The 56,182-nt window shown below is 72.4% G+C and carries 53 protein-coding genes, 1 pseudogene and 1 riboswitch (2 of these 55 running past the window's edge); of the genes and pseudogenes, 20 read left to right on the top strand and 34 right to left on the bottom strand.

Annotated features, from left to right (window positions below; translation table 11 throughout):
• Together macS and ABD954_RS25185 are read right to left on the bottom strand one after the other, a co-directional pair.
• Positions 1-957: the 5' portion of a MacS family sensor histidine kinase gene (macS, locus tag ABD954_RS25190; RefSeq protein ID WP_345489147.1), read on the bottom strand. The gene continues 270 nt to the left of window position 1, outside the view; 957 of the gene's 1,227 nt are visible here — the first part of the coding sequence; it begins with the start codon at positions 955-957; the stop codon falls past the left edge of the window.
• Between the two features lie 29 nt (positions 958-986).
• The gene (locus tag ABD954_RS25185; RefSeq protein ID WP_425584059.1) at positions 987-1,718 is read right to left on the bottom strand and encodes a lysophospholipid acyltransferase family protein; all 732 of its coding nucleotides are present in this window, start codon (positions 1,716-1,718) and stop codon (positions 987-989) included.
• A gap of 225 nt (positions 1,719-1,943) precedes the next feature.
• Between ABD954_RS25185 and ABD954_RS25180 the strand changes: the two genes are divergently transcribed.
• A complete protein-coding gene (locus tag ABD954_RS25180) occupies positions 1,944-2,726 on the top strand; it encodes an alpha/beta hydrolase (RefSeq protein ID WP_345489143.1) in 783 nt (260 codons plus the stop codon).
• Entirely contained in the window at positions 2,719-3,540 is an 822-nt protein-coding gene (locus tag ABD954_RS25175) for a hypothetical protein (protein WP_345489141.1), read from the top strand. Before ABD954_RS25180 ends, ABD954_RS25175 begins: the two co-directional genes overlap by 8 nt.
• Positions 3,541-3,553: 13 nt before the next feature.
• Here ABD954_RS25175 and ABD954_RS25170 read toward each other — a convergent pair whose 3' ends face one another.
• From ABD954_RS25170 to ABD954_RS25145, 6 genes are all read right to left on the bottom strand, one after another.
• Entirely contained in the window at positions 3,554-4,297 is a 744-nt protein-coding gene (locus tag ABD954_RS25170; protein WP_345489140.1) for an endonuclease/exonuclease/phosphatase family protein, read from the bottom strand.
• Between the two features lie 85 nt (positions 4,298-4,382).
• Positions 4,383-5,324, bottom strand: a complete 942-nt coding sequence (locus ABD954_RS25165; protein ID WP_345489138.1) for an ROK family glucokinase — start codon at positions 5,322-5,324, stop codon at positions 4,383-4,385.
• Positions 5,325-5,402: 78 nt separating this feature from the next.
• Positions 5,403-5,879, bottom strand: coding sequence for a DUF5304 domain-containing protein (locus tag ABD954_RS25160; RefSeq protein WP_345489136.1), 477 nt, complete (start codon positions 5,877-5,879; stop codon positions 5,403-5,405).
• A gap of 51 nt (positions 5,880-5,930) precedes the next feature.
• Positions 5,931-7,133 (bottom strand): ArsA family ATPase, encoded by a 1,203-nt coding sequence (locus ABD954_RS25155; protein ID WP_345489134.1) that lies wholly within the window; start codon positions 7,131-7,133, stop codon positions 5,931-5,933.
• Positions 7,134-7,192: 59 nt separating this feature from the next.
• Positions 7,193-7,636, bottom strand: a complete 444-nt coding sequence (locus ABD954_RS25150) for an SRPBCC family protein (protein ID WP_345489132.1) — start codon at positions 7,634-7,636, stop codon at positions 7,193-7,195.
• A gap of 88 nt (positions 7,637-7,724) precedes the next feature.
• Positions 7,725-8,492: a metallophosphoesterase family protein gene (locus ABD954_RS25145; RefSeq protein WP_345489131.1), complete on the bottom strand. Its 768-nt coding sequence runs from the start codon at positions 8,490-8,492 to the stop codon at positions 7,725-7,727.
• 255 nt (positions 8,493-8,747) lie between these two features.
• Here ABD954_RS25145 and ABD954_RS25140 point away from each other — a divergent pair, with 255 nt between their 5' ends.
• Both ABD954_RS25140 and ABD954_RS25135 read left to right on the top strand, forming a co-directional pair.
• Positions 8,748-10,544 (top strand): AMP-dependent synthetase/ligase, encoded by a 1,797-nt coding sequence (locus tag ABD954_RS25140; protein WP_345489129.1) that lies wholly within the window; start codon positions 8,748-8,750, stop codon positions 10,542-10,544.
• Between the two features lie 140 nt (positions 10,545-10,684).
• Positions 10,685-11,209: a hypothetical protein gene (locus ABD954_RS25135; RefSeq protein WP_345489127.1), complete on the top strand. Its 525-nt coding sequence runs from the start codon at positions 10,685-10,687 to the stop codon at positions 11,207-11,209.
• A 30-nt stretch (positions 11,210-11,239) separates the two neighbouring features.
• Here the strand turns inward: ABD954_RS25135 and ABD954_RS25130 are convergent, their stop codons facing one another.
• Positions 11,240-12,382 (bottom strand): glycosyltransferase family 4 protein, encoded by a 1,143-nt coding sequence (locus tag ABD954_RS25130; protein WP_345489125.1) that lies wholly within the window; start codon positions 12,380-12,382, stop codon positions 11,240-11,242.
• A gap of 86 nt (positions 12,383-12,468) precedes the next feature.
• On the opposite strand from ABD954_RS25130, the gene ABD954_RS25125 reads away from it, so the two are divergent.
• Complete coding sequence (locus ABD954_RS25125) at positions 12,469-13,851, top strand: glycosyltransferase 87 family protein (RefSeq protein WP_345489123.1); 1,383 nt, start codon at positions 12,469-12,471, stop codon at positions 13,849-13,851.
• Between the two features lie 2 nt (positions 13,852-13,853).
• Here ABD954_RS25125 and ABD954_RS25120 read toward each other — a convergent pair.
• Positions 13,854-15,170: pseudogene (locus tag ABD954_RS25120) on the bottom strand (MATE family efflux transporter); the annotation flags it as partial.
• Between the two features lie 105 nt (positions 15,171-15,275).
• On the opposite strand from ABD954_RS25120, the gene ABD954_RS25115 reads away from it, so the two are divergent.
• Positions 15,276-15,815: a PadR family transcriptional regulator gene (locus tag ABD954_RS25115; RefSeq protein WP_345489122.1), complete on the top strand. Its 540-nt coding sequence runs from the start codon at positions 15,276-15,278 to the stop codon at positions 15,813-15,815.
• A 31-nt stretch (positions 15,816-15,846) separates the two neighbouring features.
• Here the strand turns inward: ABD954_RS25115 and ABD954_RS25110 are convergent, their stop codons facing one another.
• From ABD954_RS25110 to ABD954_RS25090, 5 genes are all read right to left on the bottom strand, one after another.
• The gene (locus ABD954_RS25110; protein ID WP_345489120.1) at positions 15,847-17,091 is read right to left on the bottom strand and encodes a hypothetical protein; all 1,245 of its coding nucleotides are present in this window, start codon (positions 17,089-17,091) and stop codon (positions 15,847-15,849) included.
• A 23-nt stretch (positions 17,092-17,114) separates the two neighbouring features.
• Positions 17,115-18,131, bottom strand: coding sequence for a C40 family peptidase (locus ABD954_RS25105; protein WP_345489118.1), 1,017 nt, complete (start codon positions 18,129-18,131; stop codon positions 17,115-17,117).
• Between the two features lie 183 nt (positions 18,132-18,314).
• Entirely contained in the window at positions 18,315-19,343 is a 1,029-nt protein-coding gene (locus tag ABD954_RS25100; protein WP_345489116.1) for a C40 family peptidase, read from the bottom strand.
• A 267-nt stretch (positions 19,344-19,610) separates the two neighbouring features.
• The gene (locus ABD954_RS25095) at positions 19,611-20,975 is read right to left on the bottom strand and encodes an NYN domain-containing protein (protein ID WP_345489114.1); all 1,365 of its coding nucleotides are present in this window, start codon (positions 20,973-20,975) and stop codon (positions 19,611-19,613) included.
• A 46-nt stretch (positions 20,976-21,021) separates the two neighbouring features.
• Positions 21,022-21,264, bottom strand: coding sequence for a hypothetical protein (locus ABD954_RS25090; protein ID WP_345489112.1), 243 nt, complete (start codon positions 21,262-21,264; stop codon positions 21,022-21,024).
• Positions 21,265-21,413: 149 nt separating this feature from the next.
• Here ABD954_RS25090 and ABD954_RS25085 point away from each other — a divergent pair, with 149 nt between their 5' ends.
• Positions 21,414-22,148: a rhomboid family intramembrane serine protease gene (locus ABD954_RS25085; RefSeq protein WP_345489110.1), complete on the top strand. Its 735-nt coding sequence runs from the start codon at positions 21,414-21,416 to the stop codon at positions 22,146-22,148.
• Positions 22,145-22,426 carry an Lrp/AsnC family transcriptional regulator gene (locus ABD954_RS25080; protein WP_345489108.1) on the top strand — a complete coding sequence of 94 codons (282 nt, stop codon included), beginning with the start codon at positions 22,145-22,147 and terminating at the stop codon, positions 22,424-22,426. The genes ABD954_RS25085 and ABD954_RS25080 overlap by 4 nt, the downstream gene beginning before the upstream one ends.
• A 70-nt stretch (positions 22,427-22,496) precedes the next feature.
• Here the strand turns inward: ABD954_RS25080 and ABD954_RS25075 are convergent, their stop codons facing one another.
• The 6 genes from ABD954_RS25075 to ctaE all read right to left on the bottom strand — a co-directional run bounded on the left by ABD954_RS25075 (position 22,497) and on the right by ctaE (position 29,610).
• Positions 22,497-23,861 carry an aminotransferase class V-fold PLP-dependent enzyme gene (locus ABD954_RS25075; protein WP_345489106.1) on the bottom strand — a complete coding sequence of 455 codons (1,365 nt, stop codon included), beginning with the start codon at positions 23,859-23,861 and terminating at the stop codon, positions 22,497-22,499.
• Positions 23,862-24,035: 174 nt separating this feature from the next.
• A riboswitch (SAM riboswitch) is annotated at positions 24,036-24,152 on the bottom strand.
• 77 nt (positions 24,153-24,229) lie between these two features.
• Entirely contained in the window at positions 24,230-25,294 is a 1,065-nt protein-coding gene (gene trpD / locus ABD954_RS25070; RefSeq protein WP_345489104.1) for an anthranilate phosphoribosyltransferase, read from the bottom strand.
• Positions 25,295-25,434: 140 nt separating this feature from the next.
• On the bottom strand, positions 25,435-27,060 hold the full coding sequence (qcrB, locus tag ABD954_RS25065; protein WP_345489102.1) for a cytochrome bc1 complex cytochrome b subunit: 1,626 nt from the start codon (positions 27,058-27,060) through the stop codon (positions 25,435-25,437).
• Positions 27,057-28,109, bottom strand: coding sequence for a cytochrome bc1 complex Rieske iron-sulfur subunit (qcrA, locus tag ABD954_RS25060; protein WP_345489100.1), 1,053 nt, complete (start codon positions 28,107-28,109; stop codon positions 27,057-27,059). The genes qcrB and qcrA overlap by 4 nt, the downstream gene beginning before the upstream one ends.
• The gene (gene qcrC / locus ABD954_RS25055; RefSeq protein WP_345489098.1) at positions 28,106-28,915 is read right to left on the bottom strand and encodes a cytochrome bc1 complex diheme cytochrome c subunit; all 810 of its coding nucleotides are present in this window, start codon (positions 28,913-28,915) and stop codon (positions 28,106-28,108) included. The genes qcrA and qcrC overlap by 4 nt, the downstream gene beginning before the upstream one ends.
• Positions 28,916-28,989: 74 nt before the next feature.
• The gene (gene ctaE / locus ABD954_RS25050; RefSeq protein WP_345489096.1) at positions 28,990-29,610 is read right to left on the bottom strand and encodes an aa3-type cytochrome oxidase subunit III; all 621 of its coding nucleotides are present in this window, start codon (positions 29,608-29,610) and stop codon (positions 28,990-28,992) included.
• A 187-nt stretch (positions 29,611-29,797) separates the two neighbouring features.
• On the opposite strand from ctaE, the gene ABD954_RS25045 reads away from it, so the two are divergent.
• Positions 29,798-30,202, top strand: coding sequence for a response regulator transcription factor (locus ABD954_RS25045; RefSeq protein ID WP_345489094.1), 405 nt, complete (start codon positions 29,798-29,800; stop codon positions 30,200-30,202).
• 96 nt (positions 30,203-30,298) lie between these two features.
• Here ABD954_RS25045 and ABD954_RS25040 read toward each other — a convergent pair whose 3' ends face one another.
• The 4 genes from ABD954_RS25040 to ctaC form a co-directional block, all read right to left on the bottom strand.
• The gene (locus ABD954_RS25040) at positions 30,299-31,558 is read right to left on the bottom strand and encodes a L,D-transpeptidase (protein ID WP_345489092.1); all 1,260 of its coding nucleotides are present in this window, start codon (positions 31,556-31,558) and stop codon (positions 30,299-30,301) included.
• 112 nt (positions 31,559-31,670) lie between these two features.
• Positions 31,671-32,069: a cytochrome c oxidase subunit 4 gene (locus tag ABD954_RS25035; RefSeq protein ID WP_345489090.1), complete on the bottom strand. Its 399-nt coding sequence runs from the start codon at positions 32,067-32,069 to the stop codon at positions 31,671-31,673.
• Entirely contained in the window at positions 32,066-33,802 is a 1,737-nt protein-coding gene (gene ctaD, locus ABD954_RS25030) for an aa3-type cytochrome oxidase subunit I (RefSeq protein WP_345489088.1), read from the bottom strand. The genes ABD954_RS25035 and ctaD overlap by 4 nt, the downstream gene beginning before the upstream one ends.
• Complete coding sequence (gene ctaC / locus ABD954_RS25025; protein WP_345489086.1) at positions 33,799-34,764, bottom strand: aa3-type cytochrome oxidase subunit II; 966 nt, start codon at positions 34,762-34,764, stop codon at positions 33,799-33,801. The genes ctaD and ctaC overlap by 4 nt, the downstream gene beginning before the upstream one ends.
• Before the next feature lie 300 nt (positions 34,765-35,064).
• Between ctaC and ABD954_RS25020 the strand changes: the two genes are divergently transcribed.
• Positions 35,065-36,447 carry a cysteine desulfurase/sulfurtransferase TusA family protein gene (locus ABD954_RS25020; protein ID WP_345489085.1) on the top strand — a complete coding sequence of 461 codons (1,383 nt, stop codon included), beginning with the start codon at positions 35,065-35,067 and terminating at the stop codon, positions 36,445-36,447.
• 62 nt (positions 36,448-36,509) lie between these two features.
• Here the strand turns inward: ABD954_RS25020 and ABD954_RS25015 are convergent, their stop codons facing one another.
• Entirely contained in the window at positions 36,510-37,484 is a 975-nt protein-coding gene (locus tag ABD954_RS25015) for a carbohydrate kinase family protein (RefSeq protein ID WP_345489083.1), read from the bottom strand.
• A gap of 132 nt (positions 37,485-37,616) precedes the next feature.
• Between ABD954_RS25015 and ABD954_RS25010 the strand changes: the two genes are divergently transcribed.
• Positions 37,617-37,823 carry a hypothetical protein gene (locus tag ABD954_RS25010; protein ID WP_345489081.1) on the top strand — a complete coding sequence of 69 codons (207 nt, stop codon included), beginning with the start codon at positions 37,617-37,619 and terminating at the stop codon, positions 37,821-37,823.
• Between the two features lie 77 nt (positions 37,824-37,900).
• The gene (locus ABD954_RS25005; protein WP_345489079.1) at positions 37,901-39,322 is read left to right on the top strand and encodes a hypothetical protein; all 1,422 of its coding nucleotides are present in this window, start codon (positions 37,901-37,903) and stop codon (positions 39,320-39,322) included.
• Between the two features lie 94 nt (positions 39,323-39,416).
• Here the strand turns inward: ABD954_RS25005 and ABD954_RS25000 are convergent, their stop codons facing one another.
• Positions 39,417-39,773 carry an iron-sulfur cluster assembly accessory protein gene (locus ABD954_RS25000; protein ID WP_019885637.1) on the bottom strand — a complete coding sequence of 119 codons (357 nt, stop codon included), beginning with the start codon at positions 39,771-39,773 and terminating at the stop codon, positions 39,417-39,419.
• 238 nt (positions 39,774-40,011) lie between these two features.
• Here ABD954_RS25000 and nadA point away from each other — a divergent pair, with 238 nt between their 5' ends.
• Positions 40,012-41,199, top strand: a complete 1,188-nt coding sequence (gene nadA, locus ABD954_RS24995; protein WP_345489077.1) for a quinolinate synthase NadA — start codon at positions 40,012-40,014, stop codon at positions 41,197-41,199.
• Positions 41,200-41,287: 88 nt separating this feature from the next.
• On the opposite strand, the gene ABD954_RS24990 is transcribed toward nadA, so the two are convergent.
• From ABD954_RS24990 to ABD954_RS24970, 5 genes are all read right to left on the bottom strand, one after another.
• Entirely contained in the window at positions 41,288-44,446 is a 3,159-nt protein-coding gene (locus tag ABD954_RS24990) for an efflux RND transporter permease subunit (RefSeq protein ID WP_345489075.1), read from the bottom strand.
• A 169-nt stretch (positions 44,447-44,615) separates the two neighbouring features.
• Positions 44,616-45,326, bottom strand: coding sequence for a response regulator (locus tag ABD954_RS24985; RefSeq protein WP_345489073.1), 711 nt, complete (start codon positions 45,324-45,326; stop codon positions 44,616-44,618).
• Positions 45,323-46,552, bottom strand: a complete 1,230-nt coding sequence (locus tag ABD954_RS24980) for a sensor histidine kinase (protein ID WP_345489071.1) — start codon at positions 46,550-46,552, stop codon at positions 45,323-45,325. The genes ABD954_RS24985 and ABD954_RS24980 overlap by 4 nt, the downstream gene beginning before the upstream one ends.
• 234 nt (positions 46,553-46,786) lie before the next feature.
• The gene (pspAA, locus tag ABD954_RS24975; RefSeq protein ID WP_345489069.1) at positions 46,787-47,065 is read right to left on the bottom strand and encodes a PspA-associated protein PspAA; all 279 of its coding nucleotides are present in this window, start codon (positions 47,063-47,065) and stop codon (positions 46,787-46,789) included.
• A gap of 20 nt (positions 47,066-47,085) precedes the next feature.
• On the bottom strand, positions 47,086-47,883 hold the full coding sequence (locus ABD954_RS24970) for a PspA/IM30 family protein (protein WP_345489067.1): 798 nt from the start codon (positions 47,881-47,883) through the stop codon (positions 47,086-47,088).
• A gap of 250 nt (positions 47,884-48,133) precedes the next feature.
• Between ABD954_RS24970 and ABD954_RS24965 the strand changes: the two genes are divergently transcribed.
• The 3 genes from ABD954_RS24965 (at position 48,134) to ABD954_RS24955 (ending at position 50,703) form a co-directional block, all read left to right on the top strand.
• A complete protein-coding gene (locus ABD954_RS24965) occupies positions 48,134-48,736 on the top strand; it encodes a DUF3043 domain-containing protein (protein WP_345489065.1) in 603 nt (200 codons plus the stop codon).
• Between the two features lie 53 nt (positions 48,737-48,789).
• Complete coding sequence (locus ABD954_RS24960; protein WP_382745756.1) at positions 48,790-49,536, top strand: methyltransferase domain-containing protein; 747 nt, start codon at positions 48,790-48,792, stop codon at positions 49,534-49,536.
• Positions 49,537-49,659: 123 nt separating this feature from the next.
• Positions 49,660-50,703, top strand: a complete 1,044-nt coding sequence (locus ABD954_RS24955; RefSeq protein ID WP_345489063.1) for a S1C family serine protease — start codon at positions 49,660-49,662, stop codon at positions 50,701-50,703.
• Between the two features lie 100 nt (positions 50,704-50,803).
• Here the strand turns inward: ABD954_RS24955 and ABD954_RS24950 are convergent, their stop codons facing one another.
• Positions 50,804-51,010 carry a hypothetical protein gene (locus ABD954_RS24950; RefSeq protein WP_345489061.1) on the bottom strand — a complete coding sequence of 69 codons (207 nt, stop codon included), beginning with the start codon at positions 51,008-51,010 and terminating at the stop codon, positions 50,804-50,806.
• 80 nt (positions 51,011-51,090) lie between these two features.
• Between ABD954_RS24950 and ABD954_RS24945 the strand changes: the two genes are divergently transcribed.
• The 4 genes from ABD954_RS24945 (at position 51,091) to ABD954_RS24930 (ending at position 56,002) form a co-directional block, all read left to right on the top strand.
• Positions 51,091-52,293: a bifunctional adenosylcobinamide kinase/adenosylcobinamide-phosphate guanylyltransferase gene (locus ABD954_RS24945; protein ID WP_345489059.1), complete on the top strand. Its 1,203-nt coding sequence runs from the start codon at positions 51,091-51,093 to the stop codon at positions 52,291-52,293.
• A gap of 59 nt (positions 52,294-52,352) precedes the next feature.
• Positions 52,353-53,420, top strand: coding sequence for a nicotinate-nucleotide--dimethylbenzimidazole phosphoribosyltransferase (locus tag ABD954_RS24940; RefSeq protein WP_345492450.1), 1,068 nt, complete (start codon positions 52,353-52,355; stop codon positions 53,418-53,420).
• A gap of 87 nt (positions 53,421-53,507) precedes the next feature.
• On the top strand, positions 53,508-55,292 hold the full coding sequence (locus ABD954_RS24935; protein WP_345489057.1) for a phosphatidylglycerol lysyltransferase domain-containing protein: 1,785 nt from the start codon (positions 53,508-53,510) through the stop codon (positions 55,290-55,292).
• Positions 55,289-56,002, top strand: coding sequence for a hypothetical protein (locus tag ABD954_RS24930; RefSeq protein WP_345489055.1), 714 nt, complete (start codon positions 55,289-55,291; stop codon positions 56,000-56,002). Before ABD954_RS24935 ends, ABD954_RS24930 begins: the two co-directional genes overlap by 4 nt.
• Here ABD954_RS24930 and ABD954_RS24925 read toward each other — a convergent pair.
• On the bottom strand, positions 55,939-56,182 hold the 3' end of the coding sequence (locus ABD954_RS24925) for a hypothetical protein (protein ID WP_345489053.1). Its footprint extends 524 nt past the window's final position; 244 of the gene's 768 nt are visible here — the last part of the coding sequence; the start codon falls outside the window, past its right edge; its stop codon occupies positions 55,939-55,941. The genes ABD954_RS24930 and ABD954_RS24925 overlap by 64 nt on opposite strands.

Raw genomic sequence — 56,182 nt, 5'->3', positions numbered from 1 at the left:
CGCGTGCACCCGCACATTGTCCAGGGCGGCGCCGACCGCGGCGGCCAGTTCGCGTGCGGCGGGGGCCGGGAGGAGGACGGGGCTGCCGGGGTCGGAGAGGGTGACCCGGGACCCGGCGCGCGGGGCGAGCAGGGTGCGCAGGTCGACGTCGGCGGCGTCGTGCTCGTCGGGCACCTCGACGACCCGGACGACGGCGCCCTCGGACTCGTCCTCGGAGACGTGCGAGGGGCGGGTGAGGCCGCCGGCCACCAGGGTGCGCAGGGCGACCTCCTGCTCGCCGGCCATCCGGCCCAGCTCGGCCGCCTCGCCGCCGAGGGCGGTGCCGCGCCGCTGCACCATGGCGAGGACCTGGAGCACGCTGTCGTGGATGTCCCGGGCGAGGCGTTCCCGTTCGCGGGTGGCGGCCTCGATCTCCAGGGCGCGGGCGAGCGTGCGCTCGGAGGCGCGGGCGACCTCGACGACGTAGCCGATGGCGATGGAGGCGACCCAGACGAGCAGCACGTTGTGCAGGGTGTCGCGGCTGGGGTGGCCGCGCTCGATGATGTTGGCGACGGCGACCAGGGACGAGGCGAGGCCGGCCCAGCGCCAGCCGCCCTTGATGGCGTACGCGAGGACGGAGCCGGCGGTCCATATCGAGGGCAGGGTGGGGTGGTCGACGGACTGCGCCTGGTGGTCGGCGAGCGGGGTGAGCAGGATGCCGGTCAGCGCGAGGGTGAGGTCGGCGGCGAGGAAGCGTCTGGTGCAGCTGGCGGCGTTCGCCACCTTGGGGAGGGTGGCGAGGGTCCACAGGCACAGGACGGCGAGGAAGGCGGCGGCGATCCAGGGCCGTTCGTAGCCCTGGCGTCCGAAGAGGCCGAGCATCACCGCGTAGATCATCGTCAGGACGCGGTACGCGGTGAGCGCGCGCCACAGCGGCTGCTCGACCGACATGCGCACGACACGTTCGCGCCTGGCCATCTCCCCCACCCCCGAGCGCCCCTACGGGGTCAGGCGCCGGACTCTTCCCGTGCCGCGATCTCGGCCTTGACGGCTTCCTTGGCGGCCTTCTCGGCCTCGGCGATCTGCCGCTTGGCGGCGGTCGCGTAGATGTCGACGTACTCCTGGCCGGACAGCTTCATGATCTCGTACATGACCTCGTCGGTCACCGAGCGCAGGATGAAGCGGTCGCCCTCCATGCCCTGGTAGCGGCTGAAGTCGAGCGGCTTGCCGATCCGGATGCCCGGGCGCATCAGCTTGGGCACGATCTTGCCGGGCGGCTGGATCTTCTCGGTGTCGATCATCGCGACCGGGATCACGGGGGCGCCGGTGGCGAGGGCCACGCGGGCCAGGCCGCCCGGCTTGCCGCGGTAGAGCCGGCCGTCGGGCGAGCGGGTGCCCTCGGGGTAGATCCCGAACAGGCCCCCCTTCTCGATGACCTCGATGCCGGCCTTGATCGCCGCCTCGCCCGCACCACGCGCGCCGGAGCGGTCGACCGGGAGCTGGCCGACGCCCTTGAAGAAGGCGGCCGTCAGCTTGCCCTTGACGCCGGGGGTGGTGAAGTACTCGGCCTTGGCGATGAAGGTCACCTTGCGGTCGAGGACGGCGGGCAGGAAGAAGGAGTCGGAGAACGACAGGTGGTTGCTCGCGAGGATCGCCGGTCCCTCGGCGGGAACGTTCTCGAGGCCCTCCACCCAGGGCCTGAAGGCGACCTTCAGGGACCCTCCGAGGGAGAACTTCATTGCGCCGTAGATCAACTCGCCATGCCTTCCGTGTGCCGTCATGACGACCTTATCCCGTACGGGCCCCGACCGGCCGCCGCGGCGGGTCGTGCGGTCCCGTGCTTCGTGTGAACGCCCTGGTCGGTGTCGGTCCGGTCGCGTACGGTGAAAGCCTTCCCCTTACCGAAGCGCTTCGGGCCGGTCCGCGAGAGCGGGGGCCGAAGTCGAACCCGAACAGGAGACCCCGTGCCGGTCCTTCCTGGAGCCGAGCCGTACCGCCACGAGGGCGGAGAGGTCGGCGTCCTCCTCTGTCACGGATTCACCGGTTCCCCGCAGTCGATGCGCCCCTGGGCCGAGTACCTGGCCGGACGCGGGCTGACGGTGTCGCTGCCGCTGCTGCCCGGGCACGGCACCCGCTGGCAGGACATGCAGCTCACCACCTGGCACGACTGGTACGCGGAGGTGGACCGGGCGCTGCGCGAGCTGACCGGGCGCTGCGAGCGGGTGTTCGTCATGGGCCTGTCGATGGGCGGCGCCCTGACCCTGCGCCTCGCGGCGCGGTACGGCGACGCGGTCAGCGGGATCGTGCTGGTCAACCCGGGCAACAAGGTGCACGGGGTCGCGGCCCGCGCGCTGCCGGTGGTGCGGCACTTCGTGCCGTCGACGAAGGGCATCGCGAGCGACATCGCCAAGCCGGGCTCGGTGGAGATCGGCTACGAGCGGGTGCCGCTGCACGCGGCGTACTCGCTGCGGCGCTTCTTCCGGATCGTCGACGCGGAGCTGCCGCAGGTCACGCAGCCGATGCTGCTGCTGCACAGCCCGCAGGACCACGTGGTGCCGCCGGCCGACTCGGCACGGATCCTCAGCCGGGTCTCCTCGACGGACGTGAAGGAGGTCATCCTGGAACAGAGCTACCACGTGGCGACGTTGGACCTCGATGCGGAGCGGATCTTCGAGGAGAGCTGGGCGTTCGTGTCCCGGCTCGCTCCGGAACTCGTCGGCGAGAAGGGAAGCGCGAGCGGTGGCTGAACAGCAGGACGGGGAGCGCGAGCCCCAGCCCATCGACGAGGAGGCGGCCTGGGCCGCGATCGTCGCCGGGTACGGGGAGGAGCCCGCCGACCCTCCGGGCGCGCGTCCCTTCCGGCCGGTGGAGGACCTGGCGCTGCCGGACATGCCGGAGGACGCGGAGCAGGCGGACGGCGACCACCGGCGCGGTGCCGGCGGCGCGGCCCGGACCGGGAGCGACGGCGGCGCCGTGGCCGGGGCCGCGGGGGTCGCGGCTTCCGACGGCCCGGCGGAGGCGCAGGCGGACGGTCCCGCGGGCGGACGGGCGGGCGGACCGGCGCAGGGCCCGGCGGACGGCCCGGTGACGCCGGACGCCGCCGACAAGCCCGACAAGTTCCGCAAGCGGGAGGAGCCGGACGGGCCCGCCGCGGCGGAGGGGCCCGGCGAGGACGACAGGCCCGCGCTGGGCTCGTCGATCGTCTTCGCGCCGGGCGTCGGCGTGGGAGGCGGCGGCCCGCGCGACTACTCGCTGGCCGAACCGGACCCGGCCCCGGGCGCCGCGGACGACGGCGACGCGGACGAGGGCCACTTCGTCCCGCCGGAGCCGCCGCCGCTGCCGGAGGCCGACACCACGACCAAGTTCGCGTGGCTCGGCGTGGTCGGCGGCCCGGTCCTGATGCTGCTCGCCGTGCTGCTCCGGTGGGACATGACCTGGTGGCTGACCACCCTGTGCGTGGGCGGCTTCCTGGGCGGCTTCGTGACGCTGGTGGCCCGGATGAAGCACGACGACGAGGACGACGACGGCTTCGACGACCCGGGCCGCGGCGCCGTGGTGTAGCGGCGGGGCGGTCCTAGGCGGCCGGTACGCGGACCACCGCCAGGACCGGCAGGTGGTCCGTCGCCGCCGTCAGGTCCCGCCGGTCGAGACCGGTGGGGACGCCGCAGGCGAGGAACTCGACGCCCGGCGTCGCCAGGACCGCGTCGATGCGGCGGTCGGGGGCGGTGGCGGGCCAGGTGTGCTCCCCGCCCCAGGGCGCGGCCTCCCGGCCGTCCCGGAGTTCCTTCGTCAGCCGGTCCCAGGTCCGGCCGCCCGGCGGTTCGTTGAGGTCTCCGGCGACCACGGCGTACGGGGTGCCGAGGGCGGCCACCCGGTCCAGGAGCAGGCCCGCCTGGGCGTGGCGCTCGTCGGCGTACAGGCTGAGGTGGCAGCTGACCAGGCCCAGGCGCGCGCCGCCGATCCGGACGACGGCGGTGGCGAGGCCGCGCCGGTGCCGGCCCGGGGTGAGCGGCAGCAGGACGTCCTCGGTGTGCTCCACGGTGGCCCGCAGCGAGCAGAGCAGCAGCGGTCCGGCGGCGGTGGCGCCGCCGGACAGCACGACCAGGTCGCTCTTGGCGGCCAGCCGGGCCGCGTGCTTGCGCCAGCGGAAGAAGCGCGGGGCCTCCTGGACGAGGACGAGGTCGGGGGCGCAGGCCCGGATCACCCGGGCGAGGGCGTCCTCGTCGTCGCGCAGGGAGCGCACGTTGTAGGAGAGGACCCGGACGACGGCCGAACCGTCGGCTTCGGTGCGGGAGTCGGGGAGCTCGCTCATCGCCATGGGGCCACCCTAAGCACGGTGCCCGCCGCGCCCCGCAGGGCACGACGGGCACCGTCGGTCGTGAACGGGTGTCCCGGCCGGTGGCTCAGCCCTGGCGGGCGAGGTCGGCCGCGCCGACCAGGCCGGCCTTGTTGCCGAGCTGGGCGGCGAGGACCTGGGCGTGCGGACGGTACCGGCCGCCGATCAGCCAGCGCCGGAAGGACTTGCGGATCGGGTCGAGGACCAGTTCGCCCTCGTCGGAGACGCCGCCGCCGACGATGAACGCCGACGGGTCGAACAGCGACGCCAGGTCCGCGAGGCCGGCACCGGCCCAGCGGGCCAGCTCGCGGAAGGAGTCGATGGCGACCGGGTCGCCCGCGCGGGCGGCCTCGCTGACGTGCCTGCCCTGGATGCCCTCGGGGGTGCCGTCACCGAGTCCGAGGAGCACCTCGGCGCGCTCGGGGGTGGCGTTGGCACGCTGCTTGGCGTACCGGACGAGGGCGCGGCCGGAGGCGTACTGCTCCCAGCAGCCCTGGCTGCCGCAGCCGCACAGCAGGCCGTCGGGGACGACCCGGATGTGGCCGAACTCGGCGGCCACGCCGAAGCGTCCGCGGCGCAGCTTGTTGCCGATGATGATGCCGCCGCCGAGGCCGGTGCCGAGGGTGATGCAGATGACGTCCTCGTGGCCCTGGCCGGCGCCGAAGCGGTACTCGCCCCAGGCCGCCGCGTTGGCGTCGTTCTCGACGACGACGGGGAGGCCGACGCGCTGTTCGACCTTGTCCTTCAGCGGCTCGTGCCGCCAGTCGATGTTCGGCGCGAAGAGGACGGTGGCGCGCTTGTCGTCGACGTATCCGGCGGCTCCGATGCCGACGGCCTCGATCTGGTGCCCCTTGCCGGCCTCGGACACGGCGGCGCAGATGGCGTCGACGATGCCCTCGGGGGTCGGCGGGGTGGGCACGGTGTGCGTGTCGAGGATGTTGCCCTCCTCGTCGACCACGCCGGCCGCGATCTTCGTGCCGCCGATGTCGACGCCGATGGTGAGTCCCATGTGTCCCTCAGTTTTCGGTCGAGCCCCGCTAGGGCCCACCGTACCCGAGGAGGAGGACCGTACTGATCAGTCCGGGAATCAGTCGAGGTCGATGTGCTGGCCGGTCCCCGGACCGTCCTCGTCGTCCGGCTTCTCCGGCCCCTTCGGCCCCTCCTGCGCCCGCGGCCCCTCCGGCTCGCCGGCTGCGGCGCCGGCCGCCTGCCGGCTGTCGCCGCGGGTCCAGCGGGCCTCCTGGCCCTGGACGGCGGAGCGGTACGCGGCGAGGAGCTCGTTGCCGGCGGCGGCGAGGTGGTCGAAGACCTGCGGGTTGCGTTCGATGACGGGCTCGACGAGGGCCTTCGCCTGGTGGACGACCTGCTGGACGGTCGCGGCGGCCTGCCCGCCGGCGAGGGAGCCGCCGAGGGTGCCGGAGAGCTTGTCGGCGACGGCCTCGAAGAGCTTGCGGAACTCCTCGGCCGCGGACCCGGGCTCCTCCCCGCGCTCGGCGCGGCGGCGGGCCTTCTCGGCCTCCAGGTCCTCGGCGCAGGCCTTGGCCCAGGCGTCCGAATCGCTCATGACGTACTCCTTAGGGCTTCTACGGTCGACGGTACACGGCCCGCGCCCGGCTCAGGGAGTGCTCCTCGGCCAGAGGCCCGGGTCGGGGGCGAAGCGGATGCGCAGGTCGCCGTCGACGAGTCCGGCGCCGGTGACGGTGCAGCGGCGCAGCACGGGCGGGAGGGGGACGGCGCGGCGGAAGGGTCCGACGGCGAGGAGCAGTTCGTCGCCGCGGCGGACGAGCGAGAGGCCGTCCTTGACGGCGCCGGGCAGCGGGACGTGCCAGACGAGGATGCCGTCCTCGTCGCGGCGGTCCTCGACGGTCCAGGCGGGCGGGGCCTCGGGCGTCTGGCGGCCGGGGACGGCCAGGAGGACCAGGTCCTCGGTGCCGCGCGGGACGCGGCCGAGGTGCGGCAGTTCGCGCAGGCCGGGGTGGGCGGCGCGGAGGGCGGCGAGGTGGTGGTGCTGTTCGGCGGCGAGCCCCGCGAACCAGGGGTCGGCCGAGTCGGCGGGCAGGACGCGGTTGGCGACGACGGTGTCGAGGGCGAGTCCCTGGAGGGCGAGGCCGAGGCGGGCGGTGCGCAGGGCGTCGGCCGCGGCGGGGCCGGGTTCGAGGACCAGCCGGACGGCGGTGTCCGGGGAGGCGATCACGTCCTGGACGGCGGCCAGTTCCTGCTCCCAGCGGGCGGTGGTCTCGTACAGCCACTGCGCGGGCAGGGGGACGCCGGCGAGCTGGGCGAGCATCGGGCGCAGGGCGCGGGCGGCCTGCCGCTCGGGCGGGAGCAGGCGGCGCAGGTAGCGGCGCAGCTGCTCGGGCAGGGCGAGCAGCGCGAGGGCCTCGCGCACCGGGGGCAGCTCGGCGACGACCAGGTCCCAGTCCCCCGCGGCCGCGTTCCGCAGGGCCCTGAGCTGGGCGATCTGTCCGCTGCCGGGCAGCTCGGTGAGCTCGGCGTCCTCGAAGGGCGCGGCCCCGAGGAGGTCCAGGGCGCTGCTGGAGCGGGCCTGGAGGGCGAGGAACTCGCGGCGGAAGTCGGCGGCGGGGTCGGGGACGAGGAGGTGCGGGGTGCGGGTGCCGGGGGCGTCCGGGGCGTCCGTGAGGCGGACCGGCCGGGGCTTTCCGGTCCCGGTCCCGTCGGCCCGGAGGCCCGCCGTGGTCCCGGCGTCCGCCGACACCAGCAGCACGCGGCGGCCGGCCCGTGCCTCCGCCAGCGCCGTGGCGAGGGCCGTGGTGGTGCGTCCGGCGCCGCCGGTCCCGGTGACAAGAATGATCCGCATGCGCCGACCGTACCGGCGCCCCTGCCCCGGGCGGGGTCCCGGGGAGGGGCCCCGGGACGTCACTTCGGCGATTCCACCCGCTTCTTCAGGCCGGCCAGCGCCCTGTCGATGATGACCTTCTCCGCCTTGCGCTTGATCATGCCCAGCATGGGGATCTTGACGTCGACGGTCAGCTGGTAGGTGACCTCCGTGCGGTCGCCGCCCGAGGCCGGGGTGAGGCGGTAGGAGCCGTCGAGGGCGCGGAGCATCTGGGACTTGACCAGGGTCCAGCTGACCTCGTGGTCGCCGGTCCAGGTGTAGGCGAGGGTGTGGTCGTCCTTGATGGCGCCCGCGTCGAGCAGGAGGCGGACCTTCTCCGCGCGGCCGGCCGGGTCCGTCTCCAGGACCTCGGCCTCCTTCACCTCGCCCGTCCACTCGGGGTAGCGGGCGAAGTCGGCGATCACCCGCATGACCTCGGCCGGGGCCGCCTCGATGGTGATGCTCGAGCTGGTGTGTTCCGCCATCGCGGGGGCTCCTCGTATGGACGCGACTCGTGGGGCGACTTTCTGTGTGCAGGCTATCGCGCCCTCGTGGCGCGGCCGTACGAGGCCGTCACCACCGCAGCGTCCACGGCCGCCCGGTCGCCGCGAAGTGCCCGACGTTGACGCACTCGGTGGCGCCGATCCGCATGCGGCGGGCGAGCGGCTGGTGGACGTGGCCGAAGAGGGCGTAGCGGGGGCGGACGCGGTGGATGGCGTCGAGGAGGGCGCGGCTGCCGCGTTCGAAGCGGCGGGCGACGGTGTCGTAGGTGAGTTCGGGGACGTCCGGCGGGATGTGCGAGCAGAGCACGTCGACCTCGCCGAGGGCCTCGACCTTGGCCGCGTACTCCTCGTCGGAGATCTCGTACGGCGTGCGCATGGGGGTGCTCAGACCGCCGCCGACGAAGCCGAAGACGAGGCCGTCGAGCTCGACGCGGTCGCCGTCGAGGACGGTGGTGCCGGGGCGGGCGTACTCGGGCCAGAGGCGGGGGATGTCGACGTTGCCGTAGGTGGCGTACGTGGGGGTGGGGAAGGCGGCGAACAGCTCGGCGTACTGGCGGCGGACGGCGCCCTCGATGGCGGTGGCGCGGTCGACGTCGAGGGCCTCCCACAGCGAGCGGCCGAACGCGCGGGCCTCGTCGAAGCGGCGGGCGGTGCGCAGCTCGACGATGCGGTCGGCGTTCTCGGCGCCGAAGAGGTCGGGGAAGATGCCGCGGCTGTGGTCGGCGTAGTCCAGGAAGAGCACCAGGTCGCCGAGGCATATGAGGGCGTCGGCGCCGTCCCCCGCCCGGGCGAGGGCTTCCGCGTTGCCGTGTACGTCGCTGACCACGTTGATCCTCATCCCGCCAGCCTAGGGGGTGCGACCTGCGGTTACTTGGGAGTCCGGAAAGCCGTGGACTACTGTGCGCGGAGCAACGCCATACATGTGTGACGCACGGAACATCTCGGCAGGACCCCCTATCGGGAACCGCGTACTGATGGGTAACGTCCGGGCAGTCCAGTCGTGCTCACCCCCACTGAGCACCTGCCCGACCTTGGACTACACCGGTGCATCACACAGAGCCGTGGCGCCGGCGCCCGATGAGGAGCAGCAGTCTTGCGCGAGTTCAGCCTTCCGGCCCTGTACGAGGTCCCCACGGACGGCAACCTGACGGATCTCATCCGCCGCAACGCCTCCCAGCACCCAGACGTCGCCGTGATGGGGCGCAAGGTGGCCGGTGTCTGGACGGACGTCACCGCGCAGCAGTTCCTCGCCGAGGTCCGCGGGGCGGCCAAGGGTCTGATCGCCGCCGGCGTGGAGCCGGGCGACCGGGTCGCGCTGCTGTCCCGGACGCGCTACGAGTGGGTGCTCCTGGACTTCGCGATCTGGAGCGCGGGCGCGGTGACCGTGCCGGTCTACGAGACGAGCTCGCCGGAACAGATCCAGTGGATCCTCGGCGACTCGGGCGCCTCGCTGGCCCTCGTGGAGACCGCGGCGCACGAGACCTCGGTGGAGTCGGTACGGGCGAACCTGCCGGCCCTGAAGGGCGTCCGGCAGATCGAGGCGGACGCGATCGCGCGCCTCACCGCCGAGGGCGCGGACGTCTCCGACGAACTGCTCGACCAGCGGATGTCCTCGGCGCACGCGGACGACCCGGCGACCATCGTCTACACCTCGGGCACCACCGGCCGCCCCAAGGGCTGTGTGCTGACCCACCGGGCCTTCTTCGCCGAGTGCGGCAACGTGGTCGAGCGGCTGAAGCCGCTGTTCCGCACGGGCGAGTGCTCGGTGCTGCTCTTCCTGCCGGCGGCGCACGTCTTCGGGCGGCTCGTCGAGGTCGCCTCGGTGATGGCGCCGATCAAGCTGGGCTGTCTGCCCGACATCAAGAACCTCACCGACGAGCTGGCGGCCTTCCGGCCGACGCTGATCCTCGGTGTGCCGCGGGTCTTCGAGAAGGTCTACAACTCGGCCCGGGCGAAGGCGCAGGCGGACGGCAAGGGCAGGATCTTCGACAAGGCGGCGCACACGGCGATCGCGTACAGCCGGGCGCTGAGCACCCCGCAGGGGCCGTCCTTCGGTCTGCGGCTGAAGCACAAGGTCTTCGACAAGCTGGTCTTCTCAAAGCTGCGGGCGGTGCTCGGCGGGCGCGGCGAGTACGCGATCTCCGGCGGCGCGCCGCTGGGCGAGCGGCTCGGCCACTTCTTCCGCGGCATCGGCTTCACCGTCCTGGAGGGCTACGGCCTGACGGAGTCCTGCGCGGCGACCGCGTTCAACCCGTGGGACCGGCAGAAGATCGGCACGGTCGGGCAGCCGCTGCCGGGTTCGGTGGTGCGGATCGCCGACGACGGCGAGGTGCTGCTGCACGGCGAGCACATCTTCTCCGGCTACTGGAACAACGAGGCGGCGACGGCGGAGGCGCTGGCGGACGGCTGGTTCCACACCGGTGACATCGGCACCCTGGACGAGGACGGCTACCTCGCCATCACGGGCCGCAAGAAGGAGATCCTGGTGACGGCGGGCGGCAAGAACGTCGCCCCGGCGGTCATCGAGGACCGCATCCGGGCGCACGCGCTGGTCGCCGAGTGCATGGTGGTCGGCGACGGGCGGCCGTTCGTGGGCGCGCTCGTCACGATCGACGAGGAGTTCCTGGGCCGCTGGGCGGCGGAGCACGGCAAGCCGGCCGGCTCGACGGCGGCGACGCTGCGGGAGGACCCGGAGCTGATGGCGGAGGTCCAGCGGGCGGTGGACGACGGCAACGCGGCGGTCTCGAAGGCGGAGTCGGTCCGGAAGTTCCGTATCCTGTCCGCGCAGTTCACGGAGGAGGCGGGGCACATCACCCCGTCCCTGAAGCTGAAGCGCAACGTGGTGGCGAAGGACTTCGCCGACGAGATCGAGGCGATCTACCGGGCCTGACGGCTCTTCGGAACGCCCCTGGCCGGCCCGACTCCCGGGCCGGCCGGGGGCGTTCGCGCGCGTCAGGGCCGGAGCGGACGATTCCGGCACGTCGCACCACACCCCTACGAAACACCGCTACGCAAGGGAAGCAGGAAGTCATGCGGCTCACGCGCACCGCCGCCGTTCTGGGCGCGGCCCTCACCGCCCTCGTCGCCGTCACCGGGTGCGGCAGCACCTGGGGCGAGGACGTCGGGCTGCCCTCGGCCCCCGACATGGCGGCCATCGAGAAGCTGGTCGCCGCGCACACGATGTGCAGCGACCTGCGCTCCGGCACGAGCGGCAGCGGCGCGATGGCCGCCCAGGCGAAGGATCCCGCGTGGGCGGTGGAGCAGCGGGCGGTGTGCGGCGACGACGCCCGGGACACCGTCACGCTGCTGTCCGTCTCCGACATGGAGAAGTTCCAGCGCGCGAACAAGGCGGCCGCCGGCAAGGGCCAGGGCGGCCGCTTCCTGATCGGCCAGGACTTCGCGCTGGTGGCGAACGACGACGCCACGGCGAAGGCGCTGCTGAAGTCCGAGGTCCTCCTCTTCACCTGCGAGAAGGGCTTCAAGGTGCCGGACGGCTACCGCAACGAGAAGCTCCTCGTCGACGGGTGCGCGCTGACGGACTACCTCCCCGGCTAGGGCCGGGAGCCGGGCCGGGGAGGTGGTCGGCTACAGCAGTTCGCGCAGGCGCTCGGCCAGCAGGTCCCAGCGCCAGCGCTCCTCCACCCAGCGGCGGCCGCGCTCGCCCATGCGGGCGCGCAGCTCGGGGTCGAGCAGGAGGGTGGCGACGCGATCCGCGGTGTCCTCGTGGGAACCACCGCGGACGACCCAGCCGGTCTCGCCGTCGAGGACGGCGTCGGGCGCGCCGCCCGAGTCACCGGCGACGACCGGCAGGCCGGTCGCGGAGGCCTCCAGGTAGACGATGCCGAGGCCCTCGACGTCCAGGCCGCCGCGCCGGGTGCGGCAGGGCATGGCGAAGACGTCGCCGGCCCCGTAGTGCGCGGGCAGCTCGGACCACGGGACGGCGCCGGTGAAGCGCACCGACGCGGCGACTCCGGTACGGGCCGCGAGCCGGCGCAGGTCCTGCTCGTACGGGCCGCCGCCGACGATCAGCAGGACCGCGTCGGGCACCCGGCGCAGGATCTCCGGCATGGCGAGGACCAGGGTGTCCTGGCCCTTGCGCGGTACGAGCCGCGAGACGCACACGACGACCGGGCGGTCGCTGAGCCCGAGCCGCTCGCGCACCTCGGCGCCGCCCGAGTCGGGGTGGAAGGTCTTCTCGTCGACGCCGGGCGGGAGCTGCGTCATGCGGGCGGCGGCGGCCGGGCCGAGCGCGGTCGCGATCCGGGAGCGGGTGTACTCGCCGAGGTAGGTGAGCGTGTCCGTGCCCTCGCCGATCCGTCCGAGCAGCTGCCGGGCGGCGGGCAGCTGCGCCCAGCCCGCCTCGTGGCCGTGGGTCGTGGCGACGATGCGCCGGGCGCCCGCGCGGCGCAGCGCGGGGGCCATCAGGCCGAGCGGGGCCGCGGCGCCGAACCACACCGCCTCGCAGCCGTGCTCGCGCAGCAGCGCGGTCGCCCGCGCGGTCACCCGAGGAGTCGGCAGCAGCATGGTGGTGCGGTCGCGGACGACCGTGAAAGGCTGTTCGGCGTCGAACGCGGCGGTCGCCTCGATCCCCTCGCGGCTGCGCTTCCACGTGGAGGCGTAGACCACGATCCGCTCGGGATCCAGACGCAGCGCCATGTTGTGCAGGAACGCCTGGATTCCGCCCGGACGGGGCGGAAAGTCGTTCGTTACGATCAGGGTCTTGTGCATCGTGGCCGACAGTATCGTGGTCGCGCCCCAGCCCGGCACCACCACCCTCCGCCCCGGCGGACCGACAGAAGAGGAACAGGACAGGTATGACGGGCGCGGTGGGGACGGCAGGCACGACCTGGGGCTCGTACGTCGGCACGCTGGGCCGGCCCCTCGGCCTGTGGGCCTTCACCCGGGTGCTGATCCTGCTGTGCGTCTTCAAGGTCGTGGTCATCCCGGGGCCGGACGTGACCAGTGACATCGAGCAGATCTACCAGGGCTGGTACGAGGTCCTGAAGACCGGCACGTATCCGATGGACGACGTCACCTGGCAGTACCCGCCGGCCGCCGCCCTGCCGATCCTGGCCCCGGCGCTGCTGCCCTTCCTCGGCTACTCGGCCGCGTTCTTCGTGCTCGCCCTGCTGTGTGACGCGCTCGTCTTCGGCCTGCTGGTGTACGCGGGGCGGCGGCCGGGCCGCTCGATGCGGGGGGCGTGGCTGTGGCTGGCGGGCGTGCCGCTGCTCGGCCCGACCGCGTACGCCCGTTACGACCTGATGGTGACGGCGGTGGCGGTGGCGGGGCTGCTCGCGGCGGTCCGCCGTCCGGCGGTGCTCGGCGCGCTCGCCGGGTTCGGGGCGACGCTCAAGGTGTGGCCGGTGCTGGTGCTCGTCGGCACCGCGCGCGGCCGGGCCACCTTCCGCTCGTGGACGGCGGCGGCGGGCGCGGCGGCCGGGGTGCTGCTGCTGTGCGTGCTCGCGGCGCCGGGGGCGCTGGCCTTCCTGGGCTTCCAGCGGGACCGGGGCACGGAGATCGAGTCGCTGGGGGCGATGGTCTTCCACGTGGCCCGGCACTTCGGCTGGCCGGGCGAGGCGCGGATGAACTACGGCTCGATCGAGTTCCTCGGTCCGGGCGTCCGGGCGGTGTCGACGGTGGCGATGGTGCTGACGGCCGCCGCGTTCGTCTGGCTGCTGGTGTGGCGGCTGCGGGCCCGCCGGCGCACGACGTCGACCACGGCGGACGCGGCCTTCGTGGCGGTGCTGCTGTTCACGGCGACGAGCCGGGTGATCAGCCCCCAGTACATGATCTGGCTGGTGGGTCTGGCCGCGGTGTGCCTGGTGTACCGGTCGAGCCGGATGCACCGGCCCGCGTATCTGGTGCTGTGGGCGACGGCGGTGACGCAGTTCGAGTTCCCGGTGTGGTTCTCGCACGTCGGGGACAGCGATCCGCTGGGCATCGCGCTGCTGCTCGTCCGCAACGGTCTGCTGGTGGCGGCCGTAGTCTCCGCCTGCCGGATCCTGTGGCGGCAGACGGTCACGGAGCCGCGCGCGGGCGCGGCGACCGTGGCGGCCCGCCCGGCGAGGCTGCCGGTTCAGGCCGACCGCGACACGTCACCCGCGTCGGCTTCGGCTTCGGCTTCCGCTTCGGCATCAGCTTCGGCATCAGCTTCGGCTTCGGCGTCGGCTTCGACGTCGGCGTCGGCGTCCTCCTGACCCGGCGCCGGGCTCTTCCGGAGCAGCGCCAGGGCCGCGCACTGGGCGGCCATCGCGAGGGCCATGGCCAGGCAGACGCCGGCGAGTCCGAGCGCCGCCGACAGCACGTACGCCAGCGGTAGCTGGAGCAGGACGCCGGCGACGGTGATCCGGGCGAGCCGCGGGGAGTCGCCGCCGCCCTCGAAGACCCCGGCCACGGCGATGAATCCGGCCATCAGGAGCAGGTAGGGGCCGAGGCAGCGCAGGAACAGCGCCCCTGCCTCGGCGACGGCCGGTTCGGCGCCGAAGCCGCGCATGACGGGTCCGGCGCCCAGGAACAGCAACGCGTCGGCGCCCGCGCCGAGCAGCCCGCCGAGGACGAGGGCCTGGCGGCGCACGGCCGCGCGCTCGTCCCGGCCGGCGCCCAGCAGGTGGGCGGTGTGGATGGCGGCGGCCTGCCGCACCGCGTAGAAGGCCATGGTCGCGACGTACATGGCCTTGGCGGCGATTCCGTAGGCGGCGATCTCCGTGACCCCGAGGCGGGCGACGACGGAGACGAGGGCGAGCGCGCCGGCCATGCGGACGGTGAAGTCGGCGGACATGGGCAGGCCGAGGGCGGCGGTGCGGCGCACGGCGGCCGGGACGGTGCACGAAGGGCTCGCGGCCCGCGCGGCCGCGAGGAGGGGGTTGCGGCGCAGGGCGAGCAGCCCGGCGGCGAGGGCGGCGGTGCGTCCGACGACGGTGGCGACGGCGGCGCCCTGGACTCCGTAGGCGTGGATCAGCGGCGGGTCGAGGACCAGGATCAGCCCGTTGGCGAGGAACGCGAGCCGCATGGGGGTGCGGGTGTCGCCGGCGCCCTTGAGGATCCCGTCGAGGACGGTGGTGGCGAAGAAGACGGCCGTGCCGGGCAGCGAGACCGCGAAGTAGGCGGTGGCGAGGGCGTGCGCGGGGTGGCCCGGTCCGCCGAGCAGGAGCGCGGCGAGCGGGTCGCGCAGCAGGAAGCCGCCGACGGCGACGGGCGGGACGAGCAGCGCGCCGAGGACGGCGCCGCCGCGGACGGCGGAACGCAGTGCGGCGGGGTCGGCGGCGCCTCTGGCGCGGGCGACGAGGACGGTGGTGCCGGACGAGGCCATGAGCACGACGCCGAGGAGCAGGTTCTCGACGTTGGTGGCGACGGCGACGGCGGCGACGGCGTCCCCGCCGAGGCGGGCGACCCAGACCATGCCGATGATGCCCGCGGCGACTCCGGCGAGGAGTTCGAGGTAGACGGGTCCGGCGAGCCGCACGAGGGTGCGGCGGTGCCGGGTGGCGGTGGTCGTGGTGCTCGTGCGGTCCGTCATGCGGCCGGTCCCCCTCGTTTCGCGGTACCTCGATTCGAGGCAACTCGAAAAGAGGTAGCATGACGAGCGCGCACCCGACAAGCCACGACCGCGAAGGAGCCCCCGGTGCTGGAGCTGTCGATCCTCGGCTTCCTCGACGAGGGGCCGCTGCACGGCTACGAGCTCAAGGAGCGCATCCACGGCCTGAGCGGCCATGTCCGCCCGGTCAGCGACGGAGCCCTCTACCCGGCCATCACCCGGCTGGTGAAGAGCGGCCTGGTCGAGAGCCGTTCGGAACCGGGCACGGGCGCGGCCCCCCGGCGGACCCTCTCGCTGACCGACGCCGGCCGCGCCGAGCTCCTCGCCCGGCTGCGCTCCCCCAAGGACGCCGAGATCACCGACGGCCAGCGCTTCTTCACCCTGCTCGCCTTCCTGGGCCGGCTCCCCGACCCGGCCGACCAGGCCGCCGTCCTGCGCCGCCGCCTGGACTTCCTCACCACCCCGGCCAGCTTCTTCTACAAGGGCGCCGCTCCGGTGCGCGCCGAGGACGAGCCCGACCCCTTCCGGCGCGGCATGCTCCGCATCGCCCGCGCCACGGGCACGGAGGAGAAGGCGTGGCTGGCGGAGACCCTGGAGGAGCTGGACCGGAAGGCGGCCGGGGCCTAGGCCGCGTCCGGCACGTCACGCCTGGCCCGGTTCAGCCCAGCCGCTCGCGCAGATGGGTGCGCCAGCGGGCCGTGAACTCCTCGGGCGTGGTGCCCAGGACGTCCGCGAGGGCCTTCTCCACCGCGCCCTCGCGGCCCGGGTGGGCGCCGACCGCGCGGTAGAAGGCGGTCAGCTCCGCCTCGCCCCAGCGGTCGGCGATCAGGGCGCAGGCCAGCCAGCCGCCCTCGTAGGCGCGGGCCAGCGTGGCCGCGTCGCCGCCGAAGGCGAAGGCGCCGTCGTCCGGCAGGGCGGCGGGGAGCCGGCCGGAGCGGACCTCGCGGGCGAGTTCGGGGGCGACCTCGGCGGGGGTGCGGCCGCTGCCGCGGTGGGCGACCCAGTCGGCGAAGCCCTCGGAGAGCCAGACCGGGGTGGCCGCCGTGGTCTGGCCGCGGGTGGCGACGTGCGTGGTCTCGTGGGTGAGGACGAACTGCCGGCCGAAGCCGCCGAGCACCCCGTACGCCTCCGGGTTGACGATCACCCGGTCCGCGGGGGCCGCGGGGCCGCCGCCGGCCTCGCCCGTGGTGACGGCGGCGATCCCCCGGTACGAGGCCGCGGGCGCGCCGAGCAGGCGGCCCATCGCGTCCAGCGAGGCCGGGACCAGGACCACGATCCGCCCGGCCCACGGCGAGGGCCAGGCCGCGCCGACGGCGGGCACGGCCCGGTCCGCCGCGTCGGCGATCTCCCGCAGCCGCTCGGGGGGCTGGCCGACGCCGAGGACCAGGCTGCGGCGGCCCGTCACCGCGCCGACCTCGCCCTGCTGCCACAGCTGCTCCGGGGCACCCTCGGCCGCGCGGTCACCGGTGACGTACCAGCGGCCGTCCCGTTCGGCGAGCTCCAGGATCCGCCGGGTGGTGGCGGGGCCGGAGTCGTAGCCCTCGATGCGGTAGCCGAGTTCGGCCTCGGCGACGGCCCGGCCCGCTCCGGACGGGTCGACGTCGGTGACCCGGTACGACCAGCCGCCGAGCGGGATCTTCGCCAGCCGGCCGAACTCGGTCCGCGCGGCGGGCGCGAGTGCCGGGTCGACGGCGGCGAGATAGCCGGCCTCGTCCCGCTCCAGCAGGGCCTCGGCCCGCCGGTCGAGGAGGCGCTGCACCTCGGCGCGGGCGGGTCCGTCCGGTGCGGGGGCCGCGCAGCCGGTGAGGACGAGCAGCCAGGCCGCCAGGCAGCCGGCGGCACCGCGCGCCGCACGCCCGCTCCGGGCCGCCCCGCTCGAGCCCGCCCTGCCCCGATCCGCCATGCCGCGATCGTACGGGGGCGGTCTCAGACCCGCGTCACCGTGGCGTGGGACATCATGTTCACCGGGTCGTAGCGGACCCGCGCGCCCGGGTAGGGCGCGTGGATGACCTGGCCGTTGCCGGCGTAGATCGCGACGTGGCTGGCGTCGCTGCGGTACGTGACGAGGTCGCCGGGCTGCGCCTGGGAGAGCGGGACGCGGCGGCCCGCGTTCCGCTGGGCCTGGGAGGTGCGGGGCAGGGCGATGCCGGCCTGGCGGTAGGACCAGACCATGAGGCCCGAGCAGTCGAAGGCGGACGGGCCGGTGGCGCCCCACACGTAGGGCTTGCCGATGGCGGCGCGCGCCGCGATCACCGCGGCGGCGGCGCGCGAGGGTCCGAGGTCGCCGAGCGGCGGGAGTTCCTCGCCGAGGGCCTCGCGGCCGGAGCGGGAGGCCCGTTCGAAGCCGGCCCGTTCGTCGGCGGACAGGGCGGCGAGCACCCGGCGGGCCTCGGCGAGCTTCCGTTCGACGGTGCGCTTGTGCCGGGCCACCTCGGCGCGGCTGCGCTCGAGTTCGGCGAGGGCCCGGCTCGCCTCGGTCCGCTCCTGCGCCAGCTCCCGCAGCTCGCGCCGGAGTTCGCCGAGGGCGGCGCTCTGGCGGGCGGTGACCCGGTCGAGGACGGAGGCCCGGGCGAGGTAGCTGTCCGGGTCGGAGGAGAGCAGCAGGGCGAGGGCCGGGTCGATGCCGCCGGAGCGGTACTGGGCGCCGGCCACCGAACCGAGCGCGCCGCGCATCCGGTTGATCCGCTCCTGGCCGCGGGCGAGGCTGTCCTGCGCCTGGGAGACCGTGGTGCGCAGCCGGTCGGCCTTCTCGTCGGCGCGGTTGTAGCCCTCGGTGGCGCGCTCGGCCTCCTCGAAGAGCCGGTCGACGGTGGCGCGGGTGGTCTCGGGCGCGGCACCGCCCGGTTCGGCGTGCGCGGCGGGGACGGCCCCGAGGGCCGTCGCGGCGGTGGCCGCGGCCGCGGTGAGGACGGTGACCCTGGCGGGTCGTCGGTGGGTCGCCAAGGATCACGCTCCTGTTCGGCTCGACGGACTGGCGCGGCAGACAGTAGCCGCTCGCACCGCCGCCACCAACGAAGGCGCCGAGCACACAAAGTGACGCCCCGCCGGAGAACACAGGTCACCGGCGGGGCGTCAGGTCAGTTCAGGATCCGGCAAACCACCCGATCGGGGGCGTCGGCCGTGGCGTCAGATGCGGACGCCGAACTGGAAGGTGCCCATGTAGTCCATGGACTCGTAGCGGACCACCGCGCCCGGCTTGGGGGCGTGCAGGATGGTGTTGTTGCCCGCGTACAGACCCACGTGGGAAAGGCCGTTGAAGAAGACCAGGTCGCCCGGCTTGAGCTGGCTGCGGCCGATCTTCACGCCGTCGTTCTGCTGGGTGTAGGTGGTGCGGCTGATGCGGACGCCGGCCTGGCGGTAGGACCACTGCGTCAGACCGGAGCAGTCGTACGAGTTGGGGCCCTCGGCGCCGGAGACGTACGGCTTGCCGAGCTGGGTGGCGGCGGCGTTCAGGGCGGCGGCGCCGCGCTGGGAGGCCGGCACCTCGTTGCCGAGGTCGACGCGGTCGCCGGCGGCGCGGCTGGCGCGCTGCTCCTCCTGCTGGATCTTGGCGCGCTCGGCGGCGGTCAGGGTGTTGAGCAGCTTCTGCGCCTCGGCGAGCTTGCCCTGGAACTTCTTCTTCTTCTCGCCGAGGGTCTTGCGGACGTCCTCGAGGTCGGCGAGCTTCGTGGTCGCCTCGGCCCGCTGCTGGGCGAGGGTGCGCTGCTTGCCCTGGATGGACTGCAGGACGTCGGCCTGCTTGGCGCCGAGCTGGTCGATCGCGGACGCCTTGTCGAGGTAGGTGTCCGGGTCGGAGGAGAGGAAGAGCTGGAGCGCCGGGTCGATGCCGCCGGAGCGGTACTGGGCGCTGGCGACCGAACCGATCTGGCCGCGCAGGGTGTTGAGCTCCTCCTGGCCGCGGGCGACCTTGTCCTGGAGGGCGCCGATCTCCTTCTGCAGCTTCTCCCTGCGCTCCTCGGCGAGGTTGTACTGCTCCGTGGCCTCCTCGGCCTCGTGGTGGAGCTTGTCGACCTTCGACTTGACTTCGTCGATCTTCGGCTTGGGGGCCGCCTGTGCGCCGGTCTGGGCGGACAGTGCGACGGCTGCCGCGGCGGTGGCGGTGAGCACGGTCACACGGGTGCGGCTGGGCTGCTTGGGTCGACGGTGGGACGCCACGAAGGCGAGCTCCTTCTTCCTCGAGCCGCCAGGCCAGAACTGCGGCAGGCGGGACCATCGCTGTCATCCCCGATGGATGATCAACCGCGCGAAGGTTCGAGGCCCGACCCTAGTGACCATCTTGTGATCAGTTCAAATCCCAACGGGCAAAATCTCGCCCGCTCGACAAGTTATTTACATACATCCCACGGGCAGTAATGGCCACTTGACCCTGCGCGGACAACAATCCGGACATCACGCCCACGAGGGCTCAGCAGTGACGAGACGTCACGAGAGGCGCGAAAGCCGCTTCAGCAACAACGCGGAGGCCACGGGCCGGGCGCCGGACTTGGCGACCCCGTCGGCGACCTCCCGGTCGGTGGACACCACCACGACCGGACGCCCCGGCGGCTCGGCGCGCACCAGCTGCCGGATCAGCTCGTCGGCCGTCACACCGGGCTTGGAGAACAGCACCCGCACCCCGCGCGGCGGGGCGAGCAGCACCGGCGCCGCGAGTTCGGCGCCGTCGAAGACACAGGTGATCTCCGCGCCGGAGCGGGCCGCGAGCGCGGACAGACCGCCGAGCAGCCGCAGCCGCTGCTTCTCCAGCGGCATCGTCGGATAGCCGGTCTTGGTGACGTTGTAGCCGTCCACCACCAGGTGCGCCTGGGGCAGTTCGAGCAGCTGGTCCAGGAGCGCCGGGTCGGTCTCGGACAGGGCGCGGGCCGCGATGTCCTTCGGCGACATCCGGCCCGGCTCGACGGCGTCCACGGTGTCCGCGGGGTGCATCGACACCGGGGGCAGGGCCAGTTCGCGGCGCAGCCCCTGAGCGGCGTCGAGCACCGTGTCCAGGAGCAGTCGCAGCCGCATGTCCTCCACCGAGCGGCCCTCGCGGGCGGCCCGCCGGCTGGCCTCCAGGGCTGCCTCCACCTCGCCGAGGCGGGCCTTGAGGCGCCGGGTCTCGCTCTCGGCGGCCGACACCTGGGCGGCGGCCTCGGTGCGGGCGGTGTCGATCTCGGCCCGGGCGCGCCGCAGCGCCGCCTCGCCGCGCTTGACGTCGCTCTGGGCGCTGCGCAGCTTGCGGTGAAGCGATTCGGCTTCCTTGCGGGCGGCCTCCAGGTCGTGCCGCAGCTGCTCGGTCTCGGCCCTGGCCCGCTCCTTGGCGCCCGCGACCTCCTCGCGCAGCCGCTCCAGCTCGCGGCGGCCGGCCTCGTCGGCCCGCTCGGCGTCGGCGCGCTGCGCCTCCTCGCCGGCGGCGGCCACGAGCTTGCCCCAGCCGGCCGGGCGCAGCAGATAGGCCGCGGCGGCGACATCGACGGGGTCGGCCGCGGCGGGCGGGGCGCCGGACTCCACGGCGCCGGCCAGCTCGGGCTGGGACTCCTTGAACCGCTCGCCGATCCGCTGCCGGAACAGCGGCTCGCTCTCCAGGGCGGCGGCCATCGCGTTCCCGGCGAACTTGGCCCGCCGGGAGGCGGTGAAGCGGGCGTACTGCCGCAGCGGTGCGGGCAGCTCGGCGACGGTCAGCCCGCCGAAGGCGTCGGCGACCAGGGCGACGACCTTCCGCCGTACGGGCTCGGGAAGGGGCCGGTCGAGCGTCTCGGCGGCCTCGTCCACCGAGCCCGTCGGCTCGTCACCGTGCGCGGGCCGCTCCACGATCCGTCACCCCTCTCCCTGTCGTCGCCCTCTGCGAGGCCGCTTCTCAGGAAGCGGCGCCCGGCCTGTCCACCAACTCGATCTGGTCCACCGCGTTGCACCAGCGGCAGCGGACCGACTCGATGGTCTCACTGACCACCTCGCGCTCCTCCACCTTGGGCTCCCCGGCGAGGTCCAGATGGACGTACTCGACGACCTTGGACGAGCGGGTCACATCGAAGCGGGTCAGGTTGCCGCAGAGCGTGCAGCGCCAGCGGGTGTCGGCGGTCGGCAGGGGAACCGTCGTCATCGTGCCGTCCTCTTTCGTACGAGCTTCACGGGCCCGCGGTGCGCCGTCGAACTGCGGGAGTACTGCCCGTAACCCTACGGCCTCGCGGGTACCCCGTGTCACGGCGAGGCACTCTGTCCAGGTGGGCCCCGGTACGCCATGATCTGTCCATGATCGACTGGCGGGGCACGGCCCTCGGCGCCTGGCGGGGCGCCCGGAACGGACCGACGGTGACCTACGGCCTGATCGCCGGATGCGTGCTGCTCTTCGCCGCGAGTCCGGTGGCGGGACTGACCACGGCGTACGGCACGGGCCACGAGCTGCTCGTGGCGCAGAGCGCGTACTTCCAGCGCTGGGGGGTGATCCCGGCCGACCTGGTGGGGGGTGATCCGCGCGCCCTGCTCACCCCGCTGACCGCCCTCTTCGTGCACGGCAGCTGGCTGCACCTGCTGGGGAACATGCTGTTCCTGTACGTGTTCGGGGCGATGACCGAGGAGCGGATGGGCCCGGCCGGCTTCGTCCTCTTCTACCTGGGCTGCGGGTATCTGGCCCTGCTCGGCTACGCGGCGGCGCACGCCGACAGCCAGCAGACCCTGGTCGGGGCGTCGGGGGCGATCTCGGGGGTGCTCGGGGCCTTCCTCTTCCTCTTCCCGCGCGCCCGGGTGACCAGCCTCTTCCCCTTCCTCTTCTTCCTGCCGCTGCGCTTCCCCGCCTGGATCGTGCTGATCTTCTGGTTCGTGCTCCAGTGGCTGGCGGCCCGCTCGGCGGGATCGGGGCCGGGGGTGGCGTACCTGGCGCACGTGGTGGGCTTCGGGATCGGCTTCGTCTACGCGTGGGCGCGGTACAGGGGTGCCGATAGAGTGAAACCCCCAGCCGCGGCCACCGAGGGAGAAAGCCAGCCGTGATCACCGCGATCGTGCTCATCAAGACCAGCGTGGACCGCATCCCCGAGATCGCCGAGGCGATCGCCGCGATCGACACCGTCAGCGAGGTCTTCTCCGTCACCGGTACCTACGACCTGATCGCGATGGTGCGGGTGGCGCGCCACGACGACCTGGCCGATGTGATCCCGGGCCGGATCTCCAAGATCCCCGGCGTCGAGGCCACCGACACGCACGTCGCGTTCCGGGCCTACTCGCAGCACGACCTGGACGCGGCCTTCGCCATCGGCCTGGAGTCCTGACCCGGTACGGACGCGGCTGAAGCCGGCCTCTCCCCCGCGGGAGGCCGGCTTCACCCGTATGAGGGAGCGGTCAGCCGCGGTCGGGGACGCAGCGGCCGTCCTCGGTGCGGTACGTCCACCGGGCTCCCTCGCGCACCAGTTCCCTCACCGCGCCGACGAACCGCTCCACGTGCTCGTCGGGGGTGCCCGCGCCGAAGCTGACCCGGATCGCGTTGAGGGACCGCTCCCCGGGGTTCGCCTCCGGGGCGCCGCACGCGCCCGGGTCCTGCGGGTCGCTGCCGAGCAGGGTGCGCACCAGCGGGTGCGCGCAGAACAGGCCGTCGCGGACGCCGATGCCGTACTCGGCGGAGAGCGCGGCGGCGAAGTGGGAGCTGTTCCAGCCCTCGACGACGAAGGAGATGACGCCGACCCGGGGGGCGTCGTCGCCGAAGAGCGACAGGACCCGCACCTCGGGGACCTCGGCCAGGCCCTCGCGGACCTTGGCGATGAGGTACCGCTCCCGGGCGACGAGCCGGTCGAAGCCGGCCTCGGTGAGCGCCTTGCAGGCGGAGGCGATGGAGTAGACGCCGATGACGTTGGGCGAGCCCGCCTCGTGCCGGGCGGCGGTGGTGTGCCACTCCACGTCCACGCCCCCGTCGGCCCGGCGCGCCACCGTACGGGAGGCACCGCCGCCCGCGAGGTACGGCTCGGCGTCCCGCAGCCAGTCCGCGCGGCCGGCGAGGACGCCGGAGCCGAACGGCGCGTACAGCTTGTGCCCGGAGAAGGCGACCCAGTCGACGTCCGACTCCCGTACGGAGACGGGGTGGTGGGGCGCCAGCTGGGCGGCGTCGAGGACGATCCGGGCGCCGTGCGCGTGCGCGGCGGCGGCCAGTTCCCGCACCGGCCACAGCTCACCGGTCACGTTGGAGGCACCGGTCACGCAGACCAGGGCCGGGCCGTAGGGGTCGCGCCCGGCGAGGGCGCGCTCCAGGATCTCGACGGCCTGGGCCGGGGTGCGCGGGGCGTCGAGGTAGGTCACGCGCGCGTCCCCCCACGGCAGGAGGGAGGCGTGGTGTTCGGTCTCGAAGACGAAGACCTGGCAGTCGGCGGGGAGCGCCCGGGCGAGCAGGTTGAGCGAGTCGGTGGTGGAGCGGGTGAAGACGACCTGGTCGTCGGGGCGGCAGTCGAGGAACTCGGCGACGGTGGCCCGGCTGTTCTCGAAGAGGTCGGTGGAGAGCTGGGAGAGGTAGCCGGCGCCGCGGTGGACGCTGCCGTAGTACGGGGCGTACGCGGCGACGTCGTCCCAGACGCGCTGGAGGGCCGGGGCGCTGGCCGCGTAGTCGAGGGCGGCGTAGGTGACCTCGCCGCCGGTGACGAGCGGGACGGTGACATCCCGGCCCAGGACGGCCAGAGGGGCACAAACGGACTGGTCGGCGGCAGCGGTGATCACGGACATGGCGAACTCCCGTACAGGGCAGGCGAATTCAGCGCCTCGACGCGACGGGACAGGCGGCCGCGGAGGCACGGAAAAGGGGAAAGGGGATGACGAAGAAGGGGCTTCGAGGCCCTAGCGCATTCGCTTGCTCACGAGACTGCTCCCTTGAGGACCAAGGACCCCAGGGTTCGCAGGGGTCCGCGCTTGCCGCGGACTTTCTGTCCACGGCCTGGTCTTCACCCGGGGCACCCCGCCACGGACGGAGGGTTGCCGGACAGCCGGCCGGGGCCTTGATGGCTGTCACTCATGACCTGGTTCAGAAGCTATGCCACGTGATCGCCGGCGCGCAACCCCGTCCGCATCCCGGACGGGGTCGGCGCCCGCGACGGCTACGCGTTGCTGACGGCGATCCACCGCTCCAGGGCCCGGCGCGCGGCACCGGAGTCGATGGACTCGGCGGCCTTCTCGATGCCGGCCCGCAGCTGCTCCGCCAGGGTGCCCTCCCCCGGCTCCAGGGCGGTCAGCGCCGCCGCCGAGTTGAGCAGCACCGCGTCGCGGACCGGGCCGGTCTCACCGGCCAGCAGCCGCCGGGCGACGTCGGCGTTGTACGAGGCGTCGGCACCGCGCAGGGCCTCCACGGGCACCAGGTCGATGCCGACGTCCCGCGGGTCGAAGTGCTCCTCGCGCACGGTGCCGTCCCGGACGATCCAGACCCGGGAGGTGGCCGTGGTGGTGAGCTCGTCCAGGCCGTCGTCGCCCCGGAAGACCAGCGCGGAGGAGCCGCGCTCGGCGAGCACCCCGGCGACGATCGGCGCCATCCGGGCGTCGGCGACACCGGTGGCCTGGGCGCGGACCCGGGCCGGATTGGTCAGCGGCCCCAGGAAGTTGAAGACGGTGCGGATGCCCAGCTCCTTGCGGGCCATCGCCACGTGGCGCAGGGCCGGATGGAACTTCACCGCGAAGCAGAAGGTGATCCCGGCCTCCTCGGCCACCTCGGCCACCCGCTTGGGGGTCAGCTCCAGGTTGACGCCGAGCTTCTCCAGGACGTCGGAGGCACCGGAGGCCGAGGACGCGGCCCGGTTGCCGTGCTTGACGACCTTGGCGCCCGTGCCGGCGACGACGATCGCCGACATGGTGGAGACGTTCACCGTCTTGGCGCCGTCGCCGCCGGTGCCGACGATGTCGACGGTGGCGCCGGGCACCTCGATGGTGTTGGCGTGCTCGTACATGGTCCGGACGAGACCGGTGATCTCCTCCACGGTCTCGCCCTTGGCGCGCAGCGCGACCACGAAGCCGGCGATCTGCGCGTCGGTGGCCTCGCCGCGCAGGATGCGGTCCATGGCCCAGGCCGTGTCCTCGGCGCTCTGGTCACGGCCGCCGAGCAGGCCGTCCAGGACGACGGGCCAGGAGCGGCCCGCCGACAGAGGTCCTCCAGCGGGGGTCACAGCGCTCATGGCAGCTCCTGGTCTATGTCATATTGCGCGCGCAATGGGTTGTGGCTTCACCCTATCGATCCGTGAGGACGGCAAAGAGCCCCGTCCATCGAATGGACGGGGCTCTCGCCGTGGCGACCTACATCAGGAGGTCAAGGTGATCAGTGGTGGCCGTGGCCGCTCTGGATCTCCTTGTACTCCTCGACGGTGGGCTTGGCGATCTGGTTGTCCGCGCCGTAGTAACCCCGGTTGAGCTTGACCCGGAGCTTCTCCATGCGGCCGATCTTGCGCTCCACGCCGTTCTCGTCGACGGCCGGCGGCAGCTCCGCCGGCGCGTACTGCTCGTGCGCGGTGAGCTTGTGCAGCTCGCCCTGGCTGAGCGGGGTGTGGACCTCGACGAACTCACCGTGCGGCAGGCGCTTGATGATGCCGGACTCGCGACCGTGCAGCACCTTGTCCTTGTCCCGGCGCTGGAGGCCGAGGCAGATCCGCTTGGTGACGATGAACGCGATGACCGGTCCGACGAAGAAGAAGATCCGGACGAACCAGGTGATCGAGTTGATCGACAGGTGGAAGTGCGTGGCCCAGAGGTCGTTGCCACCACCGACGAGCATGATCATGTACGCGGTGATCCAGGCGACACCGAAGGCGGTGCGCGTCGGAGCGTTGCGCGGGCGCTGCGCGATGTGGTGCTCGCGCTTGTCGCCGGTGATCCAGGACTCGATGAACGGGTAGACCGCGATCGCGCCGAGCACCAGCGGGAAGATCACCAGCGGGATGAAGACGCCCAGGACCAGGGTGTGGCCCCAGATGTTGATCTCCCAGCCCGGCATCACGCGGATCAGACCCTCGGCGAAGCCCATGTACCAGTCGGGCTGGGCGCCGGTGGACACCTGGTCCGGGCGGTACGGGCCGAGGGCCCAGATCGGGTTGATCGAGGCGATCGCCGAGATGATGGCGATGACGCCGAAGACCAGGAAGAAGAAGCCTCCGGCCTTGGCCATGTACACCGGCAGCAGCGGCATGCCGACCACGTTCTTGTTGGTGCGGCCGGGGCCCTCGAAGTGCGTGTGCTTGTGGACGAACACCAGGATCAGGTGGGCGACCACGAGGCCGAGCATGATGCCCGGGAGCAGCAGCACGTGCGCCGAGTAGAACCGGGCGACGAAGTCGCCGCCGGGGAACTCGCCGCCGAACAGGAACATCGACAGGTACGTGCCGACCACCGGCACGGACAGGATCGCGCCCTGCATGAAGCGGACACCGGTGCCGGAGAGCAGGTCGTCCGGGAGCGAGTAACCGGTGAAGCCGGTGAACATGCCCAGGAAGAACAGCAGGAAGCCGAACAGCCAGTTGATCTCACGCGGCTTGCGGAACGCGCCGGTGAAGAAGACGCGCATCATGTGCACGAACATGCCGGCGAGGAAGATCAGCGCCGCCCAGTGGTGGATCTGCCGGATGAGCAGACCACCGCGCACCTCGAAGGAGATGTGCATGGTCGAGTTGAACGCCTCGGACATCAGCTGTCCCTGGAGCGGGACGTACGGTCCGGTGTACTCCACCTCGTTCATCGACGGGTGGAAGAACATCGTCAGGTAGACGCCCGTCAGGATGATGATGAGGAAGCTGTAGAGGCAGACCTCGCCCAGCATGAAGGACCAGTGGTCCGGGAAGATCTTCCGCATGTTGGCCTTGGCCAGCGTGTAGATCCCCAGGCGGCCGTCGGCCCAGTCGGCGACCCGCTCACCGGCGGGCGCCTTCTTCTGCGTATTGGTCACAGTGCTCATCCGCGCTCCCAGAAGGCAGGGCCGACGGGCTCGTCGAAGTCGCCGAGCGCCTCCAGGAAGCCCTTGTCGTTCACGCCGATCCGCAGCTGCGGAAGGGCGTGGCCGGCCGGGCCGAAGATGACGCGGGCGCCGTCGGACAGGTCGAAGGTGGACTGGTGGCACGGGCAGAGCACGTGGTGCGTCTGCTGCTCGTACAGGGAGATCGGGCAGCCGACGTGGGTGCAGATCTTCGAGAAGGCGACGATGCCGTCGTGCGACCACTCGAGCTCGCGCTTGTCCTTGATGTCCTCCGGCTGGATCCGGACGATCATCAGGGCGGCCTTGGCGATCTCGGTCTGGAAGTGGTGGTCGTGCTCCGAGAGGCCCTCGGGCATCGCGAAGGTCAGCGAACCGACCGCGACGTCCTCGGGACGCAGCGGCTCGTGCGTGTTCATGTTGATGAGCTGCTTGCCCTTGGCCCACATGGTGGTCCGGAGCTTCTTCTCGGGCAGCGGGCCCATGTCACGCAGCAGCACGATGCCGGAGAGCGGCACCATGGCCAGCGCGCCGAAGAGCGTGTTGCGGATCAGCTTGCGGCGGCCGAAGCCGGACTCGGCGGCACCGGCCGCGAAGTCCGCCATGACCTTCGCCTTGACCTCGGGCGACGCCTCCATCGGGTGCCGGTCGTCGGCGACCTCGACATCGGACATGAGGGTACGGGCCCAGTGGACCGCGCCCGCGCCGATGAAGAACAGGGCGAGACCGAGCGTCCATCCCAGGGCGAAGTTGAGCGCGGACACCCGGCCGAAGGGCCAGATGTACACGATCTTGTCGACCGGGAAGATCACGTACGAGGCGATGAAGCCGATCGTGGCCAGCATCGACAGCGTGAACATGAAGGCGACCGCACGCTCGGACCGCCGGGCGGCCCGCTCGTCGATGTCCTGGATGCGCGGCTTGTGGGGCGGGAGGCCCGGGTCGGCGAACGGGTCGTCGGCGACCTTCACCGCGCCGTGCGCGGTGTCCTGCGCGGAGGGCAGGTTCTCTTCAGAATTCTCTTGGGTACTCATGACTTCTTGGCCTTAGCGGTGTGGGCCGCGACCCAGATGGCAACTGCGATCAGTGCGCCCAGACCGAAGATCCACGCGAACAGACCCTCGCTGACGGGACCGAGACCACCCAGCTTGAGACCACCCGGGTTGTCGGCCTTCTCACTGTTGACGGCCTGGACGTAGGCGATGATCTCCTTCTTCTGCTTCTCCGGCATGGTCGTGTCGGGGAAGGAGGGCATGTTCTGCGGGCCGGTCTGCATGGCCTCGTAGAGGTGCTTCGGGCTGACGCCTTCCAGGCTGGGGGCGTACTTGCCGTGGGTCAGCGCGCCGCCTTCACCGGTGAAGTTGTGGCACTGGGCGCAGTTCGAGCGGAACAGCTCGCCACCCTTGGCCGCGTCGGCACCCGCGGGGTCGTACTGGGCTTCGGTCGGCGTGATCGGGCCGGCACCGAGGGAGGCGATGTACGCCGCGAGCTGATCGATCTCAGCCTGCGAGTAGATGACCTTCTTCTTCGGGACCTGGGCACCCGGCTGCTGGGCCGGCATGCGGCCCGTGCCGACCTGGAAGTCCACGGCCGCCGAGCCCACGCCGACCAGGGACGGGCCGTCAGAGGTGCCCTGACCGCCGGTTCCGTGGCAGCTGGCGCAACCGACGGAGTAGAGCTTCTTGCCCTCCTCGATGGCGAGGGACTGGGCGGTTTCATCGGCCTTGGCCGTGCCCGCGGGCGCGAACGCGGCGTACAGCCCCCCAGTTGCCGCCAGCGCGAGAAGTAGGACGACGACCGCCGCCAGCGGATGGCGTCGTCGTGCGGAGAGCTTTTTCACGGATTACCCCGGTGTCAGGATCTTCTGCGTCGATGCTTGCTGGATGTGTCGGCCCGCCCGGAGGCGGAGCCCGATTACTTGATCAAGTAGATCGTGGCGAAGAGGCCGATCCAGACGACATCGACGAAGTGCCAGTAGTAGGACACGACGATGGCGGCGGTTGCCTGCTCGTGGGTGAACCTCCGGGCGGCGTACGTCCGGCCCAGGACCAGCAGGAAGGCGATGAGACCGCCCGTCACGTGCAGACCGTGGAAGCCGGTGGTCAGGTAGAACACCGTGCCGTACGGGTCCGAGGACAGCGAGAGGCCGTCCTTCTTGACCAGCTCGGTGTACTCGAAGACCTGGCCGCCGATGAAGATCGCGCCCATCACGAACGTGATGATGAACCACGTCCGGAGCTTCTTCACATCGCCCCGCTCCGCGGCGAAGACGCCGAGCTGGCAGGTGAGGGAGGAGAGCACCAGGATCGTGGTGTTCGTCGCGGAGAACGGGAGGTTCAAGGCGTGAGCCTTTTCCGCCCAGTACTCCGCGCCCATCACGGATCGCAGGGTGAAGTACATCGCGAAGAGGGCCGCGAAGAACATCAGCTCGGAGCTCAACCAGATGATGGTTCCGACGCTGGTGAGGTTCGGTCGATTGACCGACGGGTGCGCGTGCCCGGTTTCTACTGTCGTTACTGTCGCCACGACCGACATTATGTCGGTCGCTTATCCCGCCCTCACTCCGGGGGGTGCCGTTCGGAGTGTCCGAGGCACTTGTCCAGCCCGAACGGCCCATCGGAGCGGGGTTCCGCCACCCTTCGAACAGGTGTTGAACGGGTGTTGACGGGCTGTGGACCGGAGTAGCATCCGCGCAACGACCGACCACCTTCACGGAGGAACGATGCAGTCGAGCGCCACGGTCCTGGTCTACAGCGACGACGCGAACACCCGCGCGCAGGTCCGGCTCGCGGCCGGCCGCAGGCCCGCGGCCGATGTTCCCCCGGTCGAGTTCGTCGAGTGCGCGACGCTTCCGGCCGTGCTGTCGGCCCTGGAGCAGGGCGGCATCGACGTCTGCGTGCTCGACGGCGAGGCGGTGCCGGCCGGCGGCATGGGCGTGTGCCGGCAGATCAAGGACGAGGTCTTCCACTGCCCTCCGGTCCTGCTGCTGATCGGCCGCCCGCAGGACGCCTGGCTGGCCACGTGGAGCCGCGCGGACGCCGCTGTCACCCTTCCGGTGGAACCGGTGGAGTTCGCGGCGTCCCTGGCGTCCCTGCTCCGCTCACGCCTGTCGCTGCACTGTTCCTGACGCTCGGCGCGGCTTGGCGAGTGAGCCGAAGGGCGCCGCGGGTGCCGAAAGGAAGCGGGGGCACACGCCGGAGGCGCCCGGAGGTGAACCGGGCCACTAGAAGGACGACGGCCTCAGGCGGGCCTTGGCGTCCTCGGTGGCCAGGGGGTTGCCCGTGTCGGCCACCAGGGCGCTGCCCTTGCGCCATTTGTCCCAGGGCAGGTTCCAGTCGCCGAAGCCGTTGCCGAAGGTGTCCATCATCTCGCCGTAGCTGTTGACGACGCGGACGATGTCGCCGGGGCGGACGGTCTTGTAGAACCAGGCGGCGTTGCCGGTCGACATGCCCACGCAGCCGTGGCTGACGTTGGCGACGCCCTGGGAGCCGACGGACCAGGGGGCGGCGTGGACGTACTCGCCGCTCCAGGTCACCCGGGTGGCGTAGTAGACGGGCAGGTCGTAGGACTCGGAGCTGCCCTCGGCGATGCCGATGCTGGTGCCGCGCATGCGGACGTAGTACTCCTTGCCGAGCACCACTTTGATGCCGTTCCGGGTGGAGAAGCCCGGTTTTCCGGTGGTCACCGGAATGGTTTTGATCACTTCTCCGTTGCGGCGCACCGTCATGTGGTGGGAGCCGGCGTCCGCGACCGCCTCGATGTGGTCGCCGATGGTGAGCTCGAGCGGCTTGGATTCGCCGCCGTAGAGCTTGTCGCCCACCTTGATGCCGGCGAGGTTGCCGGTGACGGTGACGGTGGCGCCGGTGGGCCAGTACTCCTTCGGCCGGTAGTGCAGCTTCTTGTCGTCCACCCAGTGCCAGGAGCCCTCGACGGCCGGCACGGAGCGGACCTTCAGGGCCCGTTCGACGACCGCGCGGGCCGCCTTGTCCTTCACCGGGAGGCTCAGGTCGGCGGTGACGGGCTGCCCGACGCCGTACTTGCCCGCCTCCGGGCCGAACGTGACGGTCAGGGCCCGTTTGGCCGGTGCCGTCTCGAAGGTGAACGTACGGGCCCCTGGAGCGCCGTCCTCGTCCTCGGTGGACACCCGGACGGTGTAGCGGGCGCCGGCCGCCAGGGCGGCCGTGGAGCGCCACTTGCGGCCGTCCGCGGTGAGTTCGCCGGCCAGGTGGCGTCCTGACTCGTCGAGGGCGGTGACGTCGGTGATCCGCCCCTCCTCGCCCTTGGCGGTGATCTCCAGGGGCTTGTCGGGATCGGCCTTCTTCCCCTGGGCGGGGGCGTTGAAGGCGACCTGGTCGGCCGCGTCGTAGGGCCTCGCCGACAGCGGGTGCTCCTCGGAGCCCGCGCACGCGGTGGCGCCCGCGGCGACGGTGAGGGCCAGAAGAGTGCAGATCGGAACGGTCCGATTGCGCGGCGTGTCGTTCATGACCTCACGTTAAGAACTTTCCTCGCCCGCAGCGCGCCGAGCGGGGCAAACGAGGGGCCCGGCCGCTTCGTCGGACGAAGTGACCGGGCCCCTCGGGGTGTGACGGGTGCCGCTACTGGTTCTGGTTCTCACCGCGGTAGAACTCGAAGACCCAGCCGAAGATGCCGACCAGGATCAGCGGGGCGGAGAAGTACAGCAGCCACCAGCCGATCGCCATCGCGGCGAAGGCCAGCGCACCGCCGAGGGCCAGCGAGAGCGGCTGCCAGCTGTGGGGGGCGAAGAAGCCCACCTCGCCGGCCTCGTCCGCGACGTCGGCCTCCTTGTCGTCCTGCGCCATGGCGTCGACCCGCTTGGCCGTGAAGGCCAGGTAGTAGCCGACCATGATGCACAGGCCGAAGGCCAGGAAGAGCGCCGTCGTGCCGACCGGCTCCTTGGACCAGACGCCGTAGAGGACCGCCATGGCAAGGATGAAGACGCTCAGCCAGATGAACATCTTGCCCTGGATCTTCACTTGCCGGCCTCCTTGCCGCCGCTGAGGGCCGCCACCTCGTGAGGCTTGTTCTCGAGCTGGTCGAGAGCCGCGATCTCAGGGTGGTGCAGGTCGAACGCCGGGGATTCGGAACGGATCCGCGGCAGGGTGAGGAAGTTGTGCCGCGGCGGCGGGCAGGACGTCGCCCACTCGAGCGAACGGCCGTAGCCCCACGGGTCGTCGACCTCGATCTTCTTGCCGTACTTGGCGGTCTTCCAGATGTTGTAGAAGAACGGCAGGATCGACAGACCGAGCACGAAGGACGAGATCGTCGAGATCGTGTTCAGGGCGGTGAAGCCGTCGGCGTCCAGGTAGTCCGCGTAACGACGCGGCATGCCCTCGGCGCCCAGCCAGTGCTGCACCAGGAAGGTGCCGTGGAAGCCCACGAACAGCGTCCAGAAGGTGATCTTGCCGAGGCGCTCGTCCAGCATCTTGCCGGTGAACTTCGGCCACCAGAAGTGGAAGCCGGAGAACATCGCGAAGACCACGGTGCCGAAGACGACGTAGTGGAAGTGCGCGACCACGAAGTACGAGTCGGAGATGTGGAAGTCCATCGGGGGCGAGGCCAGGATGACGCCGGTCAGACCACCGAAGGTGAAGGTGATCAGGAAGCCGACGGCCCAGAGCATCGGGGTCTCGAAGGACAGCGAGCCCTTCCACATCGTTCCGATCCAGTTGAAGAACTTCACGCCGGTCGGTACGGCGATGAGGAACGTCATGAAGGAGAAGAACGGGAGGAGCACGCCACCGGTGACGTACATGTGGTGCGCCCACACGGTCACGGACAGACCGGCGATCGCGATGGTCGCGGCCACCAGGCCGATGTAGCCGAACATCGGCTTGCGGCTGAAGACCGGGATGACCTCGGAGATGATGCCGAAGAACGGCAGGGCGATGATGTACACCTCTGGGTGTCCGAAGAACCAGAAGAGGTGCTGCCACAGCAGGGCACCGCCGTTGGCCGCGTCGAAGACGTGGGCACCGAACTTGCGGTCCGCCTCCAGGGCGAACAGCGCGGCGGCCAGGACCGGGAAGGCGAGCAGGACCAGGACACCGGTCAGCAGCACGTTCCAGGTGAAGATCGGCATGCGGAACATCGTCATGCCCGGAGCGCGCATGCAGATGATCGTGGTGATGAAGTTGACCGAGCCGAGGATCGTGCCGAAGCCGGAGAAGGCCAGACCCATGATCCACAGGTCGGCGCCGACGCCCGGCGAGCGGACCGCGTCCGACAGCGGGGAGTAGGCGAACCAGCCGAAGTCGGCGGCACCCTGCGGGGTGAGGAAGCCGGCCACCGCGATGATCGAGCCGAACAGGTACAGCCAGTAGGCGAACATGTTCAGTCGCGGGAACGCGACGTCGGGGGCGCCGATCTGGAGCGGCATGATCCAGTTCGCGAAACCGGCGAACAGCGGCGTCGCGAACATCAGCAGCATGATCGTGCCGTGCATCGTGAACGCCTGGTTGAACTGCTCGTTCGACATGATCTGCGTACCCGGACGGGCCAGCTCGGCGCGCATGAAGAGCGCCATCAGGCCGCCGATGCAGAAGAAGGCGAACGACGTGACCAGGTACATCGTACCGATGGTCTTGTGGTCGGTGGTGGTCAGCCACTTCACCACGACGTTGCCGGGCTGCTTGCGGCGTACGGGGAGCTCGTTCTCGTACGAGTCCTCAGCCGCGGCCGCACCCTGGGGTTCGTTGAGGATGCTCACAGTTGCTTCTTCTCCGCATTCCTGGCCGGGTCCGTCTGCGCAATGCCCGACGGGATGTAGCCGGTCTGCCCCTTCTCCGCCAGCTCCTTCAGGTGCTGCTGGTAGCGCTCCGGGGAGACCACCTTGACGTTGAAGAGCATCCGGGAGTGGTCGACACCGCACAGCTCGGCGCACTTGCCGAGGAAGGTGCCCTCCTGGGTCGGGGTGACCTCGAAGGCGTTCGGGTGACCCGGGATGACGTCCTGCTTCATGAGGAAGGGGACCACCCAGAACGAGTGGATGACGTCACGGGAGGTCAGGACGAACCGGACCTTCTCGCCCTTGGGCAGCCACAGGGTCGGGCCCGGGTTGCCGGTCTGCGGGTTCCGGGTGCCGGGGATGCCGTAGTCGTAGACGCCGCCGGCGTTGTCCGGCAGCGCGTTCTTGTACCGGTCCGGAAGCGTCGCGAGGTTCTTGTCCGTCTTCGCGTCGCCGGTCACACCGGGCACGTTCTCGATGTAGTTGAAGCCCCAGCTCCACTGGTAGCCGACCACGTTGATGGTGTGGGCGGGCTTGGCGGAGAGAGCGAGGAGCTTGGACTCGTCACGCGCGGTGAAGTAGAAGAGCACCGAGACGATGATGAGCGGGGTGACCGTGTACAGCGCCTCGATGGGCATGTTGTACCGGGTCTGCGGAGGTACCTCGACCTTGGTGCGGCTGCGCCGGTGGAAGATGGTCGCCCACAGGATCAGGCCCCACACCAGGACGCCGGTGGCGAGCGCAGCCGCCCACGAGCCCTGCCAGAGGGAGAGGATCCGCGGAGCCTCTTCCGTCACCGGGGTGGGCATGCCCAGCCGGGGGAAGTCTTCCCAGTTGTACGAGCAGCCGGTGGCTGTCGCCAGGATCAGGCCCGCAGTCAGCACCTGCGGCAGCTTCCGCCGCATCGGGCGCCGCGACGAGCGGTCGGAGCCGTTGGGACTCACGTAGCGCCTTCCCGAGAGTCTCGGCCCGCGTTGGTCGGCCACGGCCGTCCGTCTCGCTGGTCGGTCGCCGCCCCGGCCGCGGGCAGGGGTTTGGATGTTTATGCGGACCAAACCCTACTGGACGCTATTTGGGGTCGCGCGGGGAGGGTGCCCAACGCGCCGTCCGAGTCCCCGAAGGAGTGGACTCCTTCCTTCCGTGGGCGCGGCGGCGGGGGCCGGCCGGGGGTGGAACGGGCCGTGACCGGCGGCACGGCCGGGCCTTCTGACGGGGGATCACCCGGGCGGGGTTAGCGTGGGCGGATGCCGTACTTCGACGCCGCCTCCGCGGCCCCGCTGCACCCCGTCGCCCGTCAGGCGCTGCTCGCCGCCCTGGACGAGGGCTGGGCCGACCCGGCCCGGCTCTACCGGGAGGGACGGCGGGCCCGGATGCTGCTCGACGCGGCGCGGGAGGCGGCGGCGGAGGCGGTGGGGTGCCGTCCGGACGAGCTGGTGTTCACTCCTTCGGGGACGCGCGCGGTTCACGCCGGAATCTCCGGGGCGCTCGCCGGGCGTCGGCGTGTCGGGGACCGGCTCGTGGTGTCGGCGGTCGAACACTCCTCCGTGCTGCACGCCGGCGAGGCGCACACGGCGGCGGGGGGCACGGTGACCGAGGTGCCGGTGGGGCGGTCCGGCGCGGTGGACCCCGAGGTCTTCGCGGCCGCCCTCGACTCCCGTACGGCGCTGGCCTGCCTGCAGTCGGCCAACCACGAGGTGGGCACCGAGCAGCCGGTGGCGGAGGTCGCGGAGGCGTGCCGGGCGGCCGGGGTGCCGCTGCTGGTGGACGCGGCGCAGTCGCTGGGCTGGGGCCCGGTGCCGGAGGGCTGGTCGCTGCTGGCGGCGAGCGCGCACAAGTGGGGCGGCCCGGCCGGCGTCGGGCTGCTCGCGGTGCGCAAGGGCGTCCGGTTCGCGCCGCAGGGCCCGGCGGACGAGCGGGAGTCGGGGCGGGCGCCCGGGTTCGAGAACCTGCCGGCGATCGTGGCGGCGGCCGCCTCCCTGCGGGCGGTGCGGGCCGAGGCGGCGGCGGAGGCGGAGCGGCTGCGGGGCCTGGTGGACCGGATCCGGGTGCGGGTGCCGGAGCTGGTGCCGGACGTGGAGGTGGTGGGCGATCCGGTGCGCCGGCTCCCCCACCTCGTCACCTTCTCCTGTCTCTATGTCGACGGGGAGACGCTGCTGCACGAGCTCGATCGGGAGGGTTTCTCCGTTTCGTCCGGTTCGTCGTGTACGAGTTCGACGCTGACGCCCAGCCACGTGCTGCGCGCCATGGGCGTGCTGAGCGAGGGGAACGTCCGGGTGTCGCTGCCGGCCGGCACGACCGGGCAGGACGTGGACCGCTTCCTGGAGCTGCTGCCGGGTCTGGTCGGGTCGGTGCGGGACCGGTTCGGCGCCCCGGAGCCGGCGGCGGCTCCGGGCGGGTCCGAGGCCCTCGTGGTGGACTCGCTCGGCAAGCGCTGCCCGATCCCGGTGATCGAGCTGGCCAAGGTGATCGGCCGGGTGCCGGTGGGCGGCACGGTCACGGTGCTGTCCGACGACGAGGCGGCGCGGCTGGACATCCCGGCGTGGTGCGAGATGCGGGGGCAGGAGTACGTGGGCGAGGAGCCGTCGCCGAAGGGCGGCACGGCCTACCTGGTGCGCCGGGTCTCCTGACGCACGGGAGCCCCCGGGGACGGGTCCCCGGGGGCTCACGCGTGGCGGGCCGGTGCGGCGGGTCAGGCCAGGTGTGCCTGGACCTCGGTGGCGGCCTCGTCGCCGTACGCCTTGGCGAAGCGCTCCATGAAGTTGGTGCGGCGCAGCGTGTACTCCTGGGTGCCGAGGGTCTCGATCACCAGGGTGGCGAGCATGCAGCCGACCTGGGCGGCGCGCTCCAGGCCGACGCCCCAGGACAGGCCGGTCAGGAAGCCGGCACGGAAGGCGTCGCCGACGCCGGTCGGGTCGACCTTGGCCTCCTCCTCCGGGCAGCCGACCTCGATCGGGTCCTCGCCGACGCGCTCGATGCGCACGCCGCGCGAGCCGAGGGTGGTGACGCGGTGGCCGACGCGCTCCAGGATCTCCTGCTCGGTCCAGCCGGTCTTGGACTCGATGAGGCCCTTCTCGTACTCGTTGGAGAAGAGGTAGGTGGCCCCGTCGAGCAGGGTGCGGATCTCGTCACCGTTCATGCGGGCGATCTGCTGCGAGAAGTCGGCGGCGAAGGGGATCTCGCGGGCGCGGCACTCCTCGGTGTGGCGCAGCATCGCCTCCGGGTCGTCGGCGCCGATGAGGACCAGGTCCAGGCCGCCCACGCGGTCGGCGACGGCCTTCAGCTCGATGAGGCGGGCCTCGCTCATGGCGCCGGTGTAGAAGGAGCCGATCTGGTTGTGGTCCTTGTCCGTGGTGCACACGAAGCGGGCGGTGTGCAGGACCTCGGAGATCCGGACCGAGGCGGTGTCGACGCCGTGCCGGTCCAGCCAGGCGCGGTACTCGTCGAAGTCGTAACCGGCCGCGCCCACGAGGACCGGGTTGCCACCGAGCTGGCCCATGCCGAAGCAGATGTTCGGGCCGACGCCGCCCCGCCGGATGTCGAGGTTGTCGACGAGGAAGGAGAGCGAGACCGTGTGGAGCTGGTCCGCCACGAGCTGGTCGGCGAACCGGCCCGGGAAGGTCATGAGGTGGTCGGTGGCGATGGAGCCGGTGACTGCGATACGCACGGCTGGGACGCTCCTGCGGGGAGGACGGTAATGACAGTTCACGCTACCGGGTGCGGACGCGGATGCCGAACAGCGGAAACTACCCCAGAGTAGGGCTTTTCCCCGGAGCCCGGGCGTGCGTACCGTGCCGCCATGACCCAGTACCCCGCTCCCCGTGAGCCCCAGGAGTCCGACTTCAGCCTCGCCGAGCTGTGCGGCGACGGTGCGCGGATGGCCCCGCACTGGGTGACGCCGTCCGCCCCCGAGGCCGCCCCGGTCTCCCCCGCCCTGATCCACGGCGTGGACGTGCCGGCCGACTCCGCCCGGCTGATCGCCGCCACCTCCGAGTACGGCGCCTGAAGGATCCGGTCCGGCGCCGCCCGGAACCGATCGGGCGTCGCTCCCGTCCCAGGGATGTCCTTGGGAAGGAGCGTGTGGTGAGCAGTACGGAGATCCGGCCGGAGGCCCGGCCGAGGAAGCGCGGCCCGCTTCTCGTCGCCTCGGTGGCGGCGGGGGTCGTCCTCGTGAGCGGCGGGGGCGTGTACTACGCCGCCACGGCGTCCGACGGGAGCGGTGAGGCGGTACGGGAGGCCCCGGCGGGGCAGGACGCGGCGGCGAAGGGCGGCGGCGGTCCGGGCATCGCGCCGGGTGAACCCGATCCGGGCGGCGGTTCCGGCGGCACCGTCTACCAGTCCAGGGGCCCCCTTCCCCAGGGGCCCTCCTCGGCCGCGGTCCACCGGCCCGAGGGCCGGGTCACCTCGGCGGAGGTGACCCGGCTGGCGCGGGCGCTCGGCGTCGCGGGCACCCCGCGGCTCGTCGGCGAGGTGTGGCAGCTGGCTCCGGAGAAGGACGGTTCGGGCCTGCGCCTGGACGTCGCGGCGAAGGCGCCGGGGAGCTGGACGCTCAGCCGGCACGACGGCGGGCCGGTCGGCGACAGCTGTCTGAAGGGCAAGGCGTGCCCGCCGCCCGGCGCGGCGAAGCCGCCGGTCGACGGCGGTTCGCCGGTGAGCGAGGCCGCGGCGAGGGCGGCGGTGGCGCCGGCGCTCAAGGCGATCGGCCAGGACGACGCGAAGCTGGACGCGAGCCAGCTGCTGCACGGCTCGGTGCGGGTGGTCAACGCCGATCCGGTGGTGGACGGCCTGCCCACGTACGGCTGGTCGACCGGTCTGCACGTCGGGCCGGACGGCTCGGTGACGGCCGGGAGCGGCCGTCTGAAGGAGCCGGTGAAGGCGGAGTCGCAGCCGGTGGTGGGAGCGCGGCAGGCCCTCGACCGGCTGAACGAGGACGCGAAGGGGGCCGGGACCGTCGGGATCGGGGGCTGTGCGACGGCTCCGCCCGCGGACGTCATGGGCGGTCCGGCCGAGCTGCCGCAGGCGCCCTGCGAGCCCTCGGGCGAGACCGCCCCGCCGAAGGTGGTGGAGGTCACGGGCGCCGTCTTCGGGCTCGCGGCACAGGACGTGAGGGGCGAGCAGGCGCTCGTACCGGCGTGGCTGTTCCAGGCGCGGGAGAAGCCGGGCGCGAAGCCGTTCACGGTGGTGCGGACGGCGGTGGCCGAGGAGTCCCCCGCGCCGCCGGAGGAGTCGAAGGAGCCGGTGCGCCGGGTCGACTCCTACCGGACGGAGTCGGACGGGCGGAAGCTGTCGGTGACGTTCTGGGGCGGAGTGTGCAGCACGTACACGGTGACCGCCCAGGAGACGCCGGGGAAGGTGCTCGTCCGGGTCACGGAGAGGCCGACCGAGCCGGGCCGGGCCTGCATCATGGTCGCCGTCGAGGTGACGAAGACGGTGACGCTCGGGGAGCCGCTGGGCGAGCGGCAGGTCGTCGACGGGGCGAGCGGTCAGGCGGTCCCGCGGAAGTAGCGGTCGAGGACCGGCCGGACGCGCGCGAGGGCGGCACCCGGGATGCCGGGTGCCGCCCTCGCGCGTGCCTGCGGCCTCGTCGAGGCCGCAGGGCTCAGCTGAAGCTGTCGCCGCAGGCGCAGGAGCCCGTGGCGTTCGGGTTGTCGATGGTGAAGCCCTGCTTCTCGATCGTGTCGACGAAGTCGATCGAGGCGCCGCCCAGGTAGGGGGCGCTCATGCGGTCGGTGACGACCTTGACGCCGCCGAAGTCCTTCACGACGTCGCCGTCGAGCGAGCGCTCGTCGAAGAACAGCTGGTAACGCAGGCCGGAGCAGCCACCGGGCTGAACGGCGACGCGCAGGGCCAGGTCGTCGCGGCCTTCCTGGTCGAGCAGGGCCTTGACCTTCGCCGCGGCGGCGTCGGACAGGAGGATGCCGTCGCTGACAGTGGTCTTCTCGTCCGATACGGACATCTGCTTCTCTCCCGGTTTGGTACGGAGACTGCTTGCCGACGGTTGCAACCGGCGGGGCCGCGGATTCATTCCGGGCCGAGGCGTGTCTTTCCCTTTCATGCTCGCACACCGTGTCCAGCGGCGGGGAAAGGCGAATTCGTCACATCGACACTATGGACATCGTCAAAGTGACGTGAACCGGTTATGATAGATAGCGTCATTTAGACGAAAAGGTTTTTCGAGGCTCACCGCAGAAAGGGTGCGTGACGTGACCACCGCCCAGCCCCTGGACGTCCAGCCGACGCCGCTCGCCCTTCTCCTGCTCGGCCGCGAGGCCGATCCCAAGAGCGAGCGCGGCGTGGAGTGCCCCGGCGACCTTCCGTCGCCGTCCGACCCCGACCTGGTGGAGCGCGCCCGCGCGGCCAAGGAGAAGCTCGGGGACAAGGTCTTCGTCCTCGGGCACCACTACCAGCGCGACGAGGTCATCCAGTTCGCGGACGTCACCGGCGACTCGTTCAAGCTCGCCCGCGACGCCGCCGCCAAGCCGGAGGCCGAGTACATCGTCTTCTGCGGCGTGCACTTCATGGCCGAGTCGGCGGACATCCTGACCGGCGACGACCAGAAGGTCGTCCTGCCGGACCTGGCCGCCGGCTGCTCGATGGCCGACATGGCCACCGCCGAGCAGGTCGCCGAGTGCTGGGACGTGCTGACCGAGGCCGGCGTCGCCGAGCAGGTCGTGCCCGTCTCGTACATGAACTCCTCCGCCGACATCAAGGCCTTCACCGGCAAGCACGGCGGCACCATCTGCACCTCGTCCAACGCGAAGAAGGCCCTGGACTGGGCCTTCGAGCAGGGCGAGAAGGTGCTCTTCCTGCCGGACCAGCACCTCGGCCGCAACACCGCCGTCCGCGACATGGGCATGTCCCTGGACGACTGCGTGGTCTACAACCCGCACAAGCCGAACGGCGGCCTGACCGCCGAGGAGCTGCGGGCCGCGAAGATGATCCTGTGGCGGGGCCACTGCTCGGTGCACGGCCGCTTCTCGCTGGACTCGGTCAACGACGTGCGCGAGCGCATCCCGGGCGTCAACGTGCTCGTCCACCCCGAGTGCAAGCACGAGGTCGTCGCCGCGGCCGACTACGTGGGCTCGACGGAGTACATCATCAAGACCCTGGAGGCGGCCCCGGCCGGCTCGAAGTGGGCGATCGGCACCGAGCTGAACCTGGTCCGCCGCCTGGCGAACCGGTTCGCCGACGAGGGCAAGGAGATCGTCTTCCTCGACAAGACGGTCTGCTTCTGCTCGACCATGAACCGGATCGACCTGCCGCACCTGGTGTGGACGCTGGAGTCGCTGGCCGAGGGCAACCTGGTCAACCAGATCTCGGTGGACCGGGAGACCGAGTCCTTCGCCAAGCTGGCCCTGGAGCGCATGCTGGCGCTGCCGTAACGATTCATCGCCGTATCGGTTCCTCGGTACGGAACAGAAAGGGGCGCCCCGCGGACTCGCGGGGCGCCCCTTCGGCGTGCCGTGGGGATCAGAGGTCCAGCGCGTCCAGCAGCGTCGCGTCCGCCGGGGTGACGTCCGGCTGCTGCGGGTTGTCGTCCCCGTCGCCCTTCTTCCCGGACTTCGCCGCCCGCTTCGCCGCCTTCTTCTTCGCGCGGCGGTCCTTGCGGAGCTCCACCATCGCGTACAGCGTCGGCACGAGCAGCAGGGTCAGCAGCGTCGAGGTGATCAGACCGCCGATCACCACCACGGCCAGTGGCTGCGCGATGAAGCCGCCCTCGCCGGTGACGCCGAGCGCCATCGGCAGCAGCGCGAAGATCGTCGCCAGGGCCGTCATCAGGATCGGGCGCAGCCGGTGCCGGCCGCCCTCGATCACCGCTTCGACGACGCCGAGGCCCTGGGCCCGGTACTGGTTGATCAGGTCGATCAGGACGATCGCGTTGGTCACCACGATGCCGATCAGCATCAGCATGCCGATCATCGCCGGCACGCCCATCGCCGTGTCCGTCGCCACGAGCAGGCCGATCGCGCCGGTCGCCGCGAACGGGATGGAGACCAGCAGGATCAGCGGCTGGACCAGCGACCGGAACGTCGCGACCAGGAGCATGAAGACGATCGCCACGGCCGCCAGCATCGCGAGCGCCATGCTGCTCGCCGCCTCGGCCTGGTCCTCGGAGACACCGCCGATGGAGGCCGTGGCGCCTTCCGGCAGGTCCAGTCCGTCGAGCTTGGTCTGGAGCGCGGCGCTGACCGCGCCCGTGTTGTCGGTGGTCGGCTTGGCCGTGATCGTCGCCGCGCGGGCGCCGTCGATGCGGGTCATGGAGACCGGGCCGGGCACCAGCTCGACGGTGGCGACGTCGCCGAGCCGCACCGGGCCGAGCGGCAGGGCCTTCAGCTCGGCCAGCGTGGTCGCCGGCTTCGCCGAGGTGACGAGGACATCGCGCTCGGTGTCGTCCAGGACCGCCTTGGCGGCCGGGGTGCCGCGCACGGACTGCGAGACGATTATCCCGAGGGTGGCGGCGTCGAAGCCCGCGTCGGCGGCCCGGTCGTTGGGCTTCACGGAGATCCGGGGCACCGACCGCGCCAGGTCGCTCTGCACGTCGGTGACGTCCTTCAGCTCCCCGACCGCCTTCGTGACCTGCTCGGACGCCTTCTTCAGGACCTCCGGGTCGCCGGCCTTGACGACCACGCTCAGGTCCTGGTTGCCGAAGCCGTCACCGGCCGCGATGGAGGTGTCGCCGATGCCGTCGAGCTCGCCGAGCCCCGCGTCGATGGCGTCGCGGGTCTTCTCGTACGAGGCGGAGTCCTCCAACGTCACCTGGAAGGACGCCTGGTTGGCGCCGGTGCCGCCGCCGAAGGCCGCCATGAAGCCGGAGGAGCCGACGGTGACCTGGTAGTCCTTGACGCCCTCGGTGCCGGCGAGGACCTTCTCGACCTTCTTCGCGGCCTCGTCGGAGGCGGCCAGGCTGGTGCCGGGCGCCAGCTTCTGCTTGACCGTCAGGACGCGCTGCTCGCCCTGGTCGAAGAAGTTGGTCTTCAGCAGCGGCGCCATCCCGAAGGTGCCGACGAGCACCACCAGGGCGATGGCCACGCTGGTGAGGCGGCGCCTGGTCGCGAACCGCAGCACCGGCACGTACGCCCGCTGCAGCCGGCTCCGGCTCTCCTTCTCCTCGGCCAGCCTGCGGGCCTCCTCCGGGTCCTTCGAGGTGCCCTTGGGGGCGCGCAGGAACCAGTACGACAGGACCGGGACCACCGTCAGGGAGACCAGCAGCGACGCGAGCAGCGCGGCGGTGACGGTCAGCGAGAAGGAGCCGAAGAGCTCGCCGATCATGCCGCCGACCAGGCCGATCGGCAGGAAGACGGCGACCGTGGTGAGGGTGGAGGAGGTGACCGCGCCGGCGACCTCGCGGACGGCGGTCAGGATCGCCGCCTGCCGCTCCTCGCCGTAGCCCAGGTGCCGCTTGATGTTCTCCAGGACCACGATCGAGTCGTCGACGACCCGGCCGATGGCGATGGTGAGGGCGCCGAGGGTCAGCACGTTGAGCGAGAGGTCGCGGGTCCACAGCACGATCAGGGCGAGGACCACGGACAGCGGGATGGAGACCGCGGTGACCAGGGTGGAGCGCAGGGAGGCGAGGAACACCAGGATGACGAGGACGGCCATGACGAGGCCGAGCGCGCCCTCGGTGGTGAGTCCGGAGATCGACTTGGCGACCGCCGGGCCCTGGTCGGAGACGACGGTCAGCTCGGCGCCCGCACCGAGGTCCCGGCGCAGCTCCGGCAGCTTGTCCCGGACGGCGTCGGAGATGGCGACGGCGCTGCCGTCCTTGTCCATGGTGGCCATGACGGCGAGGCTCGGCCGGCCGTTGGTGCGGGTCAGGGAGACCCGGCTGGACTCCTCCTGCTTCACCGTGGCCACGTCGCCGAGGCGGACCGCCCTGCCCTTCTCGGGCCTGACGCGCAGGTCCTCGATCTGTTCGAGCGAGGTGTAGCCGCCGCCGACCTGGACGGTGCGGCTCTTGCCGGCCTCGGAGAACGAGCCGGCCGGCATGGTGCCGCCGCCGTTCCTCAGGGCTTCGGCGAGCTTCATGGAGGTCAGACCGGCCGCGGCCAGCTTGCGGTCGTCGGGCGTGACGGAGACCTGGAGGTCCTGCACGCCGTCGACGGTGACCTGGGCGACGCCGTCGATGTCCTCCAGGGCCGGGACCACGGTCCGCTCCAGCTGGTCGGCCAGGGCCTGCTGGTCCTTGCCGGAGGTGACCGCGAGGACGACGGTCGGGATGTCGTCGGTGGAGCCGGCGACCACCTGCGGGTCGACGGTGTCCGGCAGGGCGGCGCGGGCCCGGTTGACCGCCTGCTGGACGTCGGCGACGAGCTGCTTCGTCCCCTCGTCCCCGTAGTCGAAGCTCGCCATGATCACGGCGCTGCCCTCGGAGGCGGTCGACGTGATGCCCTTGATGCCGTCGACGGCTTTGAGGGTGTTCTCCAGCGGCTGGACGACCTGCTTCTCGACCACGTCGGGCGAGGCGCCCTGGTACGGGGCGATGACCGAGACCATCGGAAGCTCGATGGAGGGGAACAGCTGCTGCTTCAGCTGCGGTATCGCCATCGCTCCGAAGAGGAGCGCGACGAGGGACATCAGCCCGATCAGGGCCCGTTGCGCGAGGCTGAATCTGGACAGCCAGGACATGGGGTCTCGTTTCTGTGGCGTACTCGGCAGGCGGGCCACCGGCGGGGGCGCGAGAAGCCCTGGAGGTGCCCGCCTACACGATCGGCCACGGAACCGGCCGGTTCCTCGGCCCCCGGACCCAATTCCTCATGCCGCGCGTACCGCGTCTGGAGTACGCCGGGTCCCCGGCTCACTCCACCCTCGGGCGTACGAGCCCCGACTCGTAGGCCGTGACGACCAGTTGCGCCCGGTCCCGGGCGCCGAGCTTGGCCATGGTCCGGTTCACGTGGGTCTTGACGGTCAGCGGGCTGACGTCGAGCCGCTCGGCGATCTCGTCGTTGGACAGCCCGCCCGCCACCAGGGCCAGGACCTCCCGCTCCCGGGCGGTGAGCGCCGCGAGCCGCTCCGCGTACGAGGGGGACGGCTCCCGCTCCGGGTCGGTGCCGCCGCCCTGGGCGAGGAACGTCGCGATCAGGCCCTTGGTGGCCGCCGGGGAGAGCAGCGCCTCGCCCGCGTGCGCGATGCGGATGGCGTCGAGCAGCTCCTCCGGCTCCGCGCCCTTGCCGAGGAAGCCGGACGCCCCGGCGCGCAGCGACCGCACCACGTACTCGTCGACCTCGAAGGTGGTCAGCATGACGATCCGTACGGCCGACAGCTCCGGGTCGGCGGTGATCATGCGGGTGGCGGCGAGGCCGTCCGTGCCGGGCATGCGGATGTCCATCAGGACCACGTCCGGCGCGGTCTCCCGGGCCAGGGCCACCGCCTCGGCCCCGTCGGCGGCCTCCGCGACGACCTCCATGTCGGGCTCGGAGTCGACCAGGATCCGGAAGGCGCTGCGGAGCAGGGCCTGGTCGTCGGCGAGCAGCACCCGGATGGGCGGTGTCGGCTCGGTTCCCGTCATGCGTCGTCCTCCCCCGTGCGGCCGGTCACGGGCAGTATCGCCTGCACCCGGAAGCCGCCCCCGAAGCGGGGTGCGGCGGTCAGGGTGCCGCCGAGCGCCGTCACCCGTTCGCGCATCCCGACCAGGCCGTGACCGCCGCCGTCGGCCGGGGCGGCCGTCGCCGCCGGGCCGTCGTCGAGGACGGTGATCTCCACCGTGCGGCCCACCCGCAGGACGCTGACCTCGGCGCGCGCGTCCGGACCGGCGTGCTTGCGCACGTTGGTCAGCGCCTCCTGGATGATCCGGTACGCGGCGAGGTCGACGGCGGCCGGCAGGGAGGTGCCGGCGTCGGTGCGGGTCACCTCGACCGGGAGGCCCGCGTTGCGGAAGGTGGCCAGCAGGTCGTCGAGGACCGCGAGGCCCGACACCGGCTCGGTCGGGGCCTCCGGGTCACCCGACTGGCGCAGCAGGCCCACGGTGGCGCGCAGCTCGTCGAGGGCCGAGCGGGAGGCGGTGCGGACATGGGCCAGGGCCTCCTTCGCCTGGTCGGGGCGCTTGTCCATGACGTGGGCGGCGACCCCGGCCTGCACGTTGACGAGGGCGATGTGGTGGGCGACGATGTCGTGGAGGTCGCGGGCGATGCGCAGCCGCTCCTCGGCGACCCGCCGCCGGGCCTCCTCCTCGCGGGTGCGCTCGGCCCGTTCGGCCCGCTCCCGGATGGCGTCCACGAACGCGCGGCGGCTGCGCACCGCGTCGCCGGCCGCCGCGGCCATTCCGGTCCAGGCGACGACGCCCAGGTTCTCCTGCGCGTACCAGGGGGTGGGGCCGAAGACCATGGCGGCGCAGGTCAGCAGGGTCATGGTGGCGAGGCCGAGCCGCCAGGTGGTGGGCCGGTCGGTGCGGGAGGCGACGGTGTAGAGGGCGACGACGGCGCTCATCGCCGCCGGTGCGGGGCGCTCCTCGCCGATCAGGCCGACGAGGGAGACGGTGACGGTGAGGGCGAGCACCGGGATCGGGTACCGGCGGCGGAACACCAGGGCGAGGGCGCCGAGCAGCATGAGGACGACGCCCGCGGGGGTGGGCGCACGGTCGCCGAAGGTGGGGCCGTTGGGGCTGCCGTGCGGGTCGGCGAAGGAACCGGTGATCATGCAGGCGAGCACGACGAACGCGAGCCCCGCGTCGAAGGCGAGGCGGTGGTTCCGCAGCCAGTGGCGGGGTCGGGCGAGGCGGGCTCCGGTGGTCGTCACAGCAGGGAACGGTACGGGGTTCCGCGACGGGCCGGGGGCCGGGGAGGGGGAGCGGACGGCGGACGGGGGCGGGTGCGGGGAGCGGACGGGGCGGGGAGCGGGCCGAGGGGCCGGGACAGGCTCCCGGTGCGGGAGCCGGCCGGGGGCCGGGACGGCGCCGCCCCGCCTCCCGGGCTGGGAGGCGGGGCGGCGGAACCGTCAGGGGCGGCGTGTTCCGGGCTGCCGGCGAGGCCGTCAGCCCGGGATCAGACCGTCGTCGGAGAGCATCGCGCGCACCTCGTCGAGGGTCGCGTCAGGAGCCGGAAGGATCAGTTCGGAGGGCTCCAGGGAGTCGTCCGGGAGCGGCTCGCCGAGCTCCCGGACCTTGTCGAGCAGGGCGTGCAGCGTGCGGCGGAAGCCCGCCTCGTCGCCCGATTCCATCTCCCCCAGGAGTTCCTCGTCGAGTCGGTTGAGCTCGGCGAAGTGGCTGTCGGCCAGCGTGCACTGGCCCTCCCCCATGATCCGTACGATCATGACGCGTCCTCGCTGGTCGGCTACTGCTTGTCGAAACGCGGGTGGGACTGCTGCTGGTTCTGGCCCTGGTTCTGGCCGGTGCCGCCTTCGAGGGCCTGCTGCTGGGCGGACGGGCCTCCCGCGAGCTCGGCCTTCATCCGCTGGAGCTCCAGCTCCACGTCCGTGCCGCCGGAGAGCCGGTCGAGCTCGGCCTGGATGTCGTCCTTCGCCAGGCCCGACTGGTCGTCGAGGGCGCCGGAGGCGAGCAGCTCGTCGATCGCGCCGGCCCGCGCCTGGAGCTGGGCCGTCTTGTCCTCGGCGCGCTGGATCGCCACGCCGACGTCGCTCATCTCCTCGGAGATGCCGGAGAAGGACTCGGCGATCCTGGTCTGCGCCTGCGCCGCCGTGTACGTGGCCTTGATGGTCTCCTTCTTCGTGCGGAAGGCGTCGACCTTGGCCTGGAGCCGCTGGGCCGCCAGGGTCAGCTTCTCCTCCTCGCCCTGCAGGGTCTGGTGCTGCACCTCCAGGTCGCTCACCTGCTGCTGCAGCGCCGCCCGGCGGGACAGCGCCTCGCGGGCCAGGTCCTCGCGGCCGAGCGCCAGCGCCTTGCGGCCCTGGTCCTCCAGCTTGGCGGACTGGCCCTGGAGCTGGTTCAGCTGCAGTTCGAGGCGCTTGCGGGACGTCGCCACGTCGGCGACACCACGGCGCACCTTCTGCAACAGCTCCAGCTGCTTCTGGTAGGAGTAATCGAGGGTCTCGCGCGGATCCTCGGCCCGGTCGAGGGCCTTGTTTGCCTTCGCGCGGAAGATCATCCCCATACGCTTCATGACACCGCTCATGGGCTTCGCGCGCCCCCTTCTGACGGACTCGGCTCCTGCACTCCAACATGAACCACAGTACGGTTCACCACTCCATTACCGCACTGTTCGGGGCCCGATGTGCTCCTCCCCAAGGACGAGTGGAGGTCCGGCGCCCTCCGGCCCAGGGAGTAGAGCGGTCCCGGGGTCGTACCCGGTCAGACACGGGCCGTTAGCGGATCGTTCCCGCCGACGCTGGGGTCCATGCCCGGCACCACGTACGCTTGGCGTTGTGTTCCGTAGCCGTTCGAAGGATGAGAAGGCCCCCACCGAAAAGGTGACGGCGGACCTCTCCAAGCAGCCCCGCGACCCCGAGGCCCCCAAGGGCCGCCCGACCCCCAAGAGGAGCGAGGCACAGTCCCAGCGCCGCCGCGCACAGACCGCGCCGCTGGACCGCAAGGAGGCCATGAAGCGCCAGCGCGAGGCCCGCCGCGCGGACCTGGCCCGCCAGCGCGAAGCCCTGGCCAGCGGTGACGAGCGCTATCTGCCGGTCCGCGACAAGGGTCCGGTGCGGCGCTTCGTCCGCGACTTCGTCGACTCCCGGTTCGCCGTGGCCGAGTTCTTCCTGCCGATGGCCGTGGTGATCCTCGTGCTGTCGCTGTTCGGCAACGCCAACCCCTCCCTGCAGAACATCTCGCTGCTGCTCTGGGCCGGTGTGATCGTCATGATCGTCATCGACTCGATCGGTCTCACGATCCGGCTGCGCAAGCAGCTGAACCAGCGGTTCCCGAACGAGCCGAAGCGCGGCGCGGTCGCATACGGCCTGATGCGCACGCTCCAGATGCGCCGCCTGCGGCTGCCCAAGCCGCAGGTCAAGCGCGGAGAGCGGCCCTGAGCGCCGACTCCGGTCGCGGTGAGGTGCTGCCCGCGGTCGGCCAGGGGCCGGTCGTGCCCGGGGGGCTGCGCGACACCGTCCGCCAGGAACTGATCGCGCGCCAGCTGGACGAGCAGATAGCCGGCCGCTACCCCGTGGGGCAGCGGCTGCGCATCCTCGACGCCGGGATGGGCCAGGGCACCCAGGCCCTGCGCCTGGCCCGCGCCGGGCACACCGTGACCGGTCTGGAGGCCGACCCCGAGCTGCTCAAGGCGGCCCGCGATTCGCTGGCGACCGAACCCGCCGGCATCCGCGAACGGGTCCGCCTGATCGAGGGCGACGGGCGCGAGACCGGCGTGCACTTCCTGCCCGGCAGCTTCGACATCGTCCTGTGCCACGGCGTGCTCATGTACGCCGACGAGCCCGACGCGCTGCTCGCCGGCCTCGCCCGCATGCTCGCCCCCGGCGGACTGCTCTCCCTGGTGGTACGGAACGCCGAGGCGCTGGCCATGCGGCCCGGCCTCGCCGGGGACTGGTCGGGGGCGCTCTCCGCCTTCGACTCGGACGTGTACGAGGACGGCGCCGGAGCGAAGGTGCGGGCCGACCGGCTGGACGCGCTCACCTCCACCCTCGCCGGGATCGCGGCGCCGCTGCACGCCTGGTACGGGGTGCGGGTCTTCACCGACGGCATCCCCGGCGACCTCGGCCTGCCGGCCGCCGACGAGCTCGAACGCCTGCTGGCCGCCGAGGACCGGGCCGGGCGGACCGACCCGTACCGGCGGATCGCGGGTCTGCTGCACCTGTGCGGGGTACGGGGCTGAGCGCTCGGCCCTGAGGGCTGCGCGGTCGCCGGGACCCGCGGGACACCGGGGGGGCGCGGGGCGTCCCCCTGTTCGGGTGCCTCCACCGAGGCGCGGCGGGCGGGCGGCACGGAGACTGCGGTCATGAGACGCCTCCTGCTCCCCCTCGCCGCCGGAGCCTGTGCCCTGGCCCTGGCCGGCGGCTGCGCCCCGGGCCCGGCGCCCCGGGCCGAGCGGTCCACCCAGGCCGCGGCCCCGCTCGTGTCCAACGAGCTCCAGGACGACTACCGGGCCGTGATCAGGGACGTGCTGCCCTCGGTGGTCCAGATCGACGCCTCCGAGGGCCTGGGCTCCGGTGTCGTCTACGACGACAAGGGGCACATCGTCACCAACGCGCACGTCGTCGGCCGGGAGAAGACCTTCCGGGTCACCGCGGCGACGGGCGGCCAGCCGGTGACGGCGAGGCTGGTGGCGGCCTATCCCCAGCAGGACCTCGCCGTGATCCGGCTGGACAAGGCGCCGCAGGGGCTCAAGGCGGCGCGGTTCGGGGACTCCTCCAAGGTCGACATGGGGCAGATCGTCCTGGCGATGGGCTCGCCGCTCGGCCTGTCCGGCAGCGTCACCCAGGGCATCGTCTCGGCGACCGGCCGCACGGTCAGCGAGGGCCGCAGGGGCGGCGGGACGGGCGCGACGATCGCCAACATGGTGCAGACCTCGGCCGCGATCAATCCCGGCAACAGCGGGGGCGCCCTGGTCAACCTGGACAGCGAGGTGATCGGCATCCCCACGCTCGCGGCGACGGACCCGGAGCTCGGCGGCGGCTCGGCGCCCGGCATCGGCTTCGCGATCCCGGCGTCCATGGTGCGGACCGTGGCCGACCAGATCATCAGGACCGGCAGGGTGACGGACTCGGGGCGGGCCGCGCTCAACATCACGGGCCGCACGGTCCTGGACGACGACTACCGGCCGGCCGGGGTGGCGATCGTGGAGGCCGCGGCGGGCGGGGCGGCGGCGAAGGCGGGCCTGCGGGCGGGCGACGTCATCACCCGGGTCGGCGACGACCCGGTCACCACGATCACCTCGCTGGCCGAAGCGCTGGCCGACCGCAAGCCGGGCGACAAGGTGACGGTGGTCTTCACCCGCGGGACGCGCCAGGAAAGGGCCGAGGTGACGCTGGGCGAGATCTAGGGGTGCCGGCCGGCCGGGGGCGCACGCGCGGGGCGGCGGGTGCGCCGATGCGCGGGGCGGGCTGGTGCGCGGGGGCCGGGCGGCCCCCGCGTCCGTCGGTCTAGCCCTCCGCGTCCAGCGGCATCGGGCCGTAGATCTTGGTGCCGTCCTCGGACAGGGTGACCTGGTCCGCGCCGCCGTCCAGGAGGTCGCGCCAGTGCTCACCGAGCCAGGATTCCGCGTCGCCCTGGGTGGTGAACTCCTCGGGGGTCACCGACGGGGTGACCTCGGTGCCGTCGGACTTCTCGAACCGCCACGTCCATGCCATGTCCGCCTCCGGATGATCGGTTTCCTGCCCGCAGCGTAGCCGGGCGCGCACCCCTCGCGGTGACGCGGGAGGATCTGAGCGTGGAACTGACACTGCTCGGCACCGGCGCACCTCTCGGACTCCCCCGCCCCGGCTGCCCCTGCGCCGTGTGCGCGCTGTCCCGTGGGGAGCGGGCGCGGGCCGCGACCTCGCTGCTCGTGGACGGAGCCCTGCTGCTGGATCTGACGCCGGGGGCCGCGCTCGCGGCGGCCCGTTCGGGGCACTCGCTGGTCGGGGTGCGGCAGGTCCTGCTGACGCATCCGCACGACGGGCCCGCCGTGGAGATGCCGGCGGGGCTGCCGACGGCCGGCCGGGTGCCGGACGGGCGGGAGCTGACGCTGATCAGCGGGCACACGGTGCGGGCGGTGCCGATGGACGCGCCGGGCACGGGGTACGAGGTGACCTCGGCGGACGGGGAGCGGTTGCTGTACCTGCCGCCGGGCGGCGCTCCCGCGGGCCTGGGCGACGAGCGGCGCGAGCCGTACGACATGGTGGTGGCGGACGTCGTGGGGCGGCCGGACGGTCTCGCGCGGCTGCGGGCGAGCGGGGCCGTGGGGGCGGCCACGGACGTGGTCGCCGTCCATCTGGACCATGACGCTCCGGTCGGCGGCGAGCTGGACCGGCGGCTCGCCGCGGCGGGGGCGCGGGCGGTGCCGGACGGGACCACGCTGTACGTCGGCGAGTACCACGCCGTACCGGAGGTGCCGCGGCGGACGCTGGTGACCGGCGGGGCGAGGTCGGGCAAGTCGGTGGAGGCCGAGCGGCGTCTGGAGACCTTTCCCGAGGTGCTGTACGTGGCGACGGGCGGCAGCCGGGAGGGCGATCCGGAGTGGGCGCACCGGGTGGGTCTGCACCGGGAGCGGCGGCCGGGCTCGTGGCGGACGGCGGAGACCTGCGATCTCGTGCCGCTGCTGGCGGACGACGGGCCGGCGCTGTTGATCGACTGTCTGTCGCTGTGGCTGACGGACGCCATGGACCGGGTCGGCGCGTGGGACGACGAACGGTGGGCGGGCGGTGGCCGGGAGGAGCTGGCCGCGCGGGTCGCGGAGCTGGTGGCGGCGGTGCGGGCGACGAGCCGCACGGTGGTGGCGGTGACGAACGAGGTGGGGTCCGGGGTGGTTCCGGCGACGGCGGCGGGACGGCGCTTCCGGGACGAGCTGGGGCGGCTGAACGCGGCCTTCGGGGACGAGTGCGAGCAGGTGGTCCTGGTGGTGGCCGGGCAGGCGCTGGTGCTGCGCGGGTAGGGTGCGAGCCCCATGACCGTTTGACCCCATGACTGTGTGATGCGTAGGTGGAACCCATCGTGAACCTCGACGACTTCTCCGATCTGATCGAGCGCCCCGACGGGGGGATCCGGCGTGACGCCGAGGAGCGCCGGGCGCGGCTCGCGGTGCGTCCGGGTGCGCTCGGGCGGCTCGACGAGTGGGGCGAGTGGCTGGCGGCGGCCCAGGGCGCGGTACCGGTGCGTCCGCTGGAGCAGCCGAAGGTGGTGCTGTTCGCGGGCGACCACGGTGTGGCCTCGCTCGGTGTGTCCGGGCGGGCGGCGGGCGGCGCGTACGAGCTGGTGCGCGCGGTGCTCGACGGGGCGAGCCCGGTGGCGGTGCTCGCGCGGGCGCAGCGGGTGCCGGTGCGGGTGGTGGACGCGGGTCTCGACTGTGACCCGGAGCTGCTGCCGGCGGAGGTGACGCGACGGCGGGTGCGGCGGGGTTCGGGCCGCATCGACGTGGAGAACGCGCTGACGGTGGAGGAGGCGCGGGCGGCTGTCGAGCTGGGCGTCGCCGTGGCCGACGAGGAGGCCGACTCGGGGACCGATCTCGTGGTGCTCGGGGACCTCAGCGTGGGCGGTACGACGCCGGCGTCGACGCTGATCGCGGCGCTGTGCGGGACGGACGCCTCGGTGGTGACCGGGCGGGGCGGCGCGGGGATCGACGACCTGGCGTGGATGCGCAAGTGCGCGGCGATCCGGGACGCGCTGCGCCGGGCGCGGCCGGTGCTCGGGGACCAGCTGGAGCTGCTGGCGGCGGTGGGCGGCGCGGACCTGGCGGCGATGACCGGGTTCCTGTTGCAGTGCTCGGTGCGGCGGCTGCCGGTGGTGCTCGACGGCGTGGTGGGCGCGGCCTGTGCGCTGGTGGCGCAGCGGGCGGCGTTCCGGGCGCCGGACTGGTGGCTGGCGGGTCAGGTGAGCGGGGAGCCGGCGCAGGCGAAGGCGCTGGACCGGATGGCGCTCAACCCTCTGCTCGACCACGGCGTCACTGTGGGCGAGGGAACCGGGGCGTTGCTCGCGCTTCCGCTCGTCCGCGCCGCCGCCGCACTGGCGGCGGAGCTGCCGGAACTGACCCTTCCGGACACTGTGGCGGCCGAGGAGAGCTGAGAAGAGGATCACGGCACCGGGTGCGACGCGCGAGCGCCGCGTCCGGCGCCCGTCCATGCGAAGTGATGCCCCATATGATCGCTTTTCATGGGAGAGGTCCGTTTGTCCACCGAAGGAGCGCCCCGGGGCACGGTGCGATCGCGGCGCAGTGCCGCGTTCGCCGTCTGGTATCTGCGGGCCGTCACGTTCGTCAACTTCCTGAGCGCGGTGTGGGTCTCCTTCGGCCAGGACCTGCGCCGGCACAACGAGGACGACTACTTCACCCCGTACATGCTGACCGCCGGCTTCGCCTCCGGTGTCCTCACCCTCTTCCTGGCGATCACCATGCGCCGGCGCAAGCGGGCCGCGTGGATCCTCAACGTGGTGCTCTGCGGGCTTTTCCTGCTGCTGTTCGCGCTGGTGATGTTCTTCCCCGAGATCCGCCGGCACGCCCAGAACTGGATCTCCCTGGCCCTGACGGCCGCCTTCTTCGTCGCGCTGCTGCTCGGCCGCAGGGAGTTCTACGCCAAGGGCGACCGCTCCAACCCGCTGCTCGCGACGGTGGTCGCGGCCGGCGGACTGCTCGTCACCTCGCTGCTCGCGGCCGGTCTGGTCACCGTCACGAACACCTCGGCCGGGCACTCCACCTTCCTGGAGCGCTGGCGGTACGGGGTGATGCGGCTGGTCACGCTCGCCGCCGACGACGCGCGCTTCCCCGGGATCGCCACGCCCGGCTGGGTCGACGTCGTCATCAACGTCATGTCCACGGTGCTGCTGTTCGCGGTGCTCTTCGCCGCCTTCCGCTCCCGGCGGGCGGTCGACCCGCTCACCGAGGAGGACGAGGAGCGGCTGCGGGCGCTGCTCGACAGGCACGGCGAGCGGGACTCGCTGGGCTACTTCGCGCTGCGCCGCGAGAAGAGCGTGGTGTGGTCGCCGAGCGGGAAGGCGGCCGTCACCTACCGGGTGGTGGGCGGGGTGTCGCTGGCCTCGGGCGATCCGATCGGCGACCCGGAGGCATGGCCCGGCGCCATCGAGCCGTGGCTCGCCGAGGCCCGCGAGCACGGCTGGGTCCCGGCGGTGATGGGGGCGAGCGAGGAGGCCGGCACCGTCTACGCCCGGCACGGGCTCGACGCCCTGGAGCTGGGCGACGAGGCGATCGTGGAGACCGACGAGTTCACCCTCGACGGGCGCGCCATGCGCACGGTCCGGCAGGCCTTCAACCGGGTCAAGCGGGCCGGGTACGAGGTCCGGATCCGGCGCCACGAGGACATCCCGGCCGACGAGATGCACGAGCTGCTGCGCAAGGCCGACGACTGGCGCGACGGCGCCACCGAGCGGGGCTTCTCCATGGCCCTCGGGCGCCTCGGCGACCCGGGCGACGGCCGGTGCGTGATGCTGGAGTGCACCGACGCCGAGGGCGAGCTGCGGGCGTTGCTGTCCTTCGTGCCGTGGGGCCCGAAGGGGCTCTCGCTGGACCTGATGCGCCGTGACCGCGACTCCGAGAACGGGCTGATGGAGTTCATGGTCATCGAACTCCTCCAGCGGGCCAAGGAGATCGGGATCACTCAGGTCTCGCTGAACTTCGCCATGTTCCGGTCCGTCTTCGAACGCGGCTCGAAGCTCGGGGCGGGACCCGTGCTGCGCCTGTGGCGCTCACTGCTCACCTTCTTCTCCCGCTGGTGGCAGATCGAGTCGCTGTACCGCGCCAACGCCAAGTACCGACCGATCTGGGAGCCCCGCTTCATGCTCTTCGAGAAGAGCGCCGACCTGCTGCGCATCGGTGTCGCGGCCGGCCGCGCCGAAGGCTTCCTCGAAGCCCCGGGGCTGCTGGGGGCGCCCCGGGACGGAGTCTGGGGCAGGCTGCACCGCAGACACCCGGAGGGCCGGCGGTGAGCGGGGCCCTGAAGGGCTTCGCCCGGCGGGAGTGGGGGTCGTTGTTCCTGACCGTGCGCGGCGCGCTCGCCGCGCGTGGGTGGCGGGCGGTCCCGATGACGCTGGCCGCGGTCTGCCTGACCTCGCTGTTCCAGCTCGTGCAGAACCAGGACTGGGGCTACCGGCCGGTGCAGGCCGTCGGCTCGGTCAGGGCCGAGGACCCGCTGTGGCTCGCCCTGCTGCGCACCCCGTTGTCCCTGTTCGTGCCGGCGCTCGACCTGCCGGTGTGGGGGGCGCTCGCGCAGATCCTGCTGGTCTTCGGCATCGCCGAGATCTGCCTGGGACGGCGGCGGACCCTGGCCCTCGCCTACCTGGCGACGCTCGCCGGCACGCTGTACGCCCGGATCGGCGTCGCCCTCGGGCCGGACGTCCCCCTCGGGCTGCCCGCCTCCGACGCGCGGGTCGTGGACACCGGCCCCTCGGCGGCGGTGGTGGGCCTCGCCGTGTACGTGTGCTGGCGCCACCGGGCCCGGTGGACCGGGGGCCTGGTGATCCTGGCGATGGTGGTCGAGGTGATGGTCAAGAACAACCTGGCCGGCAAGGAGCACCTCGCCGCCATCGCGGCCGTGCTGCTGCTCGTCGGCTTCCTGCGGTGGCGGGAGCGGGGTCAGGACGGCGGCGTGGGGCCGCGGCCCGGGACCCGCTCCTGGAAGCCGCCGATCAGGTCCTGAACCTTCCGGCGCACCCGGCTCCAGCGCTTGTCGTGCCGGTAGGCACGGAGCTCGGCGCGGGCCCGCGCCCGGTGCCGCCGGGCGTAGAGCCGGCGGGCCCACCAGGAGCCCGGGCGGGCCAGCCGTACGGCGCCGACGATCGCGACCAGGGGGATCAGGGTGCCGATCACGGCCAGCCGG

Source organism: Streptomyces roseoviridis (assembly GCF_039535235.1).
Lineage (GTDB): Bacteria > Actinomycetota > Actinomycetes > Streptomycetales > Streptomycetaceae > Streptomyces > Streptomyces roseoviridis.
The sequence above is the reverse complement of the archived record's forward strand: the minus strand, read 5'-3'. Positions and strand labels throughout refer to the sequence as shown.

Coding starts and splice junctions, on each gene's coding strand:
- ABD954_RS25110 (WP_345489120.1), bottom strand. CDS start 17,091: ATGGCGGATCGGGGCAGGGCGGGCTCGAGCGGGGCGGCCCGGAGCGGG.
- ABD954_RS25085 (WP_345489110.1), top strand. CDS start 21,414: ATGATCGACTGGCGGGGCACGGCCCTCGGCGCCTGGCGGGGCGCCCGG.
- ABD954_RS25000 (WP_019885637.1), bottom strand. CDS start 39,773: ATGTCCGTATCGGACGAGAAGACCACTGTCAGCGACGGCATCCTCCTG.
- ABD954_RS25160 (WP_345489136.1), bottom strand. CDS start 5,879: ATGAGCGATTCGGACGCCTGGGCCAAGGCCTGCGCCGAGGACCTGGAG.
- ABD954_RS25010 (WP_345489081.1), top strand. CDS start 37,617: ATGACCCAGTACCCCGCTCCCCGTGAGCCCCAGGAGTCCGACTTCAGC.
- ABD954_RS25165 (WP_345489138.1), bottom strand. CDS start 5,324: ATGGGACTCACCATCGGCGTCGACATCGGCGGCACGAAGATCGCGGCC.
- ABD954_RS25045 (WP_345489094.1), top strand. CDS start 29,798: ATGCAGTCGAGCGCCACGGTCCTGGTCTACAGCGACGACGCGAACACC.
- ABD954_RS25155 (WP_345489134.1), bottom strand. CDS start 7,133: ATGCGGATCATTCTTGTCACCGGGACCGGCGGCGCCGGACGCACCACC.
- qcrB (WP_345489102.1), bottom strand. CDS start 27,060: ATGAGCACTGTGACCAATACGCAGAAGAAGGCGCCCGCCGGTGAGCGG.
- ABD954_RS24955 (WP_345489063.1), top strand. CDS start 49,660: ATGAGACGCCTCCTGCTCCCCCTCGCCGCCGGAGCCTGTGCCCTGGCC.
- ABD954_RS25150 (WP_345489132.1), bottom strand. CDS start 7,636: ATGGCGGAACACACCAGCTCGAGCATCACCATCGAGGCGGCCCCGGCC.
- ABD954_RS25020 (WP_345489085.1), top strand. CDS start 35,065: ATGCCGTACTTCGACGCCGCCTCCGCGGCCCCGCTGCACCCCGTCGCC.
- ABD954_RS25135 (WP_345489127.1), top strand. CDS start 10,685: ATGCGGCTCACGCGCACCGCCGCCGTTCTGGGCGCGGCCCTCACCGCC.
- ABD954_RS25090 (WP_345489112.1), bottom strand. CDS start 21,264: ATGACGACGGTTCCCCTGCCGACCGCCGACACCCGCTGGCGCTGCACG.
- ctaE (WP_345489096.1), bottom strand. CDS start 29,610: ATGTCGGTCGTGGCGACAGTAACGACAGTAGAAACCGGGCACGCGCAC.
- ABD954_RS24990 (WP_345489075.1), bottom strand. CDS start 44,446: ATGTCCTGGCTGTCCAGATTCAGCCTCGCGCAACGGGCCCTGATCGGG.
- ABD954_RS25075 (WP_345489106.1), bottom strand. CDS start 23,861: ATGTCCGTGATCACCGCTGCCGCCGACCAGTCCGTTTGTGCCCCTCTG.
- ABD954_RS25185 (WP_425584059.1), bottom strand. CDS start 1,718: ATGAAGTTCTCCCTCGGAGGGTCCCTGAAGGTCGCCTTCAGGCCCTGG.
- ABD954_RS25130 (WP_345489125.1), bottom strand. CDS start 12,382: ATGCACAAGACCCTGATCGTAACGAACGACTTTCCGCCCCGTCCGGGC.
- ABD954_RS25040 (WP_345489092.1), bottom strand. CDS start 31,558: ATGAACGACACGCCGCGCAATCGGACCGTTCCGATCTGCACTCTTCTG.
- ABD954_RS25145 (WP_345489131.1), bottom strand. CDS start 8,492: ATGAGGATCAACGTGGTCAGCGACGTACACGGCAACGCGGAAGCCCTC.
- ABD954_RS24935 (WP_345489057.1), top strand. CDS start 53,508: ATGGGAGAGGTCCGTTTGTCCACCGAAGGAGCGCCCCGGGGCACGGTG.
- qcrA (WP_345489100.1), bottom strand. CDS start 28,109: ATGAGTACCCAAGAGAATTCTGAAGAGAACCTGCCCTCCGCGCAGGAC.
- ABD954_RS24950 (WP_345489061.1), bottom strand. CDS start 51,010: ATGGCATGGACGTGGCGGTTCGAGAAGTCCGACGGCACCGAGGTCACC.
- ABD954_RS24985 (WP_345489073.1), bottom strand. CDS start 45,326: ATGACGGGAACCGAGCCGACACCGCCCATCCGGGTGCTGCTCGCCGAC.
- ABD954_RS25125 (WP_345489123.1), top strand. CDS start 12,469: ATGACGGGCGCGGTGGGGACGGCAGGCACGACCTGGGGCTCGTACGTC.
- pspAA (WP_345489069.1), bottom strand. CDS start 47,065: ATGATCGTACGGATCATGGGGGAGGGCCAGTGCACGCTGGCCGACAGC.
- trpD (WP_345489104.1), bottom strand. CDS start 25,294: ATGAGCGCTGTGACCCCCGCTGGAGGACCTCTGTCGGCGGGCCGCTCC.
- ABD954_RS24970 (WP_345489067.1), bottom strand. CDS start 47,883: ATGAGCGGTGTCATGAAGCGTATGGGGATGATCTTCCGCGCGAAGGCA.
- ABD954_RS25170 (WP_345489140.1), bottom strand. CDS start 4,297: ATGGCGATGAGCGAGCTCCCCGACTCCCGCACCGAAGCCGACGGTTCG.